Origin of the sequence: Pseudomonas sp. FJ2-5-13, from assembly GCF_029201605.1 — a bacterium.
GTDB lineage: Bacteria > Pseudomonadota > Gammaproteobacteria > Pseudomonadales > Pseudomonadaceae > Aquipseudomonas > Aquipseudomonas lactis.
The window spans coordinates 4,995,040-5,050,780 of record NZ_CP104045.1 but is presented as its reverse complement, the minus strand read 5'-3'; the positions used below and the strand labels follow the sequence as shown (position 1 = coordinate 5,050,780).

Annotated in this window: 55 protein-coding genes (2 of these 55 running past the window's edge); 34 read left to right on the top strand and 21 right to left on the bottom strand. The window is 60.2% G+C overall.

What is annotated here, in order from left to right; all coding sequences use genetic code 11:
• The 4 genes from N2A98_RS22320 to N2A98_RS22305 form a co-directional block, all read left to right on the top strand.
• On the top strand, positions 1-472 hold the 3' portion of the coding sequence (locus tag N2A98_RS22320) for a sulfite exporter TauE/SafE family protein (protein ID WP_275622656.1). It extends 293 nt beyond the left edge of the window; 472 of the gene's 765 nt are visible here — the last part of the coding sequence; its start codon lies beyond the left edge, outside the window; its stop codon occupies positions 470-472.
• 42 nt (positions 473-514) lie between these two features.
• A complete protein-coding gene (locus N2A98_RS22315; RefSeq protein WP_044274372.1) occupies positions 515-1,411 on the top strand; it encodes a LysR family transcriptional regulator in 897 nt (298 codons plus the stop codon).
• Positions 1,412-1,515: 104 nt separating this feature from the next.
• On the top strand, positions 1,516-2,409 hold the full coding sequence (locus N2A98_RS22310) for an NAD-dependent epimerase/dehydratase family protein (RefSeq protein WP_069557794.1): 894 nt from the start codon (positions 1,516-1,518) through the stop codon (positions 2,407-2,409).
• A 197-nt stretch (positions 2,410-2,606) separates the two neighbouring features.
• Entirely contained in the window at positions 2,607-4,052 is a 1,446-nt protein-coding gene (locus tag N2A98_RS22305; protein ID WP_275622655.1) for a SulP family inorganic anion transporter, read from the top strand.
• Positions 4,053-4,088: 36 nt separating this feature from the next.
• Here the strand turns inward: N2A98_RS22305 and N2A98_RS22300 are convergent, their stop codons facing one another.
• Positions 4,089-4,472 carry a lysozyme inhibitor LprI family protein gene (locus tag N2A98_RS22300; protein WP_275622654.1) on the bottom strand — a complete coding sequence of 128 codons (384 nt, stop codon included), beginning with the start codon at positions 4,470-4,472 and terminating at the stop codon, positions 4,089-4,091.
• Positions 4,473-4,661: 189 nt separating this feature from the next.
• Here N2A98_RS22300 and N2A98_RS22295 point away from each other — a divergent pair, with 189 nt between their 5' ends.
• Genes N2A98_RS22295 through N2A98_RS22280 form a run of 4 tightly spaced genes read left to right on the top strand, consistent with a single transcriptional unit; the run spans position 4,662 to position 8,810 of the window.
• Entirely contained in the window at positions 4,662-6,065 is a 1,404-nt protein-coding gene (locus N2A98_RS22295) for a gluconate:H+ symporter (RefSeq protein ID WP_032895331.1), read from the top strand.
• A 20-nt stretch (positions 6,066-6,085) separates the two neighbouring features.
• On the top strand, positions 6,086-6,946 hold the full coding sequence (locus N2A98_RS22290; RefSeq protein ID WP_044274366.1) for a MurR/RpiR family transcriptional regulator: 861 nt from the start codon (positions 6,086-6,088) through the stop codon (positions 6,944-6,946).
• Position 6,947: 1 nt separating this feature from the next.
• Positions 6,948-8,411 carry a D-aminoacylase gene (locus N2A98_RS22285; RefSeq protein ID WP_125970688.1) on the top strand — a complete coding sequence of 488 codons (1,464 nt, stop codon included), beginning with the start codon at positions 6,948-6,950 and terminating at the stop codon, positions 8,409-8,411.
• Positions 8,412-8,441: 30 nt separating this feature from the next.
• On the top strand, positions 8,442-8,810 hold the full coding sequence (locus tag N2A98_RS22280) for a glyoxalase superfamily protein (RefSeq protein WP_275622653.1): 369 nt from the start codon (positions 8,442-8,444) through the stop codon (positions 8,808-8,810).
• A 324-nt stretch (positions 8,811-9,134) separates the two neighbouring features.
• On the opposite strand, the gene N2A98_RS22275 is transcribed toward N2A98_RS22280, so the two are convergent.
• Positions 9,135-11,054 carry a methyl-accepting chemotaxis protein gene (locus N2A98_RS22275; protein ID WP_044274361.1) on the bottom strand — a complete coding sequence of 640 codons (1,920 nt, stop codon included), beginning with the start codon at positions 11,052-11,054 and terminating at the stop codon, positions 9,135-9,137.
• A 255-nt stretch (positions 11,055-11,309) separates the two neighbouring features.
• Between N2A98_RS22275 and N2A98_RS22270 the strand changes: the two genes are divergently transcribed.
• Positions 11,310-11,927, top strand: a complete 618-nt coding sequence (locus N2A98_RS22270; RefSeq protein ID WP_003194089.1) for an FKBP-type peptidyl-prolyl cis-trans isomerase — start codon at positions 11,310-11,312, stop codon at positions 11,925-11,927.
• A 60-nt stretch (positions 11,928-11,987) separates the two neighbouring features.
• Here the strand turns inward: N2A98_RS22270 and N2A98_RS22265 are convergent, their stop codons facing one another.
• From N2A98_RS22265 to N2A98_RS22255, 3 genes are all read right to left on the bottom strand, one after another.
• Positions 11,988-12,245, bottom strand: coding sequence for a hypothetical protein (locus tag N2A98_RS22265; protein ID WP_005791321.1), 258 nt, complete (start codon positions 12,243-12,245; stop codon positions 11,988-11,990).
• A gap of 160 nt (positions 12,246-12,405) precedes the next feature.
• Entirely contained in the window at positions 12,406-12,747 is a 342-nt protein-coding gene (locus N2A98_RS22260; protein WP_003194087.1) for a zinc ribbon domain-containing protein YjdM, read from the bottom strand.
• A gap of 209 nt (positions 12,748-12,956) precedes the next feature.
• A complete protein-coding gene (locus tag N2A98_RS22255) occupies positions 12,957-13,925 on the bottom strand; it encodes a polyprenyl synthetase family protein (RefSeq protein ID WP_003194086.1) in 969 nt (322 codons plus the stop codon).
• 239 nt (positions 13,926-14,164) lie between these two features.
• On the opposite strand from N2A98_RS22255, the gene rplU reads away from it, so the two are divergent.
• The 7 genes from rplU (at position 14,165) to N2A98_RS22220 (ending at position 19,803) form a co-directional block, all read left to right on the top strand.
• Positions 14,165-14,479: a 50S ribosomal protein L21 gene (gene rplU / locus N2A98_RS22250; protein WP_007950961.1), complete on the top strand. Its 315-nt coding sequence runs from the start codon at positions 14,165-14,167 to the stop codon at positions 14,477-14,479.
• A 34-nt stretch (positions 14,480-14,513) separates the two neighbouring features.
• Positions 14,514-14,771: a 50S ribosomal protein L27 gene (rpmA, locus tag N2A98_RS22245; RefSeq protein ID WP_003176049.1), complete on the top strand. Its 258-nt coding sequence runs from the start codon at positions 14,514-14,516 to the stop codon at positions 14,769-14,771.
• Between the two features lie 192 nt (positions 14,772-14,963).
• Positions 14,964-16,187: an Obg family GTPase CgtA gene (gene cgtA / locus N2A98_RS22240; protein WP_003194084.1), complete on the top strand. Its 1,224-nt coding sequence runs from the start codon at positions 14,964-14,966 to the stop codon at positions 16,185-16,187.
• 109 nt (positions 16,188-16,296) lie between these two features.
• Positions 16,297-17,415 carry a glutamate 5-kinase gene (gene proB, locus N2A98_RS22235; protein WP_275623632.1) on the top strand — a complete coding sequence of 373 codons (1,119 nt, stop codon included), beginning with the start codon at positions 16,297-16,299 and terminating at the stop codon, positions 17,413-17,415.
• Between the two features lie 16 nt (positions 17,416-17,431).
• Positions 17,432-17,896, top strand: coding sequence for a CreA family protein (locus tag N2A98_RS22230; protein ID WP_003194082.1), 465 nt, complete (start codon positions 17,432-17,434; stop codon positions 17,894-17,896).
• Between the two features lie 102 nt (positions 17,897-17,998).
• Positions 17,999-18,481, top strand: coding sequence for a glutathione peroxidase (locus tag N2A98_RS22225; RefSeq protein WP_044274351.1), 483 nt, complete (start codon positions 17,999-18,001; stop codon positions 18,479-18,481).
• Positions 18,482-18,699: 218 nt separating this feature from the next.
• Positions 18,700-19,803, top strand: coding sequence for an NADH:flavin oxidoreductase (locus tag N2A98_RS22220; protein ID WP_078803792.1), 1,104 nt, complete (start codon positions 18,700-18,702; stop codon positions 19,801-19,803).
• On the opposite strand, the gene N2A98_RS22215 is transcribed toward N2A98_RS22220, so the two are convergent.
• Together N2A98_RS22215 and cysZ are read right to left on the bottom strand one after the other, a co-directional pair.
• Positions 19,772-20,974 (bottom strand): glycosyltransferase family 1 protein, encoded by a 1,203-nt coding sequence (locus tag N2A98_RS22215; protein WP_069557789.1) that lies wholly within the window; start codon positions 20,972-20,974, stop codon positions 19,772-19,774. The genes N2A98_RS22220 and N2A98_RS22215 overlap by 32 nt on opposite strands.
• 54 nt (positions 20,975-21,028) lie before the next feature.
• A complete protein-coding gene (gene cysZ, locus N2A98_RS22210; protein WP_044274345.1) occupies positions 21,029-21,793 on the bottom strand; it encodes a sulfate transporter CysZ in 765 nt (254 codons plus the stop codon).
• Between the two features lie 294 nt (positions 21,794-22,087).
• On the opposite strand from cysZ, the gene trxB reads away from it, so the two are divergent.
• The gene (trxB, locus tag N2A98_RS22205) at positions 22,088-23,050 is read left to right on the top strand and encodes a thioredoxin-disulfide reductase (RefSeq protein ID WP_275622652.1); all 963 of its coding nucleotides are present in this window, start codon (positions 22,088-22,090) and stop codon (positions 23,048-23,050) included.
• A gap of 693 nt (positions 23,051-23,743) precedes the next feature.
• Here trxB and N2A98_RS22200 read toward each other — a convergent pair.
• The 9 genes from N2A98_RS22200 to N2A98_RS22160 all read right to left on the bottom strand — a co-directional run bounded on the left by N2A98_RS22200 (position 23,744) and on the right by N2A98_RS22160 (position 30,496).
• Positions 23,744-24,082: a HopJ type III effector protein gene (locus N2A98_RS22200; protein ID WP_044268381.1), complete on the bottom strand. Its 339-nt coding sequence runs from the start codon at positions 24,080-24,082 to the stop codon at positions 23,744-23,746.
• A gap of 92 nt (positions 24,083-24,174) precedes the next feature.
• Entirely contained in the window at positions 24,175-24,951 is a 777-nt protein-coding gene (locus tag N2A98_RS22195; RefSeq protein ID WP_275622651.1) for a TorF family putative porin, read from the bottom strand.
• Positions 24,952-25,056: 105 nt separating this feature from the next.
• Positions 25,057-26,784, bottom strand: coding sequence for an amidohydrolase (locus N2A98_RS22190; protein ID WP_275622650.1), 1,728 nt, complete (start codon positions 26,782-26,784; stop codon positions 25,057-25,059).
• Positions 26,785-26,961: 177 nt separating this feature from the next.
• Positions 26,962-27,846: a helix-turn-helix domain-containing protein gene (locus tag N2A98_RS22185; RefSeq protein ID WP_275622649.1), complete on the bottom strand. Its 885-nt coding sequence runs from the start codon at positions 27,844-27,846 to the stop codon at positions 26,962-26,964.
• A 57-nt stretch (positions 27,847-27,903) separates the two neighbouring features.
• Complete coding sequence (locus N2A98_RS22180) at positions 27,904-28,200, bottom strand: DUF1244 domain-containing protein (RefSeq protein WP_044268371.1); 297 nt, start codon at positions 28,198-28,200, stop codon at positions 27,904-27,906.
• 15 nt (positions 28,201-28,215) lie between these two features.
• Positions 28,216-28,587, bottom strand: coding sequence for a dihydroneopterin triphosphate 2'-epimerase (gene folX / locus N2A98_RS22175; protein WP_003194073.1), 372 nt, complete (start codon positions 28,585-28,587; stop codon positions 28,216-28,218).
• Positions 28,588-28,589: 2 nt separating this feature from the next.
• Positions 28,590-29,150 (bottom strand): GTP cyclohydrolase I FolE, encoded by a 561-nt coding sequence (gene folE / locus N2A98_RS22170; protein ID WP_044268369.1) that lies wholly within the window; start codon positions 29,148-29,150, stop codon positions 28,590-28,592.
• A 20-nt stretch (positions 29,151-29,170) separates the two neighbouring features.
• On the bottom strand, positions 29,171-29,881 hold the full coding sequence (gene folM, locus N2A98_RS22165; protein WP_044268366.1) for a dihydromonapterin reductase: 711 nt from the start codon (positions 29,879-29,881) through the stop codon (positions 29,171-29,173).
• A gap of 57 nt (positions 29,882-29,938) precedes the next feature.
• The gene (locus tag N2A98_RS22160; protein ID WP_057710535.1) at positions 29,939-30,496 is read right to left on the bottom strand and encodes a hypothetical protein; all 558 of its coding nucleotides are present in this window, start codon (positions 30,494-30,496) and stop codon (positions 29,939-29,941) included.
• A 213-nt stretch (positions 30,497-30,709) separates the two neighbouring features.
• On the opposite strand from N2A98_RS22160, the gene N2A98_RS22155 reads away from it, so the two are divergent.
• A complete protein-coding gene (locus N2A98_RS22155) occupies positions 30,710-31,678 on the top strand; it encodes a MerR family transcriptional regulator (protein WP_275622648.1) in 969 nt (322 codons plus the stop codon).
• Here the strand turns inward: N2A98_RS22155 and N2A98_RS22150 are convergent.
• Together N2A98_RS22150 and N2A98_RS22145 are read right to left on the bottom strand one after the other, a co-directional pair.
• Entirely contained in the window at positions 31,669-32,274 is a 606-nt protein-coding gene (locus tag N2A98_RS22150; protein ID WP_125970679.1) for a hypothetical protein, read from the bottom strand. The genes N2A98_RS22155 and N2A98_RS22150 overlap by 10 nt on opposite strands.
• A gap of 58 nt (positions 32,275-32,332) precedes the next feature.
• Entirely contained in the window at positions 32,333-32,800 is a 468-nt protein-coding gene (locus N2A98_RS22145; RefSeq protein WP_047711753.1) for a PAS domain-containing protein, read from the bottom strand.
• A 129-nt stretch (positions 32,801-32,929) separates the two neighbouring features.
• On the opposite strand from N2A98_RS22145, the gene N2A98_RS22140 reads away from it, so the two are divergent.
• From N2A98_RS22140 to N2A98_RS22110, 7 genes are all read left to right on the top strand, one after another.
• Positions 32,930-33,385, top strand: coding sequence for a flavodoxin (locus N2A98_RS22140; protein WP_275622647.1), 456 nt, complete (start codon positions 32,930-32,932; stop codon positions 33,383-33,385).
• Positions 33,386-33,560: 175 nt separating this feature from the next.
• Positions 33,561-34,343 carry a class II aldolase/adducin family protein gene (locus N2A98_RS22135; protein WP_275622646.1) on the top strand — a complete coding sequence of 261 codons (783 nt, stop codon included), beginning with the start codon at positions 33,561-33,563 and terminating at the stop codon, positions 34,341-34,343.
• Complete coding sequence (locus N2A98_RS22130; RefSeq protein WP_044268347.1) at positions 34,343-35,245, top strand: alpha/beta hydrolase; 903 nt, start codon at positions 34,343-34,345, stop codon at positions 35,243-35,245. Before N2A98_RS22135 ends, N2A98_RS22130 begins: the two co-directional genes overlap by 1 nt.
• Positions 35,246-35,363: 118 nt before the next feature.
• Positions 35,364-36,275 (top strand): SDR family oxidoreductase, encoded by a 912-nt coding sequence (locus tag N2A98_RS22125; protein WP_044268345.1) that lies wholly within the window; start codon positions 35,364-35,366, stop codon positions 36,273-36,275.
• Positions 36,276-36,756: 481 nt separating this feature from the next.
• Positions 36,757-38,547 (top strand): DUF1302 domain-containing protein, encoded by a 1,791-nt coding sequence (locus N2A98_RS22120; protein WP_069558728.1) that lies wholly within the window; start codon positions 36,757-36,759, stop codon positions 38,545-38,547.
• Positions 38,548-38,574: 27 nt separating this feature from the next.
• On the top strand, positions 38,575-39,933 hold the full coding sequence (locus N2A98_RS22115; RefSeq protein ID WP_047711748.1) for a DUF1329 domain-containing protein: 1,359 nt from the start codon (positions 38,575-38,577) through the stop codon (positions 39,931-39,933).
• A gap of 692 nt (positions 39,934-40,625) precedes the next feature.
• Positions 40,626-43,121 (top strand): LuxR C-terminal-related transcriptional regulator, encoded by a 2,496-nt coding sequence (locus N2A98_RS22110; RefSeq protein WP_275622645.1) that lies wholly within the window; start codon positions 40,626-40,628, stop codon positions 43,119-43,121.
• Here N2A98_RS22110 and N2A98_RS22105 read toward each other — a convergent pair.
• Positions 43,118-43,993, bottom strand: a complete 876-nt coding sequence (locus N2A98_RS22105) for an AraC family transcriptional regulator (RefSeq protein ID WP_275623631.1) — start codon at positions 43,991-43,993, stop codon at positions 43,118-43,120. The two genes, N2A98_RS22110 and N2A98_RS22105, sit on opposite strands and share 4 nt — an antisense overlap.
• Positions 43,994-44,129: 136 nt before the next feature.
• Between N2A98_RS22105 and N2A98_RS22100 the strand changes: the two genes are divergently transcribed.
• Complete coding sequence (locus N2A98_RS22100; RefSeq protein WP_047711745.1) at positions 44,130-45,032, top strand: DMT family transporter; 903 nt, start codon at positions 44,130-44,132, stop codon at positions 45,030-45,032.
• Between the two features lie 477 nt (positions 45,033-45,509).
• Here N2A98_RS22100 and norR read toward each other — a convergent pair whose 3' ends face one another.
• Complete coding sequence (gene norR / locus N2A98_RS22095) at positions 45,510-47,057, bottom strand: nitric oxide reductase transcriptional regulator NorR (protein WP_069557300.1); 1,548 nt, start codon at positions 47,055-47,057, stop codon at positions 45,510-45,512.
• Positions 47,058-47,204: 147 nt separating this feature from the next.
• Here norR and hmpA point away from each other — a divergent pair, with 147 nt between their 5' ends.
• From hmpA to queC, 8 genes are all read left to right on the top strand, one after another.
• Entirely contained in the window at positions 47,205-48,386 is a 1,182-nt protein-coding gene (hmpA, locus tag N2A98_RS22090; RefSeq protein WP_044268327.1) for an NO-inducible flavohemoprotein, read from the top strand.
• A 236-nt stretch (positions 48,387-48,622) separates the two neighbouring features.
• On the top strand, positions 48,623-49,129 hold the full coding sequence (locus N2A98_RS22085) for a disulfide bond formation protein B (RefSeq protein ID WP_003194055.1): 507 nt from the start codon (positions 48,623-48,625) through the stop codon (positions 49,127-49,129).
• Positions 49,130-49,923: 794 nt separating this feature from the next.
• Positions 49,924-50,865, top strand: a complete 942-nt coding sequence (cyoA, locus tag N2A98_RS22080) for a ubiquinol oxidase subunit II (protein WP_003194054.1) — start codon at positions 49,924-49,926, stop codon at positions 50,863-50,865.
• Between the two features lie 3 nt (positions 50,866-50,868).
• Entirely contained in the window at positions 50,869-52,887 is a 2,019-nt protein-coding gene (gene cyoB, locus N2A98_RS22075; RefSeq protein WP_003194053.1) for a cytochrome o ubiquinol oxidase subunit I, read from the top strand.
• Between the two features lie 3 nt (positions 52,888-52,890).
• The gene (locus tag N2A98_RS22070; RefSeq protein WP_003194052.1) at positions 52,891-53,517 is read left to right on the top strand and encodes a cytochrome o ubiquinol oxidase subunit III; all 627 of its coding nucleotides are present in this window, start codon (positions 52,891-52,893) and stop codon (positions 53,515-53,517) included.
• Positions 53,517-53,852, top strand: coding sequence for a cytochrome o ubiquinol oxidase subunit IV (gene cyoD / locus N2A98_RS22065; RefSeq protein ID WP_003194051.1), 336 nt, complete (start codon positions 53,517-53,519; stop codon positions 53,850-53,852). The genes N2A98_RS22070 and cyoD overlap by 1 nt, the downstream gene beginning before the upstream one ends.
• 11 nt (positions 53,853-53,863) lie before the next feature.
• Positions 53,864-54,751 carry a heme o synthase gene (cyoE, locus tag N2A98_RS22060; RefSeq protein WP_003194050.1) on the top strand — a complete coding sequence of 296 codons (888 nt, stop codon included), beginning with the start codon at positions 53,864-53,866 and terminating at the stop codon, positions 54,749-54,751.
• 153 nt (positions 54,752-54,904) lie between these two features.
• Positions 54,905-55,603, top strand: a complete 699-nt coding sequence (queC, locus tag N2A98_RS22055; RefSeq protein WP_044268318.1) for a 7-cyano-7-deazaguanine synthase QueC — start codon at positions 54,905-54,907, stop codon at positions 55,601-55,603.
• Between the two features lie 107 nt (positions 55,604-55,710).
• Here the strand turns inward: queC and N2A98_RS22050 are convergent, their stop codons facing one another.
• Positions 55,711-55,741, bottom strand: the 3' portion of a protein-coding gene (locus N2A98_RS22050) for a queuosine precursor transporter (RefSeq protein ID WP_044268316.1). 833 nt of this gene lie beyond the right edge of the window; 31 of the gene's 864 nt are visible here — the last part of the coding sequence; the start codon falls outside the window, past its right edge; the stop codon is at positions 55,711-55,713.

Genomic DNA, 55,741 nt, shown 5'->3' with positions numbered 1-55,741 from the left:
TTTGTGGCTGGGCATGGGCAGTGGGCCTTGGGTGGTGCGTGCCTTGGGCGCGGCGTTACTGGTGTATGCCTTGAGCGGGTTATTCCTGCCGACCTTCAGGGTCGAACCCCGCACTGAGCGTTGGCTGGGGCCCTTGTGCGGGCTGCTCACCGGCATCATCACCTCGGCCACCGGTGTCTTCGTGATCCCTGCGGTGCCGTATCTGCAGGCGCTGGGCTTGAGCCGTGATCAGTTGGTGCAGGCACTGGGGCTGTCATTCACCGTGTCGACACTGGCGCTGGCCGCCGGGCTGGCTTGGCGTGGTGCGTTGGGCGGTGCTGAAGTCGGTGCGTCGGTGTTGGCGCTGTTGCCGGCCTTGCTGGGGATGTGGCTGGGCCAGGTGGTGCGTCGGCGCATCAGTGCCTTGTGGTTTAAACGTGGATTTTTCACCGGCATGGCGTTGTTGGGAGGCCATTTGTTGCTGGCTGGTTAATAATGACCGGGCATTTGTCAGCTGTTTAATGAAGGACTGCCCGTGAAAGCCCGATCTGATGAGCTACAGATTTTTGTCAGCGTGATCGAGTGCGGCTCGATTTCCGCCGCCGCCGAAAAAGTCGGGCAAACGCCATCGGCGGTCAGCCGCACCTTGTCGCGCCTGGAAGCCAAGCTCGACACCACCTTGATCAACCGCACCACGCGGCGCATGGACCTGACCGAAGAGGGCAAGTACTTCTTCGAACAGGCCAAAGTGATCCTGGCGCAGATGGACGAGCTGGAAGAGCGCCTGTCCTCGCGCCAGAAAAAACCGGCCGGGCGCCTGCGTATCAACGCCGCCGTGCCGTTCATGCTGCATGGGATCGTGCCGTACATCGCCGAGTTTCGCAGTCTCTATCCGGATATCCAGCTGGAGCTCAACAGCGATGACTTGATCATCGACCTGCTGGAGCAAAGCACCGACATCGCCATACGCATTGGCGCCCTGGCCGACTCGACCCTGCATGCGCGCTTCCTGGGCAGCACGCCGCTGCATGTCCTGGCCAGCCCCGGTTACCTCAAGCAGCACGGCACGCCGACGACCGTTGCCGAGTTGGCTGATCACACCTTGCTAGGCTTCACCCACACCGAAACCCTCAACCACTGGCCGCTGCGCCATGGCGACGGTGACCGCTGGCTGATCCAGCCCGGCGTCAGCGCGTCCAGTGGTGAAACCTTGCGGCAGTTGGCGCTGGAAGGGCAGGGCATTGCTTGCCTGTCGAACTTCATGACGGTGCACGACCTTGAAGCCGGGCGCCTGGTGCCGTTGCTGGAGTCGTTCAACAGTGGCTATCGCCAGCCGATCCACGCGGTGTTCTACCGCAACTCGCAATTGGCGTTGCGCATCCAGTGCTTCCTGGACTTTATTCAGGCCAAGCTGGCGCGGTATGCGCGCTGATTCGTGATCTGAGCGCAAGAGTGAATTGGGCCGCACGGGCTTATTCAGGCAGCGGTGTGGGTTGGATACTGGGCGCATTACTTACCCAGTCAGGAGCAACCTCCATGAATGTATTCGTTACCGGCGCCGCAGGGTTTATCGGCGGTTCCATCGCTACCGGCCTGGTCAACGCCGGCCATCATGTCACTGGCCTGGTGCGCAGCGCCGAGCAAGCTGCCGAAATGACCGCCCTGGGCATCACGCCCGTGATTGGCACCCTCGACGACGCAACGGTATTGACCGAGCAGGCGCAGAAGGCTGATGCGGTGATCAACGCCGCCAGCAGCGACCATCGCGGCGCCGTGCAAACCTTGCTGGCCGCTTTGAAAGGTTCGAACAAGCCGTTCCTGCATACCAGCGGTTCGAGCATCGTAGGGGATGCGTCGGGCGGCAAGGCCAGCGATGTCATCTACTTCGAAGACAACCTGCCTGAGCCGACCGTCGACAAGGCCGCCCGGGTTGCCATCGACAACCTGATCCTGGCGGCTGCCAACGACGGCGTGAATTCGGCGGTGATCTGCAACACCCTGATCTACGGCCACAGCCTGGGCGTGAAGCGTGACAGCGTGCAATTGCCGCGCTTGCTCAAGCAGGCACGCAAAAGCGGGGTGGTGCGCCATGTTGGCCCCGGCCAGAACATTTGGTCCAACGTGCATATTGAAGACGTGGTGGCCTTGTATCTGCTGGCGTTGACCAAGAACGTACCGGGCACTTTCTACTTTGTGGAAAGCAGCGAAGCGGCGTTCATCGACATGACCACGGCGATTGCCCAAGCCCTAAACCTGGGCAAACCACAGGATTGGCCATTGGCCGAAGCTGAGGCCGAGTGGGGCTATGAAATGGCCAACTACGGGTTGGGCTCCAATAGCCGAGTGCGTGGCAAGCACGCCCGTGAATTGTTGGGATGGGCGCCTCAGCGCACGTCGGTGGTGGAGTGGATTCGCGACGAGATGGTGTGATGTTCGCTTAGCACCGCGGTGCTGCCTTCGCGAGCAAGCCCGCTCCCACATTTGAATCTATTCACAGATCCAAATGTGGGAGCGGGCTTGCTCGCGAAAGGCGCGACTCGGTATATCGGACCAGACACTTCACTAGCCCCACCCGCCGCAATTCCGTACCATTCCCCGCCTTATCCCCCGCAACTCCCTGGTACTCGATGAACCTCACCCGTCTGCGCGCCGACGCCCTGGCCGGCCTCACCACGTCTTTCGCCTTGCTGCCCGAATGCATCGCCTTTGCGCTGGTGGCCCATCTCAACCCGCTGATGGGCCTCTACGGCGCGTTCATCATTTGCACCCTCACCGCATTGTTCGGCGGCCGTCCCGGCATGGTGTCCGGTGCGGCCGGTTCGATGGCAGTGGTGATCGTCGCGTTGGTGGTGCAACACGGCGTGGAGTATTTGCTGGCGACGGTGTTGCTCGGCGGCTTGATCATGGTCGCCTTCGGCCTGCTGCGCCTGGGCAAGCTGGTGCGCATGGTGCCGCATTCGGTGATGCTCGGCTTCGTCAACGGCCTGGCGATCATCATTGCGCTGGCGCAACTGGAGGATTTCAAGAGCGGTGAAACCTGGCTCAGCGGCACGCCGTTGTACGTAATGGCTGGGCTGGTGGCGGCAACCATGGCCATTGTGTACCTGTTGCCGCGCCTGACCCGTGCCGTACCGCCCGCGCTGGTGGCGATTCTGAGTGTTGGCGTGGCGGTGTACCTGCTCGGTTTGCCGACCCGTACATTGGGGGATATGGCGCACATCGCCGGTGGCTTGCCGACCTTCGCGCTGCCGCAGATCCCCTGGACCCTGGAAACCCTCGGCATCATCGCGCCGTACGCGTTTTTGATGGCGATGGTCGGCCTGTTGGAAACCCTGCTGACCCTCAACCTCACCGACGAAATCACCGAGACCCGTGGTTATCCCGACCGCGAAAGCGTGGCCCTGGGCGCGGCGAATATGGTCTCGGGCCTGTTCGGCGGCATGGGCGGTTGCGCGATGATCGGGCAAACCGTGATCAACCTCAGCTCCGGCGGGCGTGGGCGTTTCTCCGGGGTGTTTGCCGGGGTGATGATTCTGTTGTTCATTCTGTTTCTGTCGCCACTGATCGAGCGGATTCCGCTGGCGGCGTTGGTGGGTGTGATGTTCGTGGTGTCGCAACAGACCTTCGCCTGGGCGTCGCTGCGGGTGATCAACAAGGTGCCGCTCAACGATGTGCTGGTGATCATGGCGGTGACGATCATCACCGTGTTCACCGACCTTGCCACCGCCGTGCTGTGCGGTATCGTCATCGCCGCGCTGAACTTCGCCTGGCAGCAGGCGAGGGAACTGTACGCCGATGAACACCTGGAGGCCGATGGCAGCAAGCTCTATCGGCTGCACGGCACGTTGTTCTTTGCCTCGACCACGCCGTTTTTGAACCAGTTCGACCCAGCCAACGACCCGGCCCAGGTCACGCTGGATTGCCGTCACCTGAGCTTTGTCGACTATTCGGCGATTGCCGCGTTGATGACCCTGCGCGAGCGCTACACCAAGGCCGGCAAGCACCTGCGGGTGCTGCATTTATCCGAGCGCTGCAAAAAACTGCTCAAGCGCGCCAAGGTTCATCACGAGTAGGCGCGAGGTCGTTATTCCGAGGGGGCGAGGTCGTTATTACGGGCCGACCAGGTCTTCCAGCTCTTCCAGCTCTTGGGCGCGGGTCTGGGTCATGTCCAGCACGCAGCCTGTGCCATTGACTTGATCAATCGTGCCGCCAGTGGCACTGCCGGCGAAGGCGCAATTGGCGTCGCGGTATTTGATCCACAGGCGCTGCACGTCTTGCAGTTGTTGTTTGCGCGCGCCTTCCTGGGCGGCGAGAGCGGTCTTGTAGGCGCGGTTCAGGCGGTCGTCCTGCACCTTGGTTTGCTTGGTATTGCAATTGACCATGTCTGCGGTGGTATTGGCGCTGTCCATGCATGTTTTCAAGGCAGGGTTGTCGGCGGCATACGCGCTGCCGCACAAGAGCAGGACGCTGGCGGCAATTGTGGTGCGAATCATGAGCGGTTTCCTGGGCAGTGGATGCGCAGTCTATGACTCAAGGGCGGCGTTTGAGTTTCCGCCTTCTCTGATCTTCATGTAAGAACACCCCCCGAATTTTCATCCGCCACCGTCGGGCATGTCCCCCAGCGACAGCGCTTATCCGTGGGCGAAAATTACTTTCATAAAAATTGAAAATGCTCCTCGGGAATGATTTATGAGTTTCACAACCAATTCGACGTGACCCTTTCCGAGGAGTACCGCATGGCCGCATTACCGGGCTTCGGGCTGTTGGCATACGCTGCCATCGCCATCATTGCATTGATCGTGCTGATTGCACGCTACCGACTCAACCCCTTTATCGTGATTACCCTGGTGTCCATCGGCCTGGCGCTGATGGCCGGGATGCCGGCGGACACCATCATGGGTTCGTACGAGGCGGGTGTCGGCAAGACCCTGGGGCATATCGCCTTGGTGGTGGCGCTGGGCACCATGCTCGGCAAGATGATGGCCGAATCCGGTGGCGCCGAGCAGGTCGCGCGCACGCTGATCAACCGCTTCGGTGAACGCAATGCTCACTGGGCGATGGTGTGTATTGCGTTTTTGGTGGGGCTGCCGCTGTTTTTCGAAGTCGGCTTTGTGTTGCTGGTACCGATTGCCTTTACCGTGGCGAGGCGTGTGGGCGTGTCGATCCTGATGGTCGGGCTGCCGATGGTTGCCGGCCTGTCGGTGGTGCATGCGTTGGTGCCGCCGCACCCGGCGGCAATGATGGCGGTGCTGGCCTATAACGCCTCGGTCGGGCAGACGGTGCTGTATGCGATCCTGATTGGCATCCCCACGGCGATCATTGCCGGGCCCGTCTACGCCAAGTTCATCGTGCCGCACATTCATTTGCCAGCGGAAAACCCGCTGGAGCGCCAGTTTATTGAGCGTGAACCGCGTACGCGCCTGCCCAGTTTTGCACTGACCATGGGCACTATCCTGTTGCCGGTGGTGTTGATGATGATCGGCGGCTGGGCCAACGTGATTTCCACGCCGGGCAGCGGTTTCAACCAGTTCCTGTTGTTTATCGGCAACTCGGTGATCGCCCTGTTGGTGGCGACCCTGGTGAGTTTCTGGACCTTGGGCCTGGCCCAGGGCTTTAACCGCGAGTCGATTCTCAAGTTCACCAACGAATGCCTGGCGCCGACCGCCAGCATCACCTTGCTAGTGGGCGCGGGCGGCGGGTTGAACCGCATCCTGGTGGATGCCGGGGTCACCCATGAAATCCTCGGCCTGGCCCATGCGTTCCAGTTGTCGCCGCTGGTGATGGGCTGGCTGTTCGCCGCGTTGATGCGCGTCGCCACCGGCTCGGCCACGGTGGCCATGACCACCGCGTCCGGGGTGGTCGCGCCGGTCGCCTTGGGCCTGGGTTATCCACACCCTGAATTGTTGGTGCTGGCGACCGGTGCGGGCTCGGTGATCTTTTCCCACGTGAACGACGGTGGCTTCTGGCTGATCAAGGAATACTTCAATATGACGGTTATCCAGACCTTCAAGACCTGGACCGTACTGGAGACCCTGATTTCGCTGGTCGCCTTCGGCCTGACCTACGGCCTGTCCCTTGTTTTATGAGCCTGTAACCCGGAGCCCCCATGGACATCCTCTATCAGATCCGCGCCCGCCAGGACGCTTTCAGTGCCGGCGAAGGGCGTATCGCCAAGCTGATGCTCGAGGATGTGGGCTTTGCCGCCTCTGCCAGCCTGGAGGAACTGTCGCAACGGGCCGAGGTGAGTACCGCCACCTTGTCACGCTTTGCCCGCAGCGTGGGCTGCCGTGACTTGCGCGATTTGCGCCTGCAATTGGCCCAGGCCAGTGGTGTGGGCAGCCGCTTCCTCGACCCGGCGGGCAAGCCAGAACAGTCAGCGTTTCATCGCCAGATCCTGGGGGATATCGAGGCGACGTTGCGTCTACATCTGTCGGGTTTCAACCAGCGCAGTTTCGGCGATGCGGTCAAGCTGTTGGGCAAGGCGCGGATGATCCATGCGTTCGGCATGGGCGGGCCGTCGAGCCTGTGCAGCGATGAGTTGCAGGTGCGCCTGGTGCGGCTGGGTTATCCGATTGCCGCCAGCCATGACCCGGTGATGATGCGTGTCACGGCCGCGACCCTGGGGCCCGAACATGCCGTCATTGTCTGCTCGCTCACGGGCCTGACCCCCGAGTTATTGGAAGTGGTGACGCTGGCGCGCAACTACGACGCGCGGATCATTGCCATCACCCTTGCCGATTCGCCCCTGGCGCAATTGGCGGATGTCGTGCTGCCGCTGCAATCGGCAGAAACCAGTTTTATCTACAAGCCCACTGCGGCGCGCTACGGCATGCTGCTGGCTATCGACCTGCTCGCCACTGAACTGGCGCTGGCCCTGCCGGACGACAACCAGGAACGCCTGCGCCGGATCAAACTCGCCCTGGACGATTACCGCGGCGGCCCTGGCAGCCTGCCGCTTGGAGACTGATATGAAGTACGACACGCTGATTCGCCAGGCGCTGATCATCGATGGCAGTAACACCCCCGGGTATATCGCCGATGTGGGTGTGCACGCAGGGCGCATCCGCACGATTGGTGACTTGTCCACAGCCCAGGCCGAGCAGGTCATCGACGCCCATGGCCGAGTGTTGGCGCCGGGCTTTATCGACGTGCACACCCACGATGACACGGTGGTGATCCGCCAGCCTCAGATGCTGCCCAAGCTCAGCCAGGGCGTGACCACGGTGATTGTCGGCAACTGTGGCATCAGCGCCTCGCCGGTCAGTTTGCGCAGCGACCCGCCAGACCCGATGAACTTGCTGGGCACCCGCGAGGCGTTCTCTTATCCACGGTTTGCCGACTACTGCGCCGCGGTGCAACGGGCCGGCCCGGCGGTGAACGTCGCCGCGTTGATCGGCCACACGGCGCTGCGCAGCAACCATATGGACGACCTGCACCGCACTGCCACACCCTATGAAATCGCGGCCATGCGCGTGCAGTTGCAGGAAAGCCTGGAGGCCGGTGCCCTGGGTTTATCCACAGGCCTGGCCTACGCCAGCGCGTTCAGCGCCGAGACCGATGAGGTGCTGCAACTGACCCAAGAGCTGACGGCCTACGGCGCGGTGTACACCACCCATCTGCGCAGCGAGTTCGAACCGGTGCTGGAGGCGATGGATGAGGCGTTCTTGATCGGCCGCGAGGCGAGGGTGCCGGTGATCATTTCCCACCTTAAATGCGCCGGCGCCGGTAATTGGGGGCGCAGCCCACAGCTGTTGGCGGCCTTGGAAGCGGCGGCCAAAGATCATCCGGTGGGCTGCGATTGCTACCCCTATGCCGCCAGCTCATCGACCCTGGACCTCAAGCAAGTGACCGACGCGTTTCGCATCACTATCACCTGGTCCACACCGCACCCGGACATGGGCGGGCGCGATTTGCAGGACATCGCCGCCGAGTGGGGCGTTTCACTGATGGATGCCGCCCGCCGTTTGCAACCTGCGGGCGCGGTGTACTACGGCATGGATGAGGCAGATGTACGACGCATTCTTGCGCACCCGTTGTCGATGGTGGGGTCGGATGGGTTGCCCGAAGACCCGTTTCCTCACCCGCGCTTGTGGGGCGCCTTCCCACGGGTGCTGGGGCATTTCAGCCGGGATGTCGGCTTGTTCCCGTTGCACACCGCGGTGCACAAGATGACTGGCTTGTCGGCGGCGCGCTTTGGGCTGGCCGAGCGTGGTGAGATCCGTGAAGGGCACTGGGCCGACCTGGTGTTATTCGACCCGCAGCGGGTGCGAGATGTGGCCGATTTCAAGGCACCCCAGCGCGCCGCTGAAGGGATTGAGGGGGTGTGGGTCAATGGCGTATTGAGCTATCGCGAGGGGCAGGCCAACGGTGAGAGAGCAGGCCGGTTCCTGGCGCGCAACGGGGATTTGCGTGGCGGGTTTTCGTCTCTATAGTTGGGGTTCTTTTTAGATGGAGCTGTTGCCATGCACTTAGGAAAAGTCACCCCCATCCTGCGGATTTTCGACGAGGCCAAGGCGTTGGAGTTCTACGTCGATTTCCTGGGGTTCAAGGTTGATTGGCAGCATCGCTTCGAGGCGAATTTTCCGTTGTACCTGCAAGTGTCGCTGGGGGAGTGTGTGCTGCATTTGTCCGAGCATCATGGCGATGCTTCGCCAGGGGCGGCCATGCGGATCCAGGCTCAAGGCGTCGACGCGTATCAACAGCAGTTGCTGGGTAAGGAGTACCGGTATGCCAAGCCTGGGGTTGAAGATACGCCCTGGGGAACGCGGGAGATGAGCATCAGAGACCCGTTTGGGAATCGGTTGGTGTTTGTTGAGGACAGCGAGGGCTGAGTGGCAAATTGCGGGCAATAAAAAACCGCCTTAGTAGGGCGGTTTTTTATTGCAAACCCAGTGAGTGGCTGGGGTTTGCTATCTCAAAGGACGCATTGACCCGCACGTGGATACTACCGCCGGTCACGTCTTCACGCAACACGGAACGATGGCCGGCATGGATACTTTAGGCATCTTTCTCTTGCCTGATTTGACTGCAAAAGCTTGCAATGAATCTATCGGGCGATACTGGGTGAGGACATTCCTGCGGGACAGCTTTGATGACCTGTAAGGTCTGAGAAGTGGAGCCGCCTCGGCTTAAATTGAGGCGGCTTTTTTGGTTTTTTAAACCCGGAAATGACTGACCATCTGCTGCAACTGGCTGCCCAACCGTGCCAGTTCCACACTCGACTTGGCCGTCTCATCACTGGCCGTAGCGGTCTGCTCGGACACGTCCCGCACATTCACGATACTGCGGCTGATCTCTTCCGCCACGGCGCTTTGCTGTTCGGCGGCCGCGGCAATCTGCTGGTTCATCGACTGGATATTCGACACGGTGCGGGTGATGTTTTCCAAGGATACCCCGGCCTTGCGCGTCAGTTCGACGCTGCTGTCGGTCAGGCTGCGGCTGTTGTTCATCACGCTGGCGACTTGTTGGGTGCCGTTCTGCAAGCCTGCCACCAGGCCTTCGATTTCCTCGGTGGATTTCTGTGTACGCTGCGCCAGGCCGCGTACTTCGTCGGCGACCACGGCAAAGCCACGGCCGGCTTCCCCTGCACGCGCAGCTTCAATGGCGGCGTTGAGGGCCAGCAGGTTGGTCTGTTCGGCCACGGCCTTGATCACGTCCATCACGCTGCCGATCTTGTTGCTCTCTTGTTGCAGGTGCGTCATGGCGTCGGTGGAGCGCGCTACTTCGGCCGCCAGGCGTTCGATCTGGGCGATGGCTTCGGCCACCACTTTATCGCCTTCGCGGGCCTGGCCGTCAGCGTCGGAAGCGGCTTGGGAAGCTTGCTCGGCATTACGCGCAACTTCCTGCACAGTGGCAGTCATTTCATGCATCGCGGTGGCGACCTGATCGGTCTCGATCTTCTGGCTGTTCACGCCGGCGCTGGTTTGCTCGGTCACGGCTGACAACTCTTCGGCGGCGCTGGCGATCTGAGTGACGCCGTCGCGGATGCCGCTGATCAGCTCGCGCAAGGTGGTGCCCATGCGCTGGATGCCTTGCTGCAACACGCCCAGTTCATCACGACGGGTCACTTGGATATTGTGGCTCAGGTCGCCCGAAGCGATGCGTTCCACCACGGCTAGCGTCTCCTGGATCGGACGGGTGATCTGGCGCGTGATCACCCACGCGGCAATCACGCCGACCAACAGGGCCAGTAAGGTGCTGATCAACTGCAGGCTGCGGGCCTGGGTGCTTTCAGCGTCGCGACGTTCCAGTTGGATGTCGTACAGCTTGTCGCTGATCGTCACGATATCGGCGCCCTGGGTGGTCATTTCGGCACGGGCGGTGACGATATTGGCGTTGGCCGCTTTGTAGCTCTGCACCGCACTGCGATAAGCAACGAGGGCGGTTTCCAGCGAGGACAATGCGCTTTGCTGCCCAGTACCGAAGGCAACGCTGAGGCCTTTCAAACCCGCCACAGCTTTCTCCAGCTGTGTAGCAGCGCGCGCTTCGGTTTCTGCGTTGGGGCTATTGGTATAGCCGCGCACTTCGTAGCGAGCCTGCAGGAATTCGTTCTTGGCCTGGGTCACGGCCACAAACTGCGTGAAGCGTTCCGGGCTGTCGGGTGACTGCTGCACGCTGGTTTCCAGCGCATTGATTTGTGCGTTGGCGATGTCGGCCTTGGCGCCCATGACATCGCGCGCAGCGTTGCCATTGCGATAGGCCTCGCGCATTTTGTTCAGGGACTGGCGGTAAGCGGTAATCACGTCTTTCTGCTCATTGAGCAGCTTGAGGTTTTCCGGGCTCTTGAAGCTGTCCAGCAGCTTCTGTTGTTGGGCGGCGAAGGCATCGAGGCTGGTCTGCACGTTCTGCGCCACGGCCTCGTCGCCATTGGCCAGCATGTATTGCAAGCGCACGATACGCAGTTTGGTCAACGAGGCGTTGAGCTGAGTGATGTCGCTCATCCAATTGCTACGGTCGATCAAGCCGCCCAGGCTGGTCCAGCCCGTGAGCGCCAGGACTGAAGTGAGGACCAACACCAGGCCGAAGCCCAGGCCGAGTTTGAGATTGACACTGATGTTACCGAACCAGCTGTTCATCGAAAGCCCCTTGAAGAGTGATGTCTGTCTGCTGGACGGTGTGTTTTTGTTTGAGCCAGCCAAGATGTGTAGGGCTGTATCGGCGGGAAAGGATGATTCTGAAATACTTTTATTGGTCGTCGACGAAGGGTCGCTGGCGCGCTACGGCAAAGCCGGGGTGGGGCTGATCACGGCCCGCTCATGTGTGCTAGTCTGCGGGCCCTTTTAGTTCTGGGCGGCGCGGGAAACCGTGGCGTCCTACAGCGGAGCCTCTTCATGTCCGAAGTTAATCTGTCCACCGACGAAACCCGCGTCAGCTACGGTATCGGCCGTCAGTTGGGCGACCAACTGCGCGACAACCCGCCACCGGGCGTCAGCCTGGACGCGATCCTGGCCGGCCTGACCGACGCGTTCGCAGGCAAGCCAAGCCGTGTTGACCAAGAGCAAATGGCGGCCAGCTTCAAAGTGATCCGCGAAATCATGCAAGCCGAAGCCGCTGCCAAGGCTGAAGCAGCCGCAGGCGCTGGCCTGGCCTTCCTGGCGGAAAACGCCAAGCGTGATGGCATCACCACCCTGGCTTCCGGCCTGCAATTTGAAGTGCTGACGGCCGGTACCGGCGCCAAGCCGACCCGTGAAGACCAAGTGCGTACTCACTACCACGGCACCCTGATCGACGGCACTGTGTTCGACAGCTCCTACGAGCGCGGCCAGCCTGCAGAATTCCCGGTTGGCGGCGTGATCGCCGGCTGGACCGAAGCCCTGCAACTGATGAATGCCGGCAGCAAATGGCGCCTGTACGTGCCGAGCGAACTGGCTTACGGCGCTCAAGGCGTTGGCAGCATCCCGCCGCACAGCGTTCTGGTATTCGACGTCGAGCTGCTCGACGTTCTGTAAGACCCGCTGGTTACCTGTTGGGGCGAACGCGTTCGCCCCAACAGGCATTTGCCAGTTTCTTCATGGATGGAACTTGCCATTCAAGTCGGTCGCCGGGCGCAACGCTCGCGCATAGCAGAACAGAAACAGATTCCTCACCACTTCTTTCAGCACCCCAGGCTCACTGGAACTCAGGCCATTGACGTCCAGATCGCCCTGGTCCTGCAGCTCGTTCAGCGCTTCTTCTTCAAGCACCGCACAGACTTCACCGGTTTCCCGATGCAGGATTCGCAGGTAAGGGTGAGGGCGATCCAGCCAGGCATCTATCAAATAAGTCATGGTCGTTCTCCTTGATGGGTTTCAATGAGAATAATTCTTATTCGTAGAATAGCAAGTGTCTATTGGCAGTTTCTGGTTTTTTCTGTGTGGGTATTGCGTTCGATCAACGCAGAGGGCAAAACGCCACCCCGCGGCGGGCGCGGGATGGAATGCAGCAGGATCAGACTTTGCGCACGAACTCGGACTTGAGCTTCATCGGGCCGATACCGTCGATCTTGCAATCGATGTCGTGGTCGCCGTCGCACAGGCGGATGTTCTTGACCTTGGTGCCGACTTTGACCACCAGGGAAGTGCCCTTGACCTTGAGGTCCTTGATCACGGTGATGGTGTCGCCGTCCTGCAGGACGTTGCCCACAGAGTCTTTCTTCACGGTTTCATCGCCAACCACTTCGGCCTCGCCAGTGGCGGACCATTCATGGGCGCATTCCGGGCAGATCAGCTGGGCGCCGTCTTCGTAGGTGTATTCGGAATTGCATTTGGGGCAGGGAGGCAACGTGCTCACTAAAGCTCCTAGAAAGTCAGGGATGGCTAAAAGTCGCACATTATATAGGGTTTTGTAGCCGGGACGGGATCTTGAATTGGCAATGAATTCAAAATGTGGGAGCGGGCTTGCTCGCGAAGGCGCAGGGTCAGTCAATAATTGTATTTACTGACCCTGCGCCTTCGCGAGCAAGCCCGCTCCCACACAAGCCCACTCACCACTGCGCGGAATCAGTGAGTACGGGCGACCGCAAACTCACTCAGTTCAACCAGGGCATCCCGGTATTCGCTGGCCGGCAGCGCTTCCAGGCATGTGATTGCCCGCGCCACGTAGTCACGCGCCAATTGGGCGGTGTACTCCAGGGAACCGGAGGCCTCGACGGCGGCGCGGATGGCCTCCAGGTCTTCGATGCCGCCTTTCTGGATCGCCTTGCGCACCAGGGCAGCCTGTTCCGGCGTGCCTTCGCGCATGGTGTAGATCAGCGGCAAGGTCGGCTTGCCCTCGGCCAGGTCGTCACCGACGTTCTTGCCCAGGGTTTCGGCGTCGCCCTTGTAATCGAGCAGGTCATCCACCAGTTGGAACGCCACGCCCAGGTGATCACCGAACGTGCGCAGCGCCTCGGCCTGTTCGGCGGTGGCGCCACACAGCGCGGCGGCACTGTGGGTAGAGGCTTCGAAGAGCATCGCGGTTTTGCCGCGAATCACTTCCATATAGGTTTCTTCGGTGGTGCTGGCGTCGCGGACTTTGGACAACTGCAACACTTCGCCTTCGGCGATGATGCGTGTGGCCTGTGAAAGAATCTTCATCACGGGCATCGAGCCCAGCTCGACCATCATTTCGAACGAACGCGAATACAGGAAGTCGCCCACCAACACGCTGGGCGCATTGCCCCACATCGCGTTTGCGGTCTCGCGACCACGGCGCATGCCGGACATGTCGACCACGTCGTCATGCAGCAGGGTGGCGGTGTGCAGAAATTCGATGGTGGCGGCCAGCAGGCGCAGGTCGTCGCCTTGACGGCCCAGGGCCTTGCCACACAGCAACACTAATAAAGGACGCAGGCGTTTGCCGCCCGCCGACGTAATGTAGTCGCCAATTTTGGAGACCAGCGGCACTTTAGACGTCAGCTGCTGCTTGATGATGCCGTCGACGGCGCTAAAATCGTCCGCGACCGCGCGGTAGAAAGCTTGGGGTTGCATCAGCGACAGTCGCTCCAGAAGGGTTGCGCGGCATGCTAGGACCCTCACCCCGCAGTGTCAAGGCGCGATAGACGGCCCCTTGCAACACCTCTTTACCTTGCGTACAATCGCGCACCCTGAACTTCCTGGGCAGCACCTGCCTTACGCAATTGCATTCGGGACGTCCATCCCATGCAGCCATGCCAGCCAATACCTCTTCTTATAAAGCGCTGGGTGAGCAGGATTATCGGAGAAATACCATGTCGTACGCAGTAATTGTTACTGGTGGCAAGCAATACAAAGTCGCCCCAGGTGAATACCTGAAGATCGAGAAACTGGAAGTCGCTACTGGCGAATCCGTTACTTTTGATCGCGTTCTGTTGGTCGCCAATGGCGATGACGTGAACATCGGCGCTCCAGTTGTTGCTGGCGCTACCGTTGTGGCTGAAGTGATCTCCCAAGGTCGTCACGATAAAGTCCGCATCATCAAGTTCCGTCGTCGTAAGCACCACATGAAGCGTATGGGCCACCGCCAGTGGTACACCGAGATCAAAATCACCGGTATTCAGGCTTAATTTCAGCCTAATTCCTCACTAGGAGAATTGACTCATGGCACACAAAAAAGCTGGTGGTAGTACCCGTAACGGTCGCGACTCAGAAGCCAAACGCCTTGGCGTGAAGATGTATGGCGGCCAGAAAATCATTCCGGGCAACATCATCGTGCGTCAGCGCGGCACCCAATTCCACGCCGGTTACGGTGTTGGCATGGGTAAAGATCACACCCTCTTCGCTAAAATCGAAGGCGTGATCAAGTTCGAAGTAAAGGGCGCGTTCAACCGCCGTTACGTGAGCGTTGTCGCAGCTTAATTGCGAGATCGCTGGAAAAGCCCTGTCTTGCGACGGGGCTTTTTCGTTTGTGGAGTGAGTCTCTTGCAAAGCTGTCTGTGATGAGCTCAGGCGCTGGTTTGCGGTCGCTGATTGAGGTCGCTGCGCTCATTTTTGCAAGAGTCTTATGTCTTGGTTTCTTAAGCTCGTCCATGCGGCGAGAGGCGTTTTGTTATGAAGTTCGTTGATGAAGTTTCTATCCGAGTAAAAGCAGGCGACGGCGGTAACGGTTGCATGAGTTTCCGTCGCGAAAAATTCATCGAAAACGGTGGCCCGAACGGCGGTGACGGCGGTGACGGCGGTTCCATCTACATGATGGCCGACGAGAACCTCAACACCCTGGTCGACTACCGTTACACCCGGCACTTCGATGCCGAGCGTGGCTCCAACGGCGGCAGCACCGACTGCACCGGTAAAAAAGGTGAAGACCTGGTACTGCGCGTACCGGTCGGCACCACGATCATCGACTCCGCGACCCAGGAAGTGATTGGCGACCTGACCAAGGCCGGCCAGAAACTGATGGTTGTGCAGGGCGGCTGGCACGGTCTGGGTAACACCCGATTCAAGTCCAGTACCAACCGCGCACCGCGCCAGACCACGCCGGGCAAGCCAGGCGAGCAGCGTGACCTCAAGCTGGAAATGAAAGTACTGGCGGACGTGGGCCTGCTGGGCCTGCCGAACGCGGGTAAAAGTACCTTCATTCGCTCGGTATCGGCCGCCAAGCCGAAAGTCGCCGACTACCCGTTCACGACCCTGGTGCCAAACCTGGGCGTGGTCAGCGTAGACCGCTGGAAAAGCTTCGTGGTTGCCGACATTCCTGGCTTGATCGAAGGCGCTTCCGACGGCGCAGGCCTGGGTATCCGCTTCCTCAAGCACTTGTCCCGCACCCGTTTGCTGCTGCACCTCGTCGACATGGCACCGCTGGATGACACCAGTGCCGCCGATGCCGCCGAAGTCATCGTCAGCGAGCTGACCAAGTTCAGCCCGGCCCTGGCCGAGCGCGATCGCTGGTTGGTACTGAACAAGTGCGACCAGATCCTGGAAGAAGAGCACGAAGAGCGCGTCAAGGAGATCGTTGATCGCCTGGAGTGGGAAGGTCCGGTCTACGTCATCTCGGCCATTGCCAAAGAAGGCACCGAGCGCCTGACCCGCGACATCATGCGTTACCTGGAAGACCGTGCCGACCGCCTGGCGGCCGACCCGGTGTACAAGGCCGAACTCGCCGAGCTCGACCAGCAGATCGAAGACGAAGCCCGTGCCCAGTTGCAGGCTCTGGACGACCAGCGTGCCCTGCGCCGCAGCGGCGTGAAGTCGGTCCACGACATCGGTGACGATGATTGGGACGAAGAAGACGTGGATGATGAAGACGGTCCGGAAATCATTTACGTGCGTGACTGATCCGTTGCGATAAACTTGAACGCCGCTCCCTGGAGCGGCGTTTTGGTATCCGGGTATAACGTTATGGGCAGCGCTGGGTCGCGCGGCCCTCACTCTAAGGTTGAAGATGATGCGGAGCAAAGTGACAGGTGCGCAGCGCTGGGTCGTGAAAATCGGCAGTGCGCTGTTGACGGCGGATGGCAAAGGTCTGGATCGCGCAGCCATGAGCGTCTGGGTCGAGCAGATGGTGGCCTTGCATGAAGCAGGCGTTGAGTTGGTGCTGGTGTCGTCCGGAGCGGTTGCCGCCGGGATGAGCCGCCTCGGCTGGACCGCGCGACCCAGCGCGATGCACGAACTGCAAGCCGCCGCCGCCATCGGCCAGATGGGCCTGGTGCAAGCCTGGGAATCCAGCTTTGCCGAGCAGGGCCGCCACACGGCGCAGGTGCTGCTGACCCATGACGACCTGTCCGACCGCAAGCGCTACCTCAACGCCCGCAGCACCTTGCGCGCGCTGGTGGAGCTCAAGGTCATCCCGGTCATCAACGAGAACGACACCGTGGTCACCGACGAAATCCGCTTCGGTGACAACGACACCCTGGCCGCCCTGGTGGCCAATCTGGTAGAGGCCGACCTGCTGGTGATCCTCACCGACCGCGATGGCATGTTCGACGCCGACCCGCGCAACAACCCCGATGCCCAGCTTATCTATGAAGCCCGCGCCGATGACCCGGCGCTGGATGCGGTCGCCGGCAGTGTCGGCGGTGCCCTGGGTCGCGGTGGCATGCAGACCAAGCTGCGCGCTGCGCGCCTGGCCGCGCGTTCGGGGGCCCACACCATCATCGTCGGCGGGCGCCTGGAGCGCGTGCTCGATCGCCTCAAGGCCGGTGAGCGCATCGGTACGCTGCTGTCGCCGGAGCGCGGCATGCTGGCGGCGCGCAAGCAATGGCTGGCCGGTCATCTGCAAACCCGTGGCACCCTGGTGCTGGACGCGGGCGCAGTAGCGGCGTTGTCCCAGGGCAACAAGAGCCTGCTGCCGGTGGGTGTGAAGTTGGTGCAGGGCAGCTTCCGTCGTGGCGAAATGGTTGTGTGCGTCGCCCCAGACGGTCGCGAGATTGCGCGCGGCCTGGCCAACTACAGCGCCCTGGAAGCACAGAAGATTATTGGACAACCCTCCGACGCCATTGTCGGACTCTTGGGTTATATGGCAGAACCGGAACTGGTTCACCGCGACAACCTGATCCTGGTCTAACCATAGGAAATACACGATGCGCGTGATGAAGGGATTGCTCGGCCTGCTGTTGGCCATGCCGCTGCTGGCCTCGGCCGAAGAGGTCGGCCAGGTGTCGACGGTGTTCAAGTTCGTCGGCCCCAATGACCGGATTGTGGTCGAAGCGTTTGACGACCCCAAGGTCGATGGCGTGACGTGCTACCTGTCCCGCGCCAAGACCGGCGGCGTAAAGGGCGGCCTGGGCCTGGCCGAAGACCGTGCCGAAGCCTCGATCGCCTGCCGCCAGGTGGGCCCGATCCACTTCAAGGGTGAGCTCAAGGACGGCGACGAAGTGTTCAAGGAGCGCACCTCCCTGGTGTTCAAGACCATGCAGGTCGTGCGTTTCCTCGACAAGAAGCGCAACACCCTGGTGTATCTGGTCTACAGCGACCGTCTGATCGAAGGCAGCCCGCAGAATGCGGTGACGGCGATTCCGATTTTGCCCTGGCCGACCGCTCAGTAACCTGCAGGCGAGTTTCGTCACTGGCGTCTATGATTGCAGCTTTGCCGGTTGTAAGCTCCGAAGGGCTGCAATGCAAAGAACATGGGATATCTGGAGTTCGTCATGAGTGCTTTCCACGATCTGAAACTCAAAGCCTTGGACGGACGAGCGCTACCGCTGGCGCCTTTCAAGGGCCAAGTCGTGCTGGTGGTCAATGTGGCGTCCAAATGTGGTTTGACCCCGCAATACGCGGCGTTGGAGAACCTCTACGAGCAGTACAAGGACCAAGGGTTTACCGTGCTTGGCCTGCCCTGCAACCAGTTTGCCGGTCAGGAACCGGGCAGCGAGGAAGAAATCAGCGAGTTCTGTAGCCTGAACTACGGCGTGACTTTTCCACTGGGCAGCAAGATCGAGGTCAACGGCCCCGACCGGCACCAGTTGTACCGCTTGCTGGCGGGCGAGGGCGCTGAATTCCCCGGGGATATCACCTGGAACTTCGAGAAATTCCTGTTAGGTAAAGATGGCCGCGTACTTGCGCGCTTCTCACCCCGTACGTCCCCTGACGATCCCTCGATCATCCAGGCGATCGAAAAAGCCCTGAGCTGACTCCAATCCACTGTAGGAGCGAGCTTGCTCGCGAAAAACACCAACGATAACGCGCGCTTCCTTAAATACGCGACGTCCTCAGGTGCTTCGTGAACAAAGTCGCGCCTACAGGTATTGGGGTGCTTCTGTACCTTAATCATTTAGATCAATAGTGCTATGAGTGGCGCTGTGGTCTGCATATTATCCACGTCATAAATTTCTTTGCCGTGGAGCGTTCCATGCCCGTCCAAGCCTTGTTCAAACCCTTCCAGCTCGGTGCATTGCAACTGTCGACCCGCGTGGTCATGGCGCCCATGACCCGTTCGTTCTCCCCAGGTGGCGTACCCAACTCCAACGTCATCGAGTACTACCGCCGCCGTGCGGCTGCCGGTGTGGGCTTGATCATCACTGAAGGCACCGTGGTCGGGCACCAGGCCTCCAACGGCTACCCCAACGTGCCGCATTTCTACGGCGAAGCCGCGTTGGCTGGCTGGAAGAAAGTGGTCGATGCGGTCCACGCCGAAGGCGGCAAGATTGTCCCGCAGCTGTGGCATGTGGGCAGTGTGCGCCGTATCGGCACCGAGCCTGACGCCAGCGTGCCGGCTTATGGCCCGATGGAAAAGCTCAAGGACGGCAATGTCGTTGTGCACGGCATGACCAAGCAAGACATCAAGGACGTGATCAACGCCTTCGCCCAGGCCGCCAAGGATGCCCAGGCGATCGGCATGGACGGCGTGGAAATCCACGGTGCCCACGGCTACCTGGTCGACCAGTTTTTCTGGGAAGGCAGCAACCAGCGCACCGACGAATACGGTGGCAGCCTGGCCAACCGTTCGCGCTTTGCCATTGAACTGATCCAGGCGACCCGCGCCGCTGTCGGCCCGGACTTTCCGATCATCTTGCGTTTCTCCCAGTGGAAGCAGCAGGACTACACCGCGCGCCTGGTACAAACCCCTGAAGCGTTGGGTGAGTTCCTCAAGCCACTGGCTGACGCTGGCGTGGATATTTTTCACTGCTCCACTCGCCGTTTCTGGGAGCCGGAATTTGAAGGCTCCGACCTCAACCTGGCCGGCTGGACGCGTCAGCTTACCGGTAAGCCAACCATCACCGTGGGCAGCGTGGGCCTGGATGGCGAGTTCCTGCAGTTCATGGTCAACACCGACAAGGTCGCCCAGCCTGCCAGCCTGGAGAAACTGCTGGAGCGCCTGAACAACGATGAGTTCGACCTCGTGGCCGTGGGCCGTGCGTTGCTGGTGGACCCGGATTGGGCCGTGAAGGTGCGCGAAGGGCGTGAGGGCGACATCTTGCCCTTCAGTCGTGAGGCGTTGATGACCCTGGTGTGAGCGGTGAGAGGGCAGGCACTCGCTGACTGTCCTCGCATACCCCACGCAACTGGCGCTCGAATTGCTCGATAATCGCCGGCCAGCCCTGACGGCTGGCATGTTGTCGGGCATTCAAGCGCGCTCTGCGTAGCGTTTCGCGCTCCTCCAGCAGCCAGATGGCCGCATCGCAAAACGCGTTTTCATCCCCGGGCATTGCCAGTGCACCGCTATAGCCATGACGCAGATGCTGGCTTGCGGCTGCTTGATCATAAGCCACCACGCCCAGGCCTGAAGCCATCGCTTCAAGTACCACATTGCCGAACGTTTCGGTCAGGCTTGGGAACAGGAACAAATCCCCTGAGGCGTAATGCTTTGCCAACTCCTCGCCGCGTTGAGCTCCGCAGAACACCGCATCGGGCAAGTCACGTTCCAATGACGAACGTTGGGGACCATCACCGACGATAATCAGCTTCATGCGCCGCCTTGGGTAGGTAGCTTGCAATGCCTCAAAGCAGCGCTTGAGCAGCCCCAGGTTCTTCTCCTGAGCCAGGCGTCCCACATGCAGGACGGCAATATCGTCGTTCGCCAAGCCCCAATCATCACGCAAGGCATTATTGCGTTTGGCTGGATGGAACAGATGGCTGTCCACCCCCCGCGACAGCATGCCCAGACGTTCGAAATGCCGGCGTTCCAATTCCAGGCGCTGGCTTGCGCTTGGCACCAGGGTCAGGCTCGAGCGGTTATGAAACCAACGCAGGTAATGAGTGACCACGCGGCTCAACAGGCTCAAGCCATACTGGTTCGAATACTGCTGGAAATTGGTATGAAAGCCGCTGACCACGCTGATGCCCAGGCGCCGCGCGGCGCGCAACGCCGAAAGCCCCAGCGGCCCTTCGGTGGCGATATACAGCACATCGGGGCGCTGGCGCGTCCAGCGGCGCAGTAACTTGCGCATTGACGATTGGCCCCATTGCAGGCCTGGATAGCCGGGCAGTGGCCAGCCGCGGCACAGCAGCAGTTCATCGTCGCTGGGGCGGCTTTGGTCGGCACTCTGGCGTGGGCGTACCAGCTCGACCTGATGGCCGCGTGAGCGCAAACCTTCGCACAGGCGGCCAAGGGTATTGGCCACCCCGTTGATCTCCGGCGGGAAGGTTTCGGTAATGAGGGTGATGTGAAGCGAGGCTGTCGTCATGACCCACAGTGTCGGCGTGGGCCATGTCGCCATTGTGTCAGTGCGATGATGGATTTATGACTTGGCCACCGCTTGCTGCGCCATCGTTTCGGCGCCTTGTTCACGCACCCAGAACAACGTCGCCCCGGCCACCGCCGCTGGCATCATTAACAGGTTGACCACCGGCACCAGCAGCACCAGGTAAACAATGCCGCCAAAGCTCATGCTCTGCCAGCGCTTCTGGCGCAGCCACGCGAGCATCTCGTTCCAGCCCAGCTTGTGGTTATCGGCCGGGTAGTCGATGTACTGGATCGCCATCATCCACACGCCAAACAGCAGCCACAGCGGCGCCGCGATCAGGTTGACCACCGGGATGAACGACAGGATAAACAGGCCGATGGCACGTGGCAGGAAGTAACCCAGCTTGCGCATCTCCCGCGCCAGGGTGCGTGGGACCATGGCGGCCAGTTCAGCCCAACTGAACGGCGGGAAGTCATCGGTGCCACGTACCACGACCTCAACCTTCTCGGCGAGAAACCCGTTGAACGGCGCGGCGATGATATTGGCGAGCATGGTGAAGGTGAAAAACACCATCAGCACCACCAGCACCACAAACAGCGGCCACAACAGGTAATTCAAAAAGCCTAGCCAGTGGGGCAGCGTTGGCATCAAGCTATCGACCCACAGGCTGAACTGATGGCCGGCGAAATAGATCAACCCGACGAACAACACCAGGTTGATCGCCAACGGCAGCAACACGAACAGGCGCAGGCCAGGGCTCAACACCAGTTTGAGGCCTTCACGCAGGTATTGCGGGCCGGAAAGAGCAGGGGCGGGCATGGAGTACTCCGAGCAAAATGGCGAACGCGCCGACCTTACCGGCTTTGCTCCTGATGTGAAAGCGTGGGCAGGTAGGCGACATCCAGGGTTACAAAGGGGTCGATTAACTTGAATGCGCGCATAGAGAACACCTATGAGCTGGATTGTTAATGCGTATTTCCTTAATCTTGCCCCCCTCGATACGCTGCACCCATTATTTTTCAGGACCTGGCGAGTTAAAGCCTTCCCCAAGTGCTTCGCCGTCCTTTTTTATTCCCGCTGCCCTGTGGTCTGGGCGGTCGGTAGGAGTGAGTCATGTCAGATACCCGTCATTCCCGAGTGATTATTCTCGGTTCCGGCCCTGCCGGTTACAGCGCCGCTGTCTACGCTGCCCGGGCCAATCTAAAGCCGCTGCTGATCACGGGCATGCAGGCGGGCGGTCAGTTGACCACCACTACTGAAGTCGACAACTGGCCGGGCGATGTGCACGGCTTGACCGGCCCGGTGCTGATGGAGCGTATGAAAGAGCACGCCGAGCGCTTTGAAACCGAGATCGTCTTCGACCATATCAACAAGGTCGACTTCTCGAAAAAGCCTTACAGCCTGACCGGTGACAGCGGTGTGTACACCTGCGACGCGCTGATCATCGCCACCGGCGCCAGTGCTCGATACCTGGGCCTGCCGTCGGAAGAAGTGTTCATGGGCAAGGGCGTTTCGGCCTGCGCCACCTGCGATGGTTTCTTCTACCGCAACAAGCCGGTTGCCGTGGTCGGCGGTGGCAACACTGCCGTGGAAGAGGCGCTGTACCTGGCCAACATCGCCAGCACCGTGACCCTGGTTCACCGCCGCGAGACCTTCCGCGCCGAGAAAATCCTGATCGACAAGCTGCACGCCCGTGTCGCTGAAGGCAAGATCATCCTCAAGCTCAACGCCACCCTGGATGAAGTCTTGGGCGACAACATGGGCGTGACCGGTGCGCGCCTGAAAAACAACGACGGCAGCTTCGACGAGCTGAAAGTCGACGGTGTGTTCATCGCCATCGGCCACACCCCGAACACCTCGCTGTTCGAAGGCGTGCTGGAAGCCAAGGACGGGTACCTGGTGGTGCAGGGTGGCCGTGAAGGCAATGCGACTGCGACCAACATCGAAGGTATCTTCGCTGCCGGCGACGTGGCAGACCACGTCTACCGCCAGGCCATCACCTCGGCCGGCGCTGGTTGCATGGCGGCCCTGGATGCCGAGCGTTACCTCGACGGTTTGAAGGACGCTTCGTTCTAAACCCGTTGACTCAAAAAAGCCGGCTGCGAAGCCGGCTTTTTTATGTCTGCGATCCAGCCCACACAGTAAAACAAATGTGGGAGCTGGCTTGCCTGCGAAGGCGGCCTAACAGCCGACGCCAATCTACCTGACACCTCGCAATCAAACTGTGGGAGCGGGCTTGCTCGCGAAGGCGGCCTAAACAGTCAACACAGTTGGACCGTGTACATATCCATTCCTGCGGTAACGGCCACTTAGGGTTCCGCCCTGACGGCGGCTCACTTTTGAACAGCGCAAAAGTAAGCAAAACGCTCTTGCCCCACCACTCGGCACCTCGCTTGGGCTCGGTGTGCCCGTAATCCGCCAGTGATTCGGGGGGCCGCCGCCACGCGCCATCCATGGCGCGGGGCGGCTAAACCGGCATCCCTGCCGGTTTACCCCCCAAATCCCTGTCGAATTCCGGCCAGCGTGGTTTGACGGGGCGCCTAAGATCAAAAGCAGATCAAGATCAAGAGCGGCTCGCTTCGCATCGTGGTTACCGGTCAGTTAAGCGGTCATCGCTTTCTGTAGGAGCGAGCTTGCTCGCGAAAAACGTCAACGATAACGCGTGCTTGCTGAATGAGCGCGGCGCCTTTGAGTTTTTCGCGAGCAAGCTCGCTCATACAGGCATCAGGGCACGCCCGGCTCCCACATTGAGCGGGGTCGACGATGAAATCAGCGGCGGGTCAGAGGCTGTTCAGCAAATTTCACTGCGGCCAACCCATGGGCAATCAACGCCCGAATATTGCCATGGTCACTGCCGTCCGGAGTGGCCACCACCGACCGGTAATGCTCACCAAACGCCAGCAGTGCTTCCTGATCACTCAACCCTTCCAGCAGCGCCAGACCCAAGGTCTTGCACGACCCTTCATTTTGCCCGGCGGCATTTTCCACACTGCCGTTGGTGAAGGCTTGCGGTTGGTAGTCGTAACCGGCGGCGATAAAGGCCAGGGTGTCGGCAAAGACATGTTCGCCGCTGTTGAGGCTGGCGCGCAGGGTATTCAAATCAGTCATCGGTTCTGGCTCTTTCTTAACGGGTGTAGGTGAGATTACCTATAGTAACTTTTTCAAGGTTATTTCGAACCACATGCAAGCTGACGGGCGGGTTAGAACGTCTTGCTTGCGCCGGCCACTATTGTTGCGCTGCACAGGTTGTCGAAGCCGGTAAAACTGGTGCATTCGGCTTTCGAGAGGTCGGTGTCGATATAGCTCAGCGACCAGTTAACGCCGCCCAACTCGCGGCTGAGCTTGATTTCCCAGTTGTGATAATCGGCACGGCCGTTGCCGTTGTTACTGAAAAATACATCGTCTTTGTAGTCGACGTATTCATAGCGAGCTTCCAGGCCGACCTCTGCGGGCAGCACGGTGTGGTAACCGATGAACCACGATGACAGGTCCTCGTCTTGTTTACCCTTGTGGAACTCGCCATGTTCATCCTCGTAGTCAGGGCCTTTCATGTTGCGCACGTATTTGCCGCCGAGCAGAACGCCGTAAACATCCAAAACAGTCTTGAGTTCGCCCTGGTTGTAATCGCTTTGGCGCGGGTACTCATACTGCGTGTAGAAAGTGTCCAGGCTGATGCGGTCATGGATTTGCCAAAAATAGCCGGCGAAATATTCGATTTCCTGGCGCGTTTTGGAGCCATTGCCAAAGTCGACATTCGAGGTCCAGACGCCGGCGTACAAACCACTGGCGTGGTTGAGGGTAATCCCCAGTTGTGCGGCAGGGTCACCCAGGGTTTGCGAGATGCCACTGGTGCGATAGTCGCTGACCAGCGCGGGGTTGATGATGAGCTCGAAGCTGTTGTTGAGCTCGACGGCTTGAGCGTTGATCAGGGGCGTCAAGGCGAGCGCTGCAAGCGTGAAGACGGAAAGTGCGTTCATAGGAGTCTCTTATTGTTATGAGTGTGTGAGTTATTCCAGGCGCGAGTGTGCCCAGCGCCGCTCTGGGAGCGGCGTCAGGTGTTTGCGTAATATTGAGCGAGTGGGTCAGATCTGTTTGCCGGAGAAGAAGGTGTTCAGGACCTTGGTCTCGAATAGCTCGTCGTCGCTGACCTTGAACACATCGCGATCAAGGACGATCAGGTCAGCCTGCTTACCGGGTTCCAGAGAGCCGATCTGTTGATCCAGGCGAAGGGTTTTGGCGGCGTTGAGGGTGTAGGCGTAGAACATGGTCTGGCGATCAAGGCTTTCCTTGGCGTTAAGCACCCCCAATGGGCCTTTACGCGTACTGGCCTGAGCAATGGCATTCCACGGGTTGGGGCCAGAGACGGGCCAGTCACTGCCGCCCGCGATGGTTGCACCCGCGTCATGCAGGGATTTGGCGGGGTACAGATGATCGTAGGCAAACTTACTGATGTAAGGCTTGACCAGTTCTTCGGTGTAACTCTCGCTGGTGGCCCACAGCAATTGCATGGAGGCAATGACCCCCAGTTGCTTGAAACGAGGGAAATCGTCTGGATCGACCACTTGCAAGTGCGCGAGGCTATGGGCCACAGGCGTCGGGTTGAGGCGGCGCGCATAATCGAAGCCATTGAGGGCTTCACGTACGGCGCGGTCACCGTCCGCGTGCACATGCATGATCCAGCCGCGCTTTTCCGCAGCCACCACCAACTCACCGAAATGCTTCGGATCGATCAGCAACTGACCGCGTTTATTAGTGTTTTTGTAGGGGGCGATGACCGCTGCGGTCTGCCCTGGAAACTCCATGATGCCGTCAGCAAAGATCTTGATGCCGGGGAATGTCAGATTGGGCACGCCCTCGAATTTTTTCATCACCTTGGCCACGACTTCCAGGTCGGCCGGCTTGCTTTTGGAGTTGGTCAGCATCAAGGCGGCGACGTGGGCACTGAGTTCGCCCTTCTCGGCCAGTTCGCGGTAGAACGGCAGCACGCCGTAGCTCTGCTCCGTGGCGGTGAAGTCGAACAGCGAGTCGCCATTGCCGGCGTTTGATGCCGCATCCATCCATGCGGTGACGCCATAACCATTATTGACCTTCACCGCTTCGCGGGCAGCCTTGAGCATGATCTCTTTGCTCGGTGCAGGAACCTTATTGCGCACCTGATCCCAGCGAGACTCGGCAAAATAACCGGTGGGGGTGAAGTCGTTTTCGTGACCGATGTAGTCACGCTCGTTCGCAGGCAGGCCTTTTACCAGTGCTGCATCGACTTTCACACGCTTGAGCATGGCGTTGTTGGCCCAGCCGGTGTGGCCGTCGATGCCACTGAGCACCAGCGGTTGGTCGGCCCAGCGGCCGTGGTTGAAGATCTTGCCCAGTTCGCGGCTTTTATCCCAATAGGCCGAGCTGGTGCCGGCAATTAAGATGACGTCCCCGGATCTGGCCCGGCCTGCCTTATCTTGCTCGATGATCCATTGCTCAAGCTCGGGCAATGGCTTTTCTTCATCCAGCAAGTTGGCACCCAGACTCGCGAGGCCCGCAGACACCGGATGGCTGTGAGTATCAATCATGCCGGGCATCAACACCTTGCCCGCAAGGTCGAACCGTTGAGTGGTGGCATCGGCGAGGGCATTGATCTGCGCATCGCTGCCGACTTCGAGGATTTTTCCGTTTTCCACCGCCACCGCTTGAGCCAGCGCTTGGCCGGGGACACCGGTGAAAACCTTGCCATTGGTGAATACCAGATCGGCTGCTGCCATGGCCTGCAGGGAGGGGACCGTTAACATCGCGGCCAGAACACAGGGAGTCAATCGCTTCATTCAAAGGTCCTTTTTATTGATTTTGTTCTATTGAGGTTTTAGCGACGCGGCACAGTGGCCGGCGAACGCACGGTTCCTTGTTTGAAGTCGATAATGCGGGCGCAAGAAGGCTGGCCTCTATCCGATTTACGCTTGCGTGCGCGCATCATTTTGGTGCGCAAGCGCTTGGGGGCCGATTCAGCGGGGACGCGAGAGTGTGCGGCTGGGGAGTTCACCAAAGAGCTGGTAATAGGCCTGGGAGAAACGGCCCAGGTGCCAGAATGACCAGCGCATGGCGACTTCCGCCACGGTCGTCTCTGCGGGCACCTTGCGCAGTAAGTCGCGGCGGGCAAAGTTCAATCGGCGTAACCGCTGCCATTGGCTGGGTGATACACCGATAGAAGACGTGAAGCGTTGTTGCAACTGACGAACAGACACCCCCGCGCCGTTGGCCAGTTGCAACACATTGAAGTGTTCTTGCGGGCTGGCCATGACCAGGTCGAAAACCCGTTGGATAAGACGGCGGTCATGGGCTCGGTGTTTCAGGCTTGCCAGGTCCGGCGTCTGGCTCGGGCAATCGAGGATATACAGGCAATCGTCGACTAGCTGTTGTGCCAGCCCTGCTTCAGGCACCGGGGATTGCCCCACGGCCAACCGTTGAAGCGTGCTGCTCAACCAGTGGCCAAAAACCTGGCTCTGCCGGGAAACCAGTGGGGTGAGGAACATGCCATCCAGGTTGTTCAGATTCAGGCAATCAAGTTGCTTGAGGTATTGAGGGCCGATCACCACCGCGACTTCTTTATAGTTTTGCGGGGTGACCCAGGTGTTCTGACTGTCCTCGTTGAGCAGGTACAGCGATCCGTCACTGGTATCAAAACTGAAGACCAATGAACCGGCGGGCGCATGGAAATGCTGCTCCACCCGCGTGTTCATCTGCTCTTCATACACCTCGATGCCGTCCAACTGCATGTACACAACTTTGCCCCGAAAATACCCTGGGGACATTTGCTGGTAGTGCTCCTGCCAGCCGGAAATCGCCAGTTGCTGATCCACATCCGCAGTATCAAAGGTTTGAATCTGCATGCTTTTGCTTTCCTGGTTTTTCCCGCGGGCTGGCCCCACGTCGTGAGGGCTTAGCGCCTAACCCTGGGGGGTGCCTTTGGCAAACGCGGCCTGTTGGTCGGCGTTGGCTTCTTGCTGGTATTGGGCTTTCCACTCGGCGTACGGCATGCCGTACACCACTTCACGGGCGTCATCGAGGCTGAGCTCGATCTGGCGCTCGTCGGCTTCGGCCTTGTACCACTTGGACAGGCAGTTGCGGCAGAAGCCGGCAAGGTTCATCAGGTCGATGTTCTGCACATCCTTGCGGCTGTCCAGGTGGGCTACCAGTCGGCGAAAGGCGGCGGCTTCGAGTTCGAGGCGTTGTTGGTCGTTCATAGGGCTCACTTGCTATCAGCGGCTGGCGGCCAGAGTGATCGAAACCGACTCGGCAAAACGCAGCGCGTGGGGTTTGTCTACTTCGACTTCGGCGTACAGCACCGATTCGTTGCTCATCACCAGGTCCAGCAGTTCCTGGGTCAGGCGCTCCAGCAGGGCAAAGCGATTGCCTTCGACGTGAGCGATGATGGCCTTGGTGATGGTGCGGTAGTTCAGGGCGTGGTCGATGTCGTTGTCACGTACGGCTTCCTGGGCGGCATACAGGATGGTCAGGTTGATCAGCACATCCTGCTTGTTGAGGATCTCGTCCTCGTTGATGCCGATAAAGGTGCGCAGGCACAGGTCCTTGACCCGGATACGCGCCATGCCTGGTTGAAGTTGTGGCATTGCTACTTGCTCCGTCCAATCAGTTGCAGGAACTCCATGCGGGTGGTGTTCGACTCGCGAAAGGCGCCGAGCATCACCGAGGTGTTCATGGTTGAATTCTGTTTCTCTACGCCGCGCATCATCATGCACATGTGCTTGGCTTCGATCACCACCGCCACGCCGGCGGCCTGGGTCACGTCCTGGATGGCGTCGGCGATTTGCCGCGTGAGGTTTTCCTGGATCTGCAGGCGTCGGGCGAACATGTCGACAATGCGCGCCAGTTTTGACAGGCCCAGCACCTTGCCGGTCGGAATATAGGCCACATGGGCCTTGCCGATAAAGGGCAGCAGGTGATGCTCGCACAACGAATACAACTCGATGTCCTTGAGGATCACCATCTCGTCATTGTCCGACGCAAACAGCGCGCCGTTGACGATTTCTTCCAGGTTCTGCTCATAGCCATGACACAGGTACTGCATGGCCTTGGCGGCACGCTTGGGCGTATCGAGCAGGCCCTCGCGCTGCGGGTCTTCGCCCAGGCCCTTGAGGATTTCGCGATAGTGGTGGGGCAGGGATACGGTCATACAACATCCTCAAAAACGGCTTACTTGATATGCCGCCCACCGTTGACGGTCAGGGTGGTACCGGTGACATAGGGGTTGTCCAGCAGGTAACGCACGCTCTGGTAGATCACCTCGGGCCCGGGCTCGATGCCCAGGGCCGACTTGGCCAGGACCTTGGCGCGATAGGTTGCGTCATCGCCTTCGTTGAACATCACCATCGCCGGGGCAATGCCGTTGACCTTGATCAGCGGCGCAAACTGCGCGGCAAACGATAACGTGAGGCTGTCGAGCCCGGCCTTGGTGGCGCAATAGGCGATGTGCTGCCGGCTGCCCTTGCGCACCACGTCATCGCTGATATGCACGATATCGGCGGGTGTCGAACGTTGCAGCAAAGGTGAACAATGCAGGTTGATCAGGTACGGCGCAAGCATGTGCACGCTGAACATGTCGATAAAGGCACGGCTTTCGTCGCCCGGAGTTTCCGCGACCCAGGCTGAAGCGTTATGGATGATTGCGCGCAAGCTTTGGGTATGGGTTTTCACTGCGCCAATGAAAGCCAGCACGCCGGCTTCGCTGGAGAAGTCGGCAAACACGCCGATGGCGCCTCGCTCACGCAGCGCCTGCACGCCGGGGCGTTCGCTGCGGTAGCTGAACATCACCGATTGGCCCTCATCCAGCAGGCGCTCGGCGCAATGCAGGCCGACACGCTGGCCGGCACCGGTGATCAGGATCGGAGCGTTGGTTGCATTCATGGGAGGCTCAAGTCGCTGGCAGGCTCAAACTATACCAGCGCCCCGGCCTCCCTGTACTCAAGCGGCGGCTTCGGTGACCTTGCGAGGGGGCGAGGGGTGCAGCCAGTTCGCCAGCAGGTGGGTCGACAGCGGTATAAAAAGGTAAACCATCAGCGGGGTCAGGGCAGCGGTGCTCACCAGTACACGGCTGAACAGGTCCAGCTCATTGAGCAGCGAGCCCAGGCCGAAGTTGAACAGCAGCGATACCGGGAAAAATGCCAGCCAGATGGCCACGGCCTGTTTCCAGCGTGGCGGGCGGGCACCTACTGCGCCAAACCAGCCATCGATACCGCTGACACGGTGCTCCGACGGGTCGGCAAACAGCTCGCTGCCACGGCTTAGCCACGCGCCGCGCGAGGCTGAGAATTCCCACGCATGCAGGGTTTTTTCATCGGCAAAGCGGAAGATGATCTGGAACTCATCATCATGAGGCGGCGGGGCCAGCACGCCGGAACCCAGGTAACCGGGGAAGTCAGTCGCCAATTGCTCGCCTTCGCGCAGCCAGGCCATCAACTCTTCGTAGCGACCCTTGGCCACGCGGCGCGCAACCATCAAGGTGACGGGTGAGGTAGACATCGTATATCTCCAAATCAGCAAGTGCGCCGAGCCGGGTAGGCTGTGCACGGACGAAGCTGCGGGGTGGTGCAGCGACGCAAAAGAACAGGCAAGGATTATTCCGGATTTGCCCAAATACGCCAGAAACTTCGGATGGATCGCCGTAGATCTTGAATCATGCAGTTCAATCGGCGTTAAATAGTATTCAAATTCATACAAGTTTTTAGACCGCTGATGCCCGAAATCACTGCGCCTCTTCGCGAAACGACACCCGACAGCCACACTGACTGCGAGGGGCTGTTTCCGATTCGTGAAGTGGCAAGACTCACGGGTGTGAACCCGGTGACGTTGCGTGCGTGGGAGCGTCGCTACGGTTTGATCCAGCCTATACGCACCGAAAGTGGGCACAGGCTTTACTCAAGCACCGATATCGACACCGTGCACCGCATCCTCGACTGGATCGAGCGGGGCGTGGCGGTGAGCAAAGTCGGCAAGCTTTTGGCGCGCGACCCACAGGCCAACGAACCGGCCACGGCGTCACGCAGCGATACCGAACTGGAGTGGCGCCAGTGGCAGGCGCAACTGCGGCTGGCCATCAGTGCTTTTGATGATCGTGAGCTCGACCGGTTGTATGGCCAGATCTTCAGCGTCTATTCGACGACCGTGGTGTTCCAAGACATTTTGCTCCCGCTGTGGCAGCAGTTGTTACGTCACCAAGGCCGCTTTGGCCAAGCCAGCGAGTGGCTGTTCTTCGATAACTTCCTGCGCTCGCGCGTCGCACGCTGTCTGCAAATGGCCTGTGCCTCACCCGTGCCCAGGGTGTTGCTGTCAGCCATTGCCGGAGAGTGCCGTGAGCTGGAGTTACTGGTGGCGGGCTTGTTGATGTCGAGCGAGAAGCTGGCGGTCAAGGTCCTGGGCGTTGGCCAGCCACTGGATGAATTGACGCTGATCTGCGAGCGCACCCGACCGCAAGCCTTGGTGCTGTTTTCCAACCACGCCCCTGGCACAGAGTTGGCGTCGCGGCTCAATCGCCTGGCCTTCACCCTCGATTGCCCGTTGTTACTGGCTGGAGAAGCGTCGGACCTGGCAGAGCACAGCCTGGAGGGTTCGTCGATTGGTTGCCTGGGCAATGACGGACGCTTGATGCCGCGCCGCTTGCAGCAACTGCTCAGCGGCCATCTGGGGGCCGAGTCTCAGGCGTGAACGTGCGGATGCACCAGGCGGTGTTGGTGCAGGATGAACTGGCGTAGCCGTTCGATCTCATCGGCATCGCTCTGGCTCAGGCGATAAGCGAACAAGCCTCGGGCGGTTTCGCGCTCCAGCGTGCCGCGCAGGGCGATGCGCTCGTAGCCGGAAGGGCTGAACCACAGGGAAAAGGTCTTCGGCGGTTTGACCCGGCCACGCACTTCTACCAACACACCTTTGAATGACACTTCGTGCACCCACAACGCGCTGGCGTAGCCCTTGATGTTTTCCAGCGCCACCGGCGTTTCAAGGGCCAGGCGCCACGGGCGGATCATCGGCCCGTCTTCAAAAATGCTCGGTACGCCCAGGCGCAAATGCACAGCGTGAAACTCATCTTCCACCAGGTGCAACGGGAAGGTGAGTTGCTGGTTGTCGAACTGCGCCTGGATGGTGACTTGGTCGTGAGCCGCTAGCCGCGTGAGCAAATCGCGAATCTGTGCCCCGCCATTAACCGTCAGGCTCGACCATGCATCCCGCAGGTTGAGCTGCGGGTTGTGCTGCATGTCCTGGATAAAATCCAGTTCGTCCTGCGTCAATAGCGTGTCGCGTTGCATTGATCTAGCTCAAGGCTGAGGCATTAAAAAGCCATTATCGCTCTAAAGACCGCGTTTTTTACAGTTTGTTAAATCCACTCGTCGCCTTGAGTGCCGCGAGCTCGCTCTTGAGCTCGGCCAGCTGGGCTTCCAGTTGAGCGACACGCTGTTGTGCCTTGACTTGAGTGGTGACGTCTTTCTGCACGCCGACGAAATAGGTTTGCTTGTCGACCTCGTTGTACACGGTGGAAAGCGATAGCTCGTTCCAGAAAGGCGTGCCGTCCTTGCGAAAGTTGCGCAGGATCTCCCTGCAGGCGCCGCCGCTGTCGAGCGCGTCACGAATGGCGATCAAGGCCGGTTGGTCGCGGTCGCCCGACTGCAGGAAGCGGCAGTCCTGATACAGGATCTCGTCGAGGGTATAGCCGGTCAGCCGTTCGAAGGCCGGGTTGACGTAGATCAGCGGTTTGTCTTTGCCTTCGCGTTCGGCAACGACGATCCCGTCGTTGGACGCATTGACGACCATTTGCAGCAGTTTAGCGTTAATCATTGAGCGGTCCCTGGCCTGATTTTGACCTTGCCAGTTTATGGCAAGTCTGGAATGTTGCACGGTGCGCACTGAAATATTCCCACAGGCTGCTAATATCCCACGCTTTCACTCAACTACAGGATCAGATTGATGAAAGTCGCCATCCTCTCCGGCTCGGTCTACGGTACGGCTGAAGAAGTCGCTCGCCACGCGCAAGAAATCCTCAAGGACGCAGGTTTCAACGCCTGGCACAACCCTCGTGCCACGCTGGCAGATGTGCAGGCCTTTGCTCCCGAGGCATTCCTTGCGGTGACCTCGACCACCGGCATGGGCGAGCTGCCCGACAATCTGCAACCGCTGTATTCGACCATTCGCGACCTACTGCCCGCCGCCTGGCGCGGCCTGCCAGGTGCAGTCATCGGCCTGGGCGACGCCAGCTATGGCGATACCTTTTGTGGCGGTGGTGAACAAATCCGCGAATTGTTCGCCGAGCTGGGTGTCCACGAAGTGTTGCCAATGCTGCGCCTGGACGCCAGTGAAAGCGTTACTCCGGAAGCTGATGCCGAGCCTTGGCTGGGCGAGTTGGTCACTGCGCTGCGCGGTTGAATACCCGAGAGCGCCGTTATTGACGGCGCTTGTTTGACCCATATCTGTACTATTCTCATGACTGACTCGCTCAGTCATCAAGCTGGCTGCCAAGGAAACTCCTTGCGCCTCGGCGTCTGACTAGACTGGCTCTCACTTTAGACACAATAAGAAGTGCGCCAAGGAGGTCATTGCCATGAGCCTAGCCCCTGCTCCATCGCCACAAAACGTCAAAGCCCAGGTCAGCCCCGCTGAATGGCAAACCCGCGTGGACCTGGCGGCCTGTTATCGGCTGGTGGCCATGCACGGCTGGGATGACCTGATCTTCACGCATATTTCGGCGAAGGTGCCGGGCACTGAAGATTTCCTGATCAACCCCTATGGGCTGATGTTCCACGAGATCACCGCGTCGAGCCTGGTCAAGGTTGACCAGGCCGGCAATAAGCAAATGGACAGCCCCTACGAGATCAACCCGGCGGGCTACATCATCCACAGCGCCATCCACGAAGTGCGCCACGATGTGACCTGCGTGCTGCATACCCACACCGCTGCGGGTGTGGCGGTATGTGCGCAAAAGCAGGGCGTATTGCCCATCAGCCAGCAATCGCTGTTCGTGCTGTCGAGCCTTGGCTATCACGCCTATGAGGGCGTGGCGCTCAATCACGAGGAAAAGGCCCGCCTGCAAGCGGATTTGGGCCAGCACAATTTCCTGATGCTGCACAACCACGGCCTGCTGACCTGCGCCGGCAGCATCGCCGATACCTTCCTGATGATGTTCACCTTCCAGCGCGCTTGCGAGATCCAGGTACTGGCCCAGAGCGGCGGCACCGAGTTGATCGCCATCGAGCCGCAGATTCTCGCCGGTGCCAAGGCGATGGTGGCAGCTGTCACAAAAAGCGCCCAAGGTATGGGCGGTGCGCTGGCCTGGCCGGCACTGCTGCGCAAATTGGACCAACAGGACCCCGGGTATAAAAGCTGATGCCACTCGCCGAGATACCGCTCAGAGCCTGGCGCAAGCGCGGCCAGGACTTCGTCTTTCGTGGCCACACCGTGCGGTATTGGGTGGCCGGGCAGGGTGAGCCGTTGCTGCTGATTCATGGTTTCCCCACGGCCAGCTGGGACTGGCATTACCTGTGGCAGCCCCTGGCCCAGCGCAACCTGGTAATTGCCTGCGACATGCTCGGCTTTGGCGACTCGGCCAAACCCTTGAACCACGACTATTGCCTGCTGGAACAGGCCGACCTGCAACAGGCGCTGCTTGAGCACCTGCGCGTAGAGCAGCCGGTGCATGTGTTGGCCCATGACTATGGCGACAGCGTCGCCCAAGAGTTATTGGCCCGGCATTACGAGGGGCAGTTCCAGATGGCGAGTTGTGTATTTCTCAACGGCGGGCTGTTTCCGGAAACCCATCGGCCGGCGCTGGTGCAAAAGCTATTGCTCAGCCCTCTGGGCTGGATGATCGGCCGGGCATTTGGGCGCAATGCCTTGGCCAGCAGTTTCAACCAGATTTTCGGCCCCCAGACGCGACCCAGTGAAAGTGTGCTGGATGATTTCTGGAGTTTGATCAGTTGCAACGACGGCCCGCGTATCCTGCACAAACTCATCGCCTACATTCCCCAGCGCCGTCGTCTGCGCGAGCGTTGGCTGGCGGCCATGCAGCAAGGCGAAGTGCCGTTGCGGGTGATCGACGGCGAAGTAGACCCGATTTCCGGTGCCCATATGGTCGAGCGCTATCGCCAACTGGTGCCTGAGCCCGACACGATAAGGCTGGCCAATATCGGCCACTACCCGCAGATCGAGGCGCCGGTCCAGGTACTCAGGCACTACCAGGCGTTTCGTGAGCGCATCGGCCAGCCGTCACCGCGTGCGGCCTATTCCTGAGTCTGCGCATCATCCTGCTGCCTTATCAGGCACCATTCAGCCCTGGGCGTCTTTATTGTGACCAAAGGCTGCGTGCGTGACACTCTGCCTATTCCCATTGTCCCCAGCGGAGTTCGGTATGAGTGAGTCAGTGCAGTTCCAGGATAAGGTCGTGATCGTCACCGGCGCCGGTGGTGGCTTGGGCCAGGCCCATGCGCTGCTGTTCGCCAAGCACGGGGCCAAAGTGCTGGTCAACGACCTGGGTGGCTCAACCCAAGGCGAGGGGGCCAATGCCTCGGCGGCTGACCGGGTGGTGGCGCAGATTCGCGCGGCGGGCGGCATTGCCGAAGCCAACCATGACTCCGTCACCGACGGCGACAAAATCGTACAGAACGCCTTGGATGTTTTCGGCCGGGTCGACGTGGTAGTCAACAACGCCGGGATCCTGCGCGACAAGACCTTCCATAAAATGGATGACAGCGACTGGGACCTGGTTTACCGGGTGCATGTCGAAGGCGCCTACAAAGTCACCCGCGCCGCCTGGCCGCATTTGCGCGAGCAGGGTTATGGCCGGGTGATCTTCACGGCGTCTACGTCCGGTATCTACGGCAACTTCGGCCAGTCCAACTACGGCATGGCCAAGTTGGGCCTGTATGGCCTGACCCGCACCCTGGCGCTGGAAGGGCGCAAGAACAACATCCTGGTCAACGCGATTGCTCCTACCGGTGGCACGCGTATGACCGAAGGGCTGATCCCGCCGCAAGTGTTCGAGCGGCTCAAGCCAGAACTGGTCAGCCCGCTGGTGGTGTACCTGGGCAGTGAAGCCTGTGAGGAAACCGCAGGCTTGTTTGAAGTGGGTGGCGGCTGGATCGGCAAGACCCGCTGGGAGCGTAGTCTGGGTGTGGGTTTTGATCCCGAGGCCGGTTTTTCGCCGGAAGATGTGGCCGCGCACTGGCAGCAGATCTGCGACTTCGAAGGGGCTGCGCACCCCAAGGACAACATCGAGGCGTTGAAGGAAATGATGGCCAACTTGCAGAAGTTCAGCCTCTGATCATTGCCGGTAAATCAATGAATCCCACGGGGCGTCGATGACGCCCCGTTTTATTTTTTGCATAAAAAAGGCCGCTGCATAGGCAGCGGCCGAAGTAAGACGTTGGATCAAGGAGCGACAAATCAACGTCAGTGAACACCGGGAACAGACTGATTACTGGATCAATCCGCTATAAATCAGCTTTTCTCCCTGATGCGGGAGCGGGCTCTTTGCCCTGAAAGCCAGGCAAGAATAATCGGTTGTAACAGAATGAGTAATAGCAAATCGGGACAAGGACTGTTACCAGATCGGCAATAATTACAAGGCGCCATCGATTCTTCTGATAACCCTTCATCCATCGCATGCATGTCACCAGGCCAACGCCCGGCCAGAGAGCCCCTTCATCCTTTCGAGCGACAACACGAATACCTCCTTGGTGCGCTTATCGCTCCTCAAGGGCGGCAGTAGGGTGGGGCCTTCTGTCACTCACCGGGGAAGACGCATGACAAAAACAATAATGCGCGCCATCTTCACGCCACAGGCGCTGGCCACTGCGGTTGCGCTGGGCTGCTGTGCCCAGGCGCAGGCTGTTTCGTTCAACATCGGCGAGATCGAGGGGCAATTCGACTCTTCGCTGTCGGTCGGCGCCAGTTGGGGCATGCGCGATGCCGATAAAAGCCTGGTCGGCACCGTCAATGGCGGGACGGGCCAGGCGTCCACCGGGGATGACGGGCGCCTCAATTTCAAGAAGGGCGAGACCTTCTCCAAGATCTTCAAGGGGCTGCACGACCTTGAGTTGAAGTACGGCGACACCGGCGTATTCGTGCGTGGCAAGTATTGGTACGACTTTGAACTCAAGGACGAAGACCGCGAGTTCAAGCCCATCAGCGACCACAACCGCAAGGAAGGCGCCAAATCCAGCGGTGCGCAGATCCTCGATGCCTTCGTCTACCACAACTACTCCCTGGGCGACCTGCCCGGCACCGTGCGCGCCGGCAAGCAGGTGGTCAGTTGGGGCGAAAGTACCTTCATCGGTAATTCCATCAACAGCATCAACCCGATCGACGTGTCGGCGTTCCGCAGGCCCGGTGCCGAGATCAAGGAAGGCTTGATCCCGGTGAACATGCTGTTTGCCTCCCAGAGCCTGACCAATCAACTGACCGTCGAGGGTTTCTACCAGCTGGAATGGGATCAGACGGTGCTCGACAACTGCGGCACCTTCTTCGGCGGGGACGTGGCGGCGGATGGCTGCACCAATAACTACACCGTGGGCAGCCCGGCGATCCGACCGCTGCAACCGGTGGCCGCTGCCTTTGGTCAAGGGTTTGGCGTGACCAATGAAGGCGTGATTGTACGGCGTGCCGGTGACCGCGATGCGCGCGACTCCGGCCAGTTCGGCGCGGCCCTGCGCTGGCTGGGCGATGACACTGAATACGGCCTGTATTTCATGAACTACCACAGCCGCACACCGACCGTCGGCACCCTGACCGCCAATACCAACCTGGCCACCATCGGGCGCATCATCAACACCGCCAACGCCCTGGCGCCCGGCTCCGGTGCTGGTTTGGCGCAAAGCACCCTGCTTGGCCGTGGCCAGTACTACCTGGATTACCCGGAAGACATTCGCCTGTTCGGCGCCAGTTTCTCCACCACCTTGCCCACGGGCACGGCATGGACCGGCGAAATCAGCTATCGGCCCAATGCGCCGGTGCAGCTCAACACCACTGACCTGACCCTGGCCCTGGTCAATCCCATCGCGGGCCAACTTGCTTCACCCATCCGCAGCAATTTCGGCGACGACAACAAAGGCTACCGCCGCAAGGAAATCACGCAGATCCAGAGCACCATGACTCAGTTCTTCGACCAGGTACTGGGCGCCGAGCGCCTGACCCTGGTGGGCGAAGCGGCGGTAGTGCACGTCGCGGGCCTGGAAGACAAAAGCAAGCTGCGCTACGGCCGAGACTCGGTATACGGCGCCTATGGTTTTCAAGGTGACACCGACGGTTTTGTCACCTCCACCTCGTGGGGTTACCGGGCGCGGGCGATCCTTGACTACAACAACGCCATTGCCGGTGTAAACCTCAAGCCCAACCTGTCCTGGTCCCATGACGTCGCGGGCTACGGCCCTAACGGCCTGTTCAACAAAGGCGCCAAGGCCATCAGCGTCGGCGTGGATGCGGACTATCGCAGCACCTACACCGCAAGCCTGAGCTACACGGATTTTTTTGGCGGTGACTACAACACCCTGACCGACCGCGACTTCCTCGCCCTCAGCTTCGGCGTGAACTTCTGATCTGGCTTAAAAGAAGGACAAGACCCTATGCGTAAGATGATTGCAGTGTTGGCCCTGAGCGTATTGGCCGCCAACGTAATGGCGGCGGTATCGCCCGAAGAAGCCGCCAAGCTCGGCACTACCCTCACCCCGGTCGGCGCCGAAAAAGCCGGCAACGCCGATGGCTCGATCCCGGCCTGGACCGGCGGTATCCCGAAAAACGCCGGCGCAGTGGACAGCAAGGGCTTCCTGGCTGACCCCTTCGCCAACGAAAAACCGCTGTTCGTGATCACCGCCGCCACGGTGGACAAGTACAAGGACAAACTCTCCGACGGCCAAGTGGCAATGTTCAAGCGCTACCCAGAAACCTACAAAATCCCGGTATACCCCAGCCACCGCACGGTCAACTTGCCGGCGGACATTTACGAGTCGATCAAGCGCAGCGCCGTGAATGTGAAGGCGATCAACGATGGCAACGGCCTGGAGAACTTCACCGGTAACCGTTACTACGCGTTCCCCATCCCGAAGAATGGTGTGGAGGTGCTGTGGAACCACATCACCCGTTACCACGGCGGCAACCTGCGGCGCATCATCACCCAGGCCACGCCCCAGACCAATGGCAGCTACACGCCGATCCGTTTCGAAGAGGAAGTGGCGGTGCCGCAAGCCATCCCGGATATCGACCCGGCCAAGGCCGCCAACGTACTCAGCTATTTCAAGCAATCGGTCACCGCCCCGGCGCGGCTGGCGGGTAACGTGCTGCTGGTGCATGAAACCCTCGACCAGGTGAAGGAACCGCGCCTGGCCTGGATCTACAACGCCGGCCAGCGCCGTGTGCGGCGCGCGCCGCAGGTGTCCTACGACGGCCCGGGCACCGCCTCCGACGGCCTGCGCACCACCGACAACTTCGACATGTTCTCCGGCGCGCCCGACCGTTATGACTGGAAACTGGTGGGCAAGAAGGAGATGTACATCCCCTACAACAGCTACAAGCTCGACTCGCCGAGCCTCAAGTACGACGACATCATCAAGGCCGGGCACATCAACCAGGACCTGACCCGTTACGAACTGCACCGCGTGTGGGAAGTGGTCGGCACCGTCAAACCCAGCGAGCGGCACATCTACGCCAAGCGCCACATGTACATCGACGAAGACAGCTGGCAAGTCGCGCTGGTGGACCACTACGACGGCCGCGGCCAACTGTGGCGCGTCGCCGAAGGCCATGCGCAGTTCTACTACGACCACCAGGTGCCGGCCTACACCGTGGAAACCCTGTACGACTTGATTGCCGGGCGCTACATCGCGCTAGGCATGAAGAACGAAGAGAAAAGCAGTTTCGTGTTCGGCTTCGCGGCCAAGGCGGCGGACTACACCCCGGCGGCACTGAGGACGGAGGGCGTTCGCTGACTCCGCATCGAAGTGAGGTTGAAAATGTGGGAGCTGGCTTGCCTGCATTAGCCATAGGGATCAACGCTGTCGCAATCAACGGTAACCACGATGCGAAGCGAGCCGCTCTTGATCTTGCTCTTGATCTGCTTTTGATCTTGATCTCAGGCGCCCCGTCAAACCACGCTGGCCGGAATTCGACAGTGATTTGGGGGGTAAACCGGCAGGGATGCCGGTTTAGCCGCCCCGCGCCATGGATGGCGCGTGGCGGCGGCCCCTCAAATCACTGGCGGATTACGGGCACACCGAGCCCCGGCGAGGTGCCGAGTGGTGGGGCAAGAGCGTTTTGCTTACTTTTGCGCTGTTCAAAAGTGAGCCGCCGTCAGGGCGGAACCCTAAGTGGCCGTTACCTAAATAACGGATATGTACCCGGTCCAACTGTGTTGACTGTTAGGCCGTCTTCGCAGGCAAGCCAGCACACATTTGGACCGCGGCGCGTCAGCCAGATCAGCGTCGGCTATCAGGCCGCCACAGGATCAGCGTCGTACCGAAGTGGTGTAGATACCGATGGCCATCCCAGGCAACCCAGCTCCCACACCGAATGGTGTCCACCGCGATTTTTATGGTCTTCAATCACCCCGCTGAATACTTCTTCAACAACCGCCAACCACAGGTCTAGGGTGACGCAACAATAAAAACAGCAGGATGCAGCAATGACCGCCATGACCCGCTGCCTGGACCGTCCTGGATGCATGCCACGGCTGTCCGCCCACCACCTGTTGCGTCCGCGCTTGTCACAGCCTTTGCTCGCGGCGCAGGCGCGTGTGAAGTTGCTGTGCGCGCCCGCTGGCAGTGGCAAGAGTGCACTGCTCGCCGAGTGTGCACTGCAGGCGCCGGCGGGGTGCCAGGTTCATTGGGTGCCGCTCCATGGCGCAGCACTCAGCCCGTTGGAGTTGTGCACACGGCTGGCGCAGCACCTGGGCCTGGTGTTTGTCGATGAAGCCACCTTATTGCTCGACCTCAGCCACTGGCCCAAGCCTGTGTGGCTGTTTCTGGATGATTTCTGCCGCCTGCCGGCCCCCGAATTGGACGCGTTGCTCGACCGTCTGCTCAGCGCCAGCAGTGCGCAACTGACGTGGTGGCTGGGTGCGCGGCGGCGCCCGGTGTGCAACTGGCCGCGCCTGTTGCTGGAGGACGAATTGCTGGAATGCAGTGAGTTGTCGTTCAACGCTGCGGAGGTCCAGGCACTGCTCGCCCCAGGGCAGAGCGGTGACAGCGTGATGCAGTTCAGCGGCGGTTGGTGTGCCGGTGTACGCATCGCCGCGCTGGGCGATAACCACCCCGACAAGACCTTGCTGGATTACCTGCAACACGAACTCTTCAGTACCTTGCCGGCGCCATTGGTCGAAGCCTGGCACGTATTGGCCCACCTGCCACGCTTCAACCCAGGCTTGTGTGAACACCTGTTCGGCCATGGTGACGGCGAACAGTACCTGCGCGAGCTACAAGCACTCGGTGCATTTATCCAGCCCTGGGAAGGCACCGGCGACTGGCTGCAGGTGTTTGCACCGCTGACGCGACTGCTGCGCGACGAACCCTGGCCGGCCAAGCGTTCGTGGCACCGCCGCGCCTGCCAATGGTTCAGCGCCGAGCGCGACTGGCAAGCTGCCTTCGAGCAGGCATTGCTGGCGCAGGAATATGAAGTGGCGGTGAACCTGTTGCAGCACTTCAGTTTCGAGGACCTGTTTCGCCAGCAGAACGCCGTGCTGCTGTTGCGCCTGCATGAACAGCAGGGCGACGAATTGATGTTGGGCTCGGCGCAGTTGGTGGGGCTGCTCACGGCCGCGTTGTTGTTTGCCGGGCGCTTCGAACAGGCAGCCTTGTGCATCGAGCAACTGGCCCGCTTTGCCCCGCAACCGACGGCCGCCGCGCAACGCTATCTGCTGGCGCGCTGGCAGGCGCAATGGGGCTGGTTGCTGCATTTGAGCGGCGATGCTGAACGCTCCAGCGAGCATTTTCTTGAAGCCCTGCAAGCGCTGCCCGACAGCGCCTGGACATCGCGTCTGATGTGCCTGTCGGGCCTGACCCAGCAAGCCTTGCTGCGCGGTGAGTTGGAGGCCGCCCAACGTTTGAACCGTGAAGCGCTGTGCCTGGCTCGGTCCCACGGTTCGCTGGTATTGGAGGCCCTGCTGGAGTTGGATCACGCCCAGTTGTTGGAACAGCGTGGCGCGCCGTACCGGGCGCAAAGCCTGTTGGAAACGGTGCAAGCGATGTTGGCCGGGCAACGGCTCACCGCCGGGCCGTTGGTGGGGCGTATTGTCCTGCGGCGCGGGCATCTGGCCTTGCGTCAAGGCCAGGACGGCCTGGCTGCCGAATGTTTCGAGGCTGGCTTGAGCATGTGCCAGCAGAGCCAGGACAAGCGCGTGCTGTATGGCTTTCTGGGCCTGGCGCTGTTGGCTGCCAATCGTGGCGACTACGCCCAGGCGTTCATTCAATTGCGCGACGCCGAGCGCCTGATGCAGCAGCGCCATGTGCCCGACACGGTGTACCGCGCGGTACTGCTGTTGGTCAGCGGGCACTTCTGGTTGCAGCAAGGCCGCGCCGAATTGACGGTGCAAGCCGTGCGCCGGGTGTTGCGCCACTTTCGCGGGCCTTGCGCCAAGCAGGCACCGCCGGCCACCTTGGAACTGATCCCGCGCCTGGAATATTTGCTGGTGCTGGCCGAGGTCAAGCTGGGCTGTGCCGAGCAACCCATCGCACGGCTCAATGCCTTGCTCGACACCTCACGGCAACGCGGCATGCTGTGCCTGGAAACCGAATTGCACCTGGTGGTGGGTGAAGTGACCTGGCAACTCGGCGACCCGGCGTTGGCGCGCCGGTCGCTGCAAGCTGGCTTGGCGCTGGCGGAGCGCTGCCAGGTGCAGCAGGCGGTCCGCGAGTTGCGTTTGCGCGCGCCGGGGCTTTTAAGCGAGCTGGGCCTGGAGCCCCAGGCCGCGCCTGCCGGGGCGGCGCAGAACCCGCTGAGCCAGCGTGAACTGGAGGTGCTGCAACTGATCGCCCTGGGCAACTCCAACCTGGAAATCGCCGATCGGCTGTATATCTCCCTGCACACCGTCAAGACGCATGCGCGGCGTATCCACAGCAAACTCGGGGTAGAACGACGCACCCAGGCGGTGGCCAAGGCGAAGACGTTGGGCTTGATGGTCTAGGCGCAGAATGCCTGGCGGTATTGGCTCGGCGTGGCGCCCATGGCGTGGCGAAAGCGCTGATTGAAATGGCTGGCGCTGGAAAAACCGCACAGCAAGGCCACCTCACTGATCGCTAAAGCACTGCTGCGCAGCAGGTTTTGCGCTCGCGCCAGACGTCGTGCCAGCAGGTACTGATGGGGCGGCACACCGAAGCTCTGGCGGAACATCCGGGCGAAATGGTATTCGGACAGCGCACACATGGCGGCCAATTGGCCGAGGCTGATGGCGTCTTCCCCATGCTGGTCGATGTACTCCACCAACCGCCGCCGTTGGTGCGCGGCCAAACCGCCTTTCAAGCGCAAGCCTTCGCGGGCGCCGACCTGGCTGAGCAAGGTATGGCTGAGCAGTTCATGGGCCAGGCTGCTCGTCAGCAGTCGCTCGCCGGGCTCGTGCCAGTTGAGGCTGACCAACTGGTGAAAACGCCGGGCCTGGAAGGGGTCTTCAAGGAAGGTGCCCTCACGCAATTGCAACTCCCGTGGCTCACGGTCCAGCAGGGTGACGCAGCCGAGGGCAAATTGTTCCGGGCTGAAATACAGGTGGGCCAGGCGAATATCGCCATTGATCACCCAGGCCGACTGATGCTCGGCCGGCAGGATGCACAGTTTGTCGGGGCCGCCCTTGACGCCAGGCTGATCACGCCGAAAGGTGCCCGTGCCGCCGCCGATGTAGCAGGACAAGGTGTGATGGCTGGGGGCCTGGTAATCCTGGGCGTCATGGTGGTTGCTCCACACGGCCGCAGCCAATCCGTCACCGAGCTCGGCGCAGGCTTGCAAGCGTGCGTGGGGCGAGCGGTTGAGGGCTTGGAAGACGTGCAGCGATTGCAGCTCTGGCATGGTGTGTTCTCCGACTCCTTGCATCCTACGCTCCACCGCTGGCGCTGTGAGCCCATCGCCCGACAAAAGCGCAAGAATGTGCAAGAGCCTGCGAGGGGGTGAAGGCCACACTGTGGCTCAATCGACGGAGCCGGCTATGAATCTTTTCCTGTATCTACTCACGGTGCTCATCTGGGGCACCACCTGGATCGCCCTCAAATGGCAGTTGGGCGTGGTGGCGATTCCTGTGTCGATTGTCTATCGCTTCGGCTTGGCCGCCCTGGTGCTGTTCGTGCTGTTGCTGCTCAGCCGCAAGTTGCAGGCGATGAACCGGCGCGGGCACCTGATCTGCCTGGCGCAGGGGCTGTGCCTGTTCTGCGTCAACTTCATGTGCTTTCTCACCGCCAGCCAATGGATCCCCAGTGGCCTGGTGGCGGTGGTGTTTTCCACGGCGACCTTGTGGAACGCGCTCAATGCCCGGGTGTTTTTCGGCCAGCGGGTGGCGCGCAACGTGCTGATGGGCGGCGCGCTTGGGCTGCTGGGGCTGGGCTTTTTGTTCTGGCCGGAGCTGGTTGGGCATACCGCCAGCCCGCAAACCTTGCTGGGCCTGGGCTTGGCGCTGCTGGGCACCCTGTGCTTCTCGGCGGGCAACCTGCTGTCCAGCCTGCAACAGAAGGCCGGGCTCAAGCCGCTGACCACCAATGCTTGGGGCATGGCCTATGGGGCGGCGATGCTGGCGACCTATTGCGCGGTGCGTGGCATTCCCTTCGAGATGGACTGGAGTGCACGGTATATCGGTGCGCTGTGGTACCTGGTGATCCCGGGCTCGGTGATTGGCTTTACCGCTTACCTCACTCTGGTGGGCCGCATGGGGCCGGAGAAAGCGGCGTATTGCACGGTGCTGTTTCCGGTGGTGGCGCTGAATGTGTCCGCATTCGCCGAGGGCTACCAGTGGACGGCGCCGGCGTTGATGGGGCTGGTGCTGGTGATGCTGGGGAATGTGCTGGTGTTTCGGAAGCCTCGGGCCATTGTGCCGGGCCTCAAGGCTAGCCGGGTCTGAATGAGGGAGCTGGCTTGCCTGCGATAGCGGCAACGCTTATCTACCAGACACCCCGCGATCCAACTGTGGGAGCGGGCTTGCTCGCGAAGGCGGCCTGACAGTCGACACCGTTGGATTGTGTGTATATCCATTGCTGCGGTAACGGCCGCTTAGGGTTCCGCCCTGACGGCGGGTCACTTTTGGAAGGACCCAAAAGTAACCAAAAGGTCCTCGCCCCACCACTCGGCACCTCGCTTAGGCTCGGTGTGCCCGTAATCCGCCAGTGATTTGGGGGGCCGCCGCCACGCGCCATCCATGGCGCGGGGCGGCTAAATCGGCATCCCTGCCGGTTTACCCCCCAAATCACTGTCGAATTCCGGCCAGCGTGGTTTGACGGGGCGCTTGAGATCAAAAGCAGATCAAGATCAAGAGCGACTCGCTTCGCATCGTGGTTACCGTTGGCTGCTACAGCCCCCATATTTGACTGAGGTGCCTGCTTTATTTGAGGCCCAGCCGCTTAGCCATGCGCCCCAGGTTGGCGCGGTCCAGGCCCAGTTCGCGGGCGGCGCTGGCCCAGTTGTGCTGGTGGCGTTCCAGGCAGGCGCTGATGAGTTGGCGCTGGTAATGCTCGGTGGCCTGGCGCAGGTCGCCGCTGACCACCGGGAGGGCTTGGGTCGGTGCTTGTTCGGCCACCGCCGTACTCACGTCGGGCAAGTCCAGGTCCAGGGCGCTCAGGCTGAGAATCTTCGGGCGCTCGCGGCAGTTGCCCAGGGCTTTCAACGCGCTGCGCCCGATCAAGTGCTCCAGCTCGCGCACATTGCCGGGCCAGTTGTAGGCCAGCAGCGCCGCCTGGGCATCGCCGGTCAGGCGCAGGCTGCCCAGGCCCATGCGCGAACGGTTCTGTTCAAGGAAGAAGCCCGCCAACAGCAGCACATCCCGCCCGCGCTCGCGCAGCGCCGGCACTTGCAGCGGGTAGACGCTCAAACGGTGGTAGAAGTCGGCGCGGTAGCGGCCATTGCGCACCTCTTCGGCGAGGTCGCGGTTGGTGGCGGCAATCAGGCGCACGTCCACCTGGTGTTCCTTGTCCGAGCCCAGTCGCTGCAACTGGCCGCTTTGCAGCACGCGCAGCAACTTGGCCTGCACGGTCAACGACAACTCCCCCACTTCATCCAGGAACAAGGTGCCGCCATTGGCCAGTTCGAACTTGCCTCGGCGCTCGTTCAGCGCGCCGGTAAAGGCGCCGCGCACATGCCCGAATAGTTCGCTTTCGACCAACGTCTCGGGCAGGGCGGCGCAGTTGAGGCTGATCAGCGGTTTGTCGGCGCGCGAAGAGGCGGCGTGGATCGCCTGGGCCACCAACTCCTTGCCGACCCCGGTTTCGCCGGTAATCAGCACGGTCAGGTCGCTGCCGCCGACCAGCTTGATTTCCTCCACCAGGCGCTTGTGCGCTTTGCTCTGGCCGATCATTTCCTTGTGCTGCTGGCCGCTGGCCTGGCGATAGATCTCGGCGCGCTGGTGCTCGTCTTCGGCCCGCAGCGCCAGGCGCTCGATGCGTTCAGCCACGTTGACGGTGGCCGCGGCAAGGCTGGCGAAGGCTTGCAGGGCGTCCAGCTCGACCCGTTCAAACCGCTCGGTATCGAGGGCGTCCAGGGTCAGCAGGCCCCAGGGCTGGTCGTCGATAAACAGCGGGCAGCCCATGCAGTCGTGCACTTCCAAGTGGCCGTGCAAGCCGGCGACCAGGCCGTCATAAGGGTCGGGCAATTCGCTGTCACTGTCGAAGCGGGTAGGGCCGGGGCTGCTCAGCAGGATCTCGAAGCGCGGATGTTCGCTGACCTTGAAGCGTCGGCCCAAGGTATCGGCGCTCAAGCCGTCCACCGCCAACGGCACCAACCACTCGCCATCCAGGCGTAACAACGCGGCGGCGTCGCAGGGCAGCAGGGCGCGCATGGCTTGCAGCAGGCGTCGGTAGCGCTCGCCTTCGGGCAAGTCCCGGGACAGGTCAGCGACCAACGGCAGCAAGGTGGTGAGTAGGGGTTGTGCAGTCATAATGACTCCTTGTAGTCCTTATGACTATAAAGTGTAGGAGGTCATACTGACTACATAATATTTAACTTGTTGAAAATAAAGGATTTATAAGTTGGCATGATTACTGACTGCTTTAAGGCAATCAGTAAGAAGACCTAGGAGTCTCCCATGCTTAGTGCCCAAGACCGTGCAATCATCAAATCTACCGTGCCCCTGCTGGAAAGCGGCGGCGAAGCGCTGATCACCCATTTTTATCGCATGATGCTGTCCGAGTACCCCGAGGTGCGCCCGCTGTTCAACCAGGCCCACCAGGCCAGCGGTGACCAGCCTCGCGCCCTGGCCAATGGCGTGCTGATGTACGCGCGGCATATCGACCAGTTGGACCAACTGGGCGACCTGGTGGCCAAGATCATCAACAAGCACGTGGCCTTGCAGATTCTGCCGGAGCATTACCCCATCGTTGGGGCCTGCCTGCTGCGGGCTATTTCTGAAGTGCTGGGCAGCGAGATTGCCACCCCCGAGGTCATGAGTGCCTGGGGCGCGGCCTACGGCCAGTTGGCAGACATTCTGATCGGCGCCGAAGCGGCCATCTACGACGAAAAAGCCCAGGCGCCCGGCGGCTGGCGGGGGGCGCGGGCGTTCCTGTTGGTCAAGCGCGTGGAGGAGAGCGACGAGATCATCTCCTTCTACTTCGCCCCGGTAGACAACGGCCCGATCCTTGCGGCCGCGCCCGGCCAGTACATCGGCCTGAAACTGGTGCTTGATGGCGAAGAAGTGCGTCGCAACTATTCCCTGTCGGCCCTCACCGACACTGGCCTGTACCGCATCAGCGTCAAGCGCGAAGCGGGTGGGCGGGTCTCCAATTACCTGCATGACCAGATGCATGTCGGCGCGACCATTGACCTGTTCCCGCCATCGGGCGAGTTCACCCTGGCCGCCAGTGATAAACCGCTGGTGCTGATCAGCGGTGGGGTAGGGATTACGCCCACATTGCCGATGCTCGAAGCCGCCCTGGCAACCGAGCGCCCGGTGCACTTCATCCATTGCGCCCGTAACGGCGGGGTGCATGCGTTCCGTGACTGGGTGGACGCCCTGGCGGCCCAGCATCCGCAGCTCAAGCGTTTCTACTGCTACGCCGAGGATGACGGCATCAGCCCGGCGGCAGACAAGGTCGGCATGCTCAACCAGGAGCAACTGGCAGCCTGGTTGCCCGAGCAGCGCGACATTGATGCTTATTTCCTGGGACCCAAGGGCTTCATGGCGGCGATCAAGCGGCATCTCAAGGCGCTGGGTGTGCCGCAGGAGCAGGCGCGCTATGAGTTCTTTGGCCCGGCGGCGGCGCTGGAATAATCCCCCCTAGCAACAACACTGTCCAAAATGTGGGAGCGGGCTTGCTCGCGAAAGCGGTGTGTCAGTCACTACATGTGTCTCTGGTGCTCCGCCTTCGCGAGCAAGCCCGCTCCCACATTTTGCCCTCTATTGCTCACGATTAATCCGCAGTTAACCCCTCTCTGTTTTAACCACTGCCTGTGTGTAAACTTGTTGCCATCAGGCACAACCATAATCAGAGAAAGGGAAAGACGGGGATGATTGACGACATGCGTTTAGGCAGGGAGCGGCGCTTTCTGGTGTTGCTGGGCATCATCTGCCTGGCGCTGATTGGCGGGGCGCTGTACATGCAAGTGGTGCTGGGCGAAGCACCGTGCCCGCTGTGCATTCTGCAACGCTACGCCTTGCTGCTGATTGCGCTCTTCGCGTTCATTGGCGCCGCCATGCGTACCAAGGGCGCGCTGACGTTCTTCGAAGGGTTGGTGGTGCTCAGCGCCTTGGGTGGCGTGGCTGCGGCCGGCCATCATGTGTACACCCAGTTCTTCCCTCAGGTCAGCTGCGGCATCGATGTGTTGCAGCCGATCGTCGATGACCTGCCCCTGGCCAAAGTGTTTCCCCTGGGCTTCCAGGTCGACGGCTTCTGCAGCACCCCCTACCCGCCGATCCTCGGCCTGTCCCTGGCCCAATGGGCGCTGGTGGCATTCGTGCTGACGGCGATCCTGGTGCCCCTGTGCATCTATCGCAACCGTCACCCCAAAGCCTGAGTCACTGCGGTTGCCAAACGCTCCGTTCCTTCTGAATGAAGGCCGGAGCGTTTTTGTTTGTAGGGATTTGTGAAAGCACCGTGACGAGGGGCAACGGAAGGTGCGCGCAGCGTGCGACATGTTGTCACACGGACGCTGTCGCAGGACGTTTCTGACCCGCCAAATCGGCCCTTAAATTTGCACCCGGCGCACAAATTGTGCTGTCAGTTCGTGGTTCGGGCGGTGGCCCGATTTGTGTGCGGCCCCAACCCCTGCAGCCTCTATGAATGCCTTGTTTTATGGGGACTTGGACGGCATCCGCATGCCCTTACAAGCCGTAAGGGAAGTGGCACTGTGCCCAATAACACGGCAATTTTTGTGGTTTTTGTTGAGAATCGAACACGATAAGATCGCGAATCTTTGCAACTTTGGTGAAGGATTGTTGCTGGAATCGATAAAAATTATTTCTTTATAAGACATGGTTTATACATCGCTAGCTAACTACAATCGCCCGCACTGAATGTCCGGTGCTGTTCAATATTTGAGCATTGGAGCGGTCGAGGAGCAGATGGAAGGCTCAATGCGACCCCAGGTTCCGGCAGCCTTTCAACTATCCGCACCAAATGGAATTGGTCTGTAACAAGGCCTTTAGCCACGAAATCGAATAAGAACTCACTGCAGGTCCGTGAAACGTACAGTCATGACGTGTCGGGCAGGCTCTTATTCAATCGAAGAGAAATGCCAACCCTTGGCAGGGTGAAGTGTTGGCGATCAAAACCCAACTGCATTGCGCAAGCTGCTTTAGAGGTCGTGAGATGAGTAAAAACAGGTACCCCCGATTACTAGGCTTTTTGCCGCTGCTTGGCATGATGTTAATGCTGGGAGGCTGCAAGTGGACCTTGCTCGACCCAAAAGGACAGGTCGGTCTGGATGAACGAAACCTGATCATCACCGCTACCCTGCTGATGCTGCTGGTTGTGGTGCCTGTGATCGTGATGACCTTCGCCTTCGCCTGGAAATACCGCGCGTCCAACACCAGCGCTACCTACGCGCCGAAGTGGTCGCACTCCACCAAGATCGAGATCGCGGTGTGGCTGGTTCCGATCCTCATCATCATCGCCCTGGGTTACATCACCTATAAGTCGACCCACGCGCTGGACCCGTACCGTCCGCTGGAATCCGACGTCAAGCCTGTGAACATCCAAGTGGTCGCGCTGGATTGGAAGTGGCTGTTCATCTACCCGGACCTGGGTATCGCCACTGTCAACGAGATCCGCTTCCCGGAGCACACCCCGCTTAACTTCCGGATCACCTCCGACGCCGTGATGAACTCGTTCTTCATCCCTGCACTGGGTGGCCAGATCTACGCGATGGCAGGCATGCAGACCCGCCTGCACCTGATCGCCAACCAGAAAGCTGAAATGGAAGGCATCTCCGCCAACTACAGCGGCGCTGGCTTCACCGGCATGAAATTCAAAGCGATCTCGACAAGCCAGGAAGATTTCGACGCCTGGGTAGCTGCAGTCAAGGCCGCACCTAAACAGCTTGATCAAGCTGAATACGACGCTCTGACCAAACCGAGCCAGAACAACCCTGTCGCCTTGTACTCCGCGTATGAGCCGGACCTGTTTCAGAAAATCGTCGACAAGTACGAAGGTATGAAGCCAGGCAAGCCGGTCAAGCACGAGAAGAAAGAAGTGGCCGTGGTTGAAGGTTCTGATACGGGCGCGCATTCAACTGCTGGGGCAGAGGAGTAAACGATGTTTGGTAAATTAAGTTGGGACGCGGTCCCATTCCACGAGCCGATCGTAATGGTGACTATCGCCATGATCGCGCTGGGTGGTTTGGCGCTGGTTGCGGGTATCACCTATTTCAAGAAGTGGTCCTACCTGTGGACCGAGTGGTTGACCTCGGTCGACCACAAGAAAATCGGCGTCATGTACGTCATCGTTGCCATGGTCATGCTGCTGCGTGGTTTTGCCGACGCCATCATGATGCGTACCCAGTTGGCCATGGCCACCGAGGGTTCGCCTGGCTACCTGCCACCTGAACACTATGACCAGATCTTCACCGCCCACGGTGTGATCATGATCATCTTCATGGCGATGCCTTTCTTCACCGGCTTGATGAACCTTGCCTTGCCGCTGCAGATCGGTGCGCGTGACGTTGCCTACCCGTTCCTGAACTCCCTGAGCTTCTGGCTGCTGGTATCCGGCGTGGTGCTGATCAACGTTTCCCTGGGCGTCGGCGAATTCGCCAAGACCGGTTGGGTTGCGTATCCGCCATTGTCGGGGCTGCAGTACAGTCCGGGCGTGGGTGTGGACTACTACATCTGGGCGCTACAGTTATCAGGGCTCGGGACGACATTGACGGGGGTCAACTTCCTGGCCACCGTCCTGAAAATGCGCGCCCCTGGCATGAAACTGATGGACATGCCGATCTTCACCTGGACCTGCACCTGGGCAAACGTGCTGATCGTGGCTTCGTTCCCGATCCTGGCCGCTACCATGGCGCTGCTGTCGCTTGACCGTTACCTGGATTTCCACATTTTCACCAATGAACTTGGTGGCAATCCAATGATGTACGTGAACCTGTTCTGGGCATGGGGTCACCCTGAGGTGTACATCCTGATCCTGCCAGCGTTCGGTATCTTCTCCGAAGTGATCTCGACCTTTACCGGCAAGCGCCTGTTCGGTCACCACTCGATGGTCTACGCATCGGGCGCGATCTCCGTACTGGGCTTCATGGTGTGGCTGCACCACTTCTTCACCATGGGTTCGGGGGCCAGCGTCAACGCCTTCTTCGGCCTGGCGACGATGCTGATTTCCATCCCGACGGGGGTGAAGCTATTCAACTGGCTGTTCACCATCTACCACGGTCGTCTGCGCATGACCAGCCAGGTCCTGTGGACCCTGGGCTTCATGGTGACCTTCGCCATCGGCGGCATGACCGGCGTACTGCTGGCCATCCCAGGTGCTGACTTCGTGCTGCACAACAGCCTGTTCGTGATCGCCCACTTCCACAACGTGATCATCGGTGGTGCGGTATTCGGCTACATCGCTGGTTTCAGCTTCTACTTCCCGAAAGCGTTCGGCTTCAAGCTGCACGAAGGCTGGGGCAAAGCTGCATTCTGGTTCTGGATCTCGGGCTTCTTCGTCGCGTTCATGCCGCTCTATGCACTGGGCTTCATGGGCATGACCCGTCGTCTGAACGCCACTACCAACCCTGAGTGGGTACCGTACCTGTACGTTGCCATGTTCGGTGCGGTGATGATCGCTGTGGGTATCGCCTGCCAGCTGATCCAGCTGTACGTCAGCGTGCGTGATCGCAAGCAGAACATGTGCGAATCCGGCGACCCATGGAACGGCCACACCCTGGAATGGTCGACCTCGTCGCCACCACCGTTCTACAACTTCGCCGTGATCCCTACTGCGAACACCATTGATGCGTTCACCGAAGCCAAGGAAGACGGTACTGCGTACCAGAAGCCCAAGCATTACGAACCGATCCACATGCCAAACAACACCGCCACTGGCGTGGTGATGGGCGCGCTGTTGACCGTGTTCGGTTTCGCGATGATCTGGCACATCTGGTGGCTGGCAATCGCGAGCCTGGTGGGCACTATCGGTTACTTCATCATTCACGCTGCCCGTGATGATCAAGGCTACATGGTGCCGGTCGAAACGATCGAACGCATCGAAGCCGAGCAGCACGCTCGCCTGGTAGCCGAGAAGAAGATCCCGGCCAACCGTGTAGAAACCTCGTTGGAACAGGCTTAAACCATGTCGAACTTAGTGACCAATGCTGGACACGCCCATGTCGATGACCATGGGCACGATGACCACCACCACGACTCGGGGCCGATAACCGTCTACGGTTTCTGGCTCTACCTGATGACCGACTGCATCTTGTTTGCGTCGATCTTCGCGGTGTACGCGGTACTGGTAAACAACGTAGCGGGTGGCCCGTCGGGCCACGACATCTTCGAACTGCCTTACGTGCTCGGCGAAACCGCCTTGCTGTTGTTCAGTTCGATCACCTACGGCTTCGCCATGTTGGCCTTCTACAAGGGCAACAAGAAAGGCGTACTGAGCTGGCTGGGCCTGACCTTCCTGTTCGGCCTGGGCTTCATCGGCATGGAGATCAACGAGTTCCACCTGCTGATCTCCGAAGGCTACGGCCCGCACCGTTCCGGTTTCCTGTCGGCGTTCTTCACGCTGGTCGGCACCCACGGTCTGCACGTATCCGCTGGCCTGCTGTGGATGGCGGTGATGATGTATCAGGTCAATAAGCACGGCCTGACCAACACCAACAAGACCCGCCTGAGCTGCCTGAGCCTGTTCTGGCACTTCCTGGACGTGGTCTGGATCTGCGTATTCACCGTCGTTTACTTGATGGGGACTCTGTAATGGCTAATGCACACTCCCATGACAGCCACGATTCGAGCCACGGCAGCGTAAAGTCTTACGCCATCGGCTTCATCCTGTCGGTCATCCTGACTCTGATCCCGTTCGGCCTGGTGATGTACCCAACCTTGCCGAAGTCGATCACCTTGATGATTGTCCTGGCGTTCGCGGTGATTCAGGTGCTGGTTCACCTGGTGTACTTCCTGCACCTGGACCGCTCCAAAGAGCAGCGCGAGAACGTGATCGCGTTTGTGTTCGCAGGCCTGGTGATCGTTCTGCTGGTTGGTCTGTCGCTGTGGATCATGTTCAGCATCCACACCTACATGATGGCGAAGTGAGGTAAGACCCGATGTCGCTTAAGCACTTTATCCAAATCACCAAACCGGGGATCATTTTCGGTAACGTGCTTTCTGTGGCGGGCGGTTTCTTCCTGGCCTCCAAGGGACATGTCGATCTGGCCATCTTCCTGGCGGCAATGATCGGTACGTCCCTGGTGGTTGCTTCCGGTTGCGTATTCAACAACTGCATCGACCGTGACATCGACATCAAGATGGAGCGCACCAAGAATCGCGTGCTGGTCCAGGGCCTTATCTCCCTGAAGCTGGCACTGATCTACGCGACCGTCCTGGGTGTTGCCGGTGTGGCCCTGTTGTACAAGGTGGCCAACCCGTTGGCGGCGCTGTTTGCCGTGATCGGTTTTGTCATCTACGTCGGCCTCTACAGCCTGTACCTCAAGCGCAAGTCGGTTCACGGCACGCTGGTGGGCAGCCTGTCGGGGGCGATGCCGCCGGTGATTGGTTATGTGGCTGTGACCAATAGCTTCGACATGGCCGCGCTGACGCTGCTGGTGATGTTCAGCTTGTGGCAGATGCCGCATTCCTACGCCATTGCGATTTTCCGCTTCAATGACTACCTGGCTGCGTCGATTCCGGTATTGCCGGTCAAGCGTGGCATCCAGGTGGCCAAGAAACACATCCTGCTCTACATCCTGGCCTTCCTCGTGGCGACCTTGATGTTGACCTTCAGTGGCTACGCCGGCATGAGCTACCTCGCTGTTGCCGCCGCCATGGGCATGTACTGGTTGTACATGGCCTGGACCGGCTACAAGGCGGTGGACGACACCGTCTGGGCGCGCAAGCTGTTCGTGTTCTCGATCTTCACCATCACCGCGCTCAGCGTGATGATGTCCCTGGATTTCCAAGTGCCGAAAGAGCTGTTGCTGACCTACGCTCACTGAGTGGTCTTGCAGTAAAAAAGCCCCGCCTTCGAAAGTCGCGCGGGGTTTTTTATTGAGCGCTGCGCCAAACCGGATACGCTGCGTTATCGTTGACGTTTTTCGCGAGCGAGCGCGCTCCTACACCCTAATTCTTCGAATGCAGGAAGCAATGCAATGAGTAAAAAAGCCGTAATGGTCTTCAGTGGCGGGCAGGATTCGACCACCTGCCTGATCCAGGCCCTGCCGCTGTATGACGAAGTGCACTGCATTACCTTTGATTACGGCCAGCGCCATGTGGCAGAAATCGAAGTGGCCCAGAAGTTGGCCAAGCAGTTGGGTGCCACTGTGCACAAAGTGATGGATGTGTCCCTGCTCAATGAGCTGGCGATCAGCAGCCTTACCCGTGACAACATTCCGGTGCCGACCGTGAACAGCTCGGGCGAAAGCCTGCCGAGCACCTTTGTGCCGGGGCGCAACATCCTGTTCCTGACCCTGGCTGCGATCTACGCCTACCAAGTCAAGGCCGAGACCGTCATCACCGGCGTGTGCGAAACCGACTTCTCGGGCTACCCGGATTGCCGGGATGAGTTTGTCAAAGCGCTCAACCAGGCCCTCAAGCTGGGCATGGAATATGACGTGCGCCTGGACACGCCGTTGATGTGGCTGAACAAGGCCGAGACCTGGGCCCTGGCCGATTACCACGGGCAACTGGAGCTGGTGCGCGAGCAAACACTGACTTGCTACAACGGCATCATCGGTACCGGCTGCGGCGAGTGTGATGCGTGCAACCTGCGCGCTCGGGGCTTGAATGACTACCTGCAGAACAAGACACCTGTCATGCAGAGCCTCAAGCACAAGTTGCAACTCAAATAACCCTTGTAGGAGCGAGCTTGCTCGCGAAAAACCTGAGAGCGCCGCGTTCCACCAGATGCGCTGCGTGATCGTTGACGTTCTTCGCGAGCAAGCTCGCTCCTACAGGATTATTGATAGCGTTTGAACAATGAGCGTGCG

What these genes read in the sequence shown, in the direction of transcription:
- N2A98_RS22215 (WP_069557789.1), bottom strand. Translation starts at nt 20,974, where the DNA reads ATGACGACAGCCTCGCTTCACATCACCCTCATTACCGAAACCTTCCCG.
- N2A98_RS22190 (WP_275622650.1), bottom strand. Translation starts at nt 26,784, where the DNA reads ATGAAGCGATTGACTCCCTGTGTTCTGGCCGCGATGTTAACGGTCCCC.
- N2A98_RS22125 (WP_044268345.1), top strand. Translation starts at nt 35,364, where the DNA reads ATGAGTGAGTCAGTGCAGTTCCAGGATAAGGTCGTGATCGTCACCGGC.
- N2A98_RS22180 (WP_044268371.1), bottom strand. Translation starts at nt 28,200, where the DNA reads ATGAACGACCAACAACGCCTCGAACTCGAAGCCGCCGCCTTTCGCCGA.
- N2A98_RS22085 (WP_003194055.1), top strand. Translation starts at nt 48,623, where the DNA reads ATGATTGACGACATGCGTTTAGGCAGGGAGCGGCGCTTTCTGGTGTTG.
- N2A98_RS22225 (WP_044274351.1), top strand. Translation starts at nt 17,999, where the DNA reads ATGAGTGCTTTCCACGATCTGAAACTCAAAGCCTTGGACGGACGAGCG.
- N2A98_RS22130 (WP_044268347.1), top strand. Translation starts at nt 34,343, where the DNA reads ATGCCACTCGCCGAGATACCGCTCAGAGCCTGGCGCAAGCGCGGCCAG.
- N2A98_RS22195 (WP_275622651.1), bottom strand. Translation starts at nt 24,951, where the DNA reads ATGAACGCACTTTCCGTCTTCACGCTTGCAGCGCTCGCCTTGACGCCC.
- N2A98_RS22265 (WP_005791321.1), bottom strand. Translation starts at nt 12,245, where the DNA reads ATGACTTATTTGATAGATGCCTGGCTGGATCGCCCTCACCCTTACCTG.
- N2A98_RS22145 (WP_047711753.1), bottom strand. Translation starts at nt 32,800, where the DNA reads ATGATTAACGCTAAACTGCTGCAAATGGTCGTCAATGCGTCCAACGAC.
- N2A98_RS22160 (WP_057710535.1), bottom strand. Translation starts at nt 30,496, where the DNA reads ATGTCTACCTCACCCGTCACCTTGATGGTTGCGCGCCGCGTGGCCAAG.
- N2A98_RS22280 (WP_275622653.1), top strand. Translation starts at nt 8,442, where the DNA reads ATGCACTTAGGAAAAGTCACCCCCATCCTGCGGATTTTCGACGAGGCC.
- N2A98_RS22300 (WP_275622654.1), bottom strand. Translation starts at nt 4,472, where the DNA reads ATGATTCGCACCACAATTGCCGCCAGCGTCCTGCTCTTGTGCGGCAGC.
- cgtA (WP_003194084.1), top strand. Translation starts at nt 14,964, where the DNA reads ATGAAGTTCGTTGATGAAGTTTCTATCCGAGTAAAAGCAGGCGACGGC.
- trxB (WP_275622652.1), top strand. Translation starts at nt 22,088, where the DNA reads ATGTCAGATACCCGTCATTCCCGAGTGATTATTCTCGGTTCCGGCCCT.
- N2A98_RS22135 (WP_275622646.1), top strand. Translation starts at nt 33,561, where the DNA reads ATGAGCCTAGCCCCTGCTCCATCGCCACAAAACGTCAAAGCCCAGGTC.
- folX (WP_003194073.1), bottom strand. Translation starts at nt 28,587, where the DNA reads ATGCCACAACTTCAACCAGGCATGGCGCGTATCCGGGTCAAGGACCTG.
- N2A98_RS22220 (WP_078803792.1), top strand. Translation starts at nt 18,700, where the DNA reads ATGCCCGTCCAAGCCTTGTTCAAACCCTTCCAGCTCGGTGCATTGCAA.
- cyoA (WP_003194054.1), top strand. Translation starts at nt 49,924, where the DNA reads ATGAGTAAAAACAGGTACCCCCGATTACTAGGCTTTTTGCCGCTGCTT.
- norR (WP_069557300.1), bottom strand. Translation starts at nt 47,057, where the DNA reads ATGACTGCACAACCCCTACTCACCACCTTGCTGCCGTTGGTCGCTGAC.
- N2A98_RS22270 (WP_003194089.1), top strand. Translation starts at nt 11,310, where the DNA reads ATGTCCGAAGTTAATCTGTCCACCGACGAAACCCGCGTCAGCTACGGT.
- N2A98_RS22120 (WP_069558728.1), top strand. Translation starts at nt 36,757, where the DNA reads ATGACAAAAACAATAATGCGCGCCATCTTCACGCCACAGGCGCTGGCC.
- queC (WP_044268318.1), top strand. Translation starts at nt 54,905, where the DNA reads ATGAGTAAAAAAGCCGTAATGGTCTTCAGTGGCGGGCAGGATTCGACC.
- N2A98_RS22255 (WP_003194086.1), bottom strand. Translation starts at nt 13,925, where the DNA reads ATGCAACCCCAAGCTTTCTACCGCGCGGTCGCGGACGATTTTAGCGCC.
- N2A98_RS22150 (WP_125970679.1), bottom strand. Translation starts at nt 32,274, where the DNA reads ATGCAACGCGACACGCTATTGACGCAGGACGAACTGGATTTTATCCAG.
- folE (WP_044268369.1), bottom strand. Translation starts at nt 29,150, where the DNA reads ATGACCGTATCCCTGCCCCACCACTATCGCGAAATCCTCAAGGGCCTG.
- N2A98_RS22230 (WP_003194082.1), top strand. Translation starts at nt 17,432, where the DNA reads ATGCGCGTGATGAAGGGATTGCTCGGCCTGCTGTTGGCCATGCCGCTG.
- rpmA (WP_003176049.1), top strand. Translation starts at nt 14,514, where the DNA reads ATGGCACACAAAAAAGCTGGTGGTAGTACCCGTAACGGTCGCGACTCA.
- rplU (WP_007950961.1), top strand. Translation starts at nt 14,165, where the DNA reads ATGTCGTACGCAGTAATTGTTACTGGTGGCAAGCAATACAAAGTCGCC.
- cysZ (WP_044274345.1), bottom strand. Translation starts at nt 21,793, where the DNA reads ATGCCCGCCCCTGCTCTTTCCGGCCCGCAATACCTGCGTGAAGGCCTC.
- hmpA (WP_044268327.1), top strand. Translation starts at nt 47,205, where the DNA reads ATGCTTAGTGCCCAAGACCGTGCAATCATCAAATCTACCGTGCCCCTG.
- N2A98_RS22290 (WP_044274366.1), top strand. Translation starts at nt 6,086, where the DNA reads ATGGACATCCTCTATCAGATCCGCGCCCGCCAGGACGCTTTCAGTGCC.
- N2A98_RS22100 (WP_047711745.1), top strand. Translation starts at nt 44,130, where the DNA reads ATGAATCTTTTCCTGTATCTACTCACGGTGCTCATCTGGGGCACCACC.
- N2A98_RS22295 (WP_032895331.1), top strand. Translation starts at nt 4,662, where the DNA reads ATGATTTATGAGTTTCACAACCAATTCGACGTGACCCTTTCCGAGGAG.
- N2A98_RS22155 (WP_275622648.1), top strand. Translation starts at nt 30,710, where the DNA reads ATGCCCGAAATCACTGCGCCTCTTCGCGAAACGACACCCGACAGCCAC.
- folM (WP_044268366.1), bottom strand. Translation starts at nt 29,881, where the DNA reads ATGAATGCAACCAACGCTCCGATCCTGATCACCGGTGCCGGCCAGCGT.
- proB (WP_275623632.1), top strand. Translation starts at nt 16,297, where the DNA reads ATGCGGAGCAAAGTGACAGGTGCGCAGCGCTGGGTCGTGAAAATCGGC.
- N2A98_RS22305 (WP_275622655.1), top strand. Translation starts at nt 2,607, where the DNA reads ATGAACCTCACCCGTCTGCGCGCCGACGCCCTGGCCGGCCTCACCACG.
- N2A98_RS22200 (WP_044268381.1), bottom strand. Translation starts at nt 24,082, where the DNA reads ATGACTGATTTGAATACCCTGCGCGCCAGCCTCAACAGCGGCGAACAT.
- N2A98_RS22140 (WP_275622647.1), top strand. Translation starts at nt 32,930, where the DNA reads ATGAAAGTCGCCATCCTCTCCGGCTCGGTCTACGGTACGGCTGAAGAA.
- cyoD (WP_003194051.1), top strand. Translation starts at nt 53,517, where the DNA reads ATGGCTAATGCACACTCCCATGACAGCCACGATTCGAGCCACGGCAGC.
- N2A98_RS22310 (WP_069557794.1), top strand. Translation starts at nt 1,516, where the DNA reads ATGAATGTATTCGTTACCGGCGCCGCAGGGTTTATCGGCGGTTCCATC.
- cyoE (WP_003194050.1), top strand. Translation starts at nt 53,864, where the DNA reads ATGTCGCTTAAGCACTTTATCCAAATCACCAAACCGGGGATCATTTTC.
- cyoB (WP_003194053.1), top strand. Translation starts at nt 50,869, where the DNA reads ATGTTTGGTAAATTAAGTTGGGACGCGGTCCCATTCCACGAGCCGATC.
- N2A98_RS22285 (WP_125970688.1), top strand. Translation starts at nt 6,948, where the DNA reads ATGAAGTACGACACGCTGATTCGCCAGGCGCTGATCATCGATGGCAGT.
- N2A98_RS22110 (WP_275622645.1), top strand. Translation starts at nt 40,626, where the DNA reads ATGACCGCCATGACCCGCTGCCTGGACCGTCCTGGATGCATGCCACGG.
- N2A98_RS22185 (WP_275622649.1), bottom strand. Translation starts at nt 27,846, where the DNA reads ATGCAGATTCAAACCTTTGATACTGCGGATGTGGATCAGCAACTGGCG.
- N2A98_RS22070 (WP_003194052.1), top strand. Translation starts at nt 52,891, where the DNA reads ATGTCGAACTTAGTGACCAATGCTGGACACGCCCATGTCGATGACCAT.
- N2A98_RS22275 (WP_044274361.1), bottom strand. Translation starts at nt 11,054, where the DNA reads ATGAACAGCTGGTTCGGTAACATCAGTGTCAATCTCAAACTCGGCCTG.
- N2A98_RS22105 (WP_275623631.1), bottom strand. Translation starts at nt 43,993, where the DNA reads ATGCCAGAGCTGCAATCGCTGCACGTCTTCCAAGCCCTCAACCGCTCG.
- N2A98_RS22115 (WP_047711748.1), top strand. Translation starts at nt 38,575, where the DNA reads ATGCGTAAGATGATTGCAGTGTTGGCCCTGAGCGTATTGGCCGCCAAC.